Origin of the sequence: Nonomuraea sp. NPDC048881 (assembly GCF_040649795.1) — a bacterium.
GTDB lineage: Bacteria > Actinomycetota > Actinomycetes > Streptosporangiales > Streptosporangiaceae > Nonomuraea.
On the sequence record NZ_JBEZGC010000019.1, the window covers coordinates 111008 to 167435 of the forward strand.

Below are 56428 nucleotides of genomic sequence, written 5' to 3' on the forward strand. Positions count from 1 at the left end.
CCGGCTGGCTCTCCGGCGAGCGCAGGTCGGGCTCCAGGCCCCAGCCGTAGCCGCCGTCGGGGTTGCGGTAGGCGTCGAGGGCGCCGAGCACGGAGGCCGGACCGGTCTCCTCCATGAGCAAGTGGAAGCGGCGCCGGTCCAGGACCCGCGCGTGCGTGGCCAGGAACCCGGCGACCGCCGAGAGATTGACGTTCATACGGCCATCGTGCCCGCCGCGCGAGCTCGGGTCTTGTCCGAACCGGACATGTCAGCCGGTGTCGTCCACCGGCCGTTTCAGCAGCCACGACGCGGCCCGCTGGAGCAGGGTCCGGTGGATCTCGTTGTCGTAGGACCTGGTGTCGTGCCCCAGCGCGTCGTAGACCACCCGGCCGCGGCGCACCGGACGCGCCCACACCAGCGGCTGGCCGTGCGCGGAGGCCAGGGGGCGCACGTCCGGCAGCACGTCGAGGTCGCTGTAGACCTCGTCCACCAGGTCGAAGTCGCGCAGGCCCGCCACGATGGGGTGGGCCTCGCCGTGCACCCGCACGCCGGTCCAGCCCAGGGGCGGGTGGTGGGACTTGGGCCAGTTCCAGCTGCCGCCGAGCACCCGCGGCCAGCCCTGCCAGTCGTCGAAGCAGACCGCGGCCGTGTGCATGCACAGCAGGCCGCCGCCCCGGTCGAGGTGGTCGAGGAGCGTGGTGCGGGCCTGGGCGGGCAGCGCGAAGCGCCATTCGCCGCGCAGGTCGGCGAAGCGGTCCTGGCCCATCTGCCAGCGCAGCGCGTTGACCGTGATGAGCTGCACCTCCGGCGGCTCGCTCAGCGCGCCCGCGATGTCCTCGGTGATCTCGGACTCGACGCCCACCTCGCCCAGCACGTCGGCGAGCGCGGCCGACGTGGCGGCGAAGTCGTGGAAGAGCCCTCCTGACAGGATCAGATTTCTCGCCACGCCCCCAGCCCATCACGCCCGGCCCGCCTTGGCCACCCACAGAGCCGCCCCACCGAGCCCCCACCGAACCCCCACCGAGCCCCCACCGAGTCGCCCGGCCGGGCGACAGGGCATGATGCCGGACGTGGACTTCGAGGAATACCGCCCGATGTTGCTCGGCCTCGCCTACCGCCTGCTCGGCAGCATGTGGGACGCCGAGGACGTCGTGCAGGAGGCCTGGCTGCGGTGGGAGGGCACCGACCGGAGCCAGATCAGGGAGCCCCGCGCGTTCCTGCTGACCGTGGTCTCGCGGCTGGCCCTCGACCAGCTGCGCTCGGCCCGGGTGCGGCGGGAGGCGTACACCGGGCCGTGGCTGCCCGAGCCGGTCGCGACGGGCGAGGCCGGGCCGCTGGACACGGCCGAGCTGCGCGACACCGTCTCCTTCGCGACCCTGCACCTGATGGAGAAGCTGTCACCGCCGGAGCGGGCGGTGTTCGTGCTGCGGGAGGCGTTCGAGCTGCCCTACGACGAGATCGCCGAGATCGTCGGCTCGTCGGTGGCCAACGCCCGGCAGATGCACCACCGCGCCTCGGTCCGGGTGTCGCAGGGCCGCGACCGGTTCACGCCGACGAACGAGGACCACGCCAGGCTGCTGACGAAGTTCATGGAGGCGGCCGGCGGCGGCGACCTCGACGCGCTGACCGAGCTGCTGCACGAGGACGTCGTCATGTGGAACGACGGCGGCGGCAAGGTCCGGGCCGCCCTGCGCCCGATCCTGGGCCGGCGCAAGGTCAGCGGCTTCATCGGCGGCCTGCTGGCCCGCTACGACTTCAGCCGGGCGCGCCTCGTCGAGGCCAACGGCCGCCCCGCCCTGTGGACGCACGTGGCCGGAAGCGACCAGCTCATCGCCCTCGACGTGCGCGACGGCCGTATCCAGGGGCTCTACGGCGTGCTCAACCCGGACAAGCTGACCCGGGTGCGGCCGGACTGATCGGCCCGTCACTATAGTCGGCTTATGGATCTCGGCATCTCGGGCAAGGTCGCCCTGGTCACCGGCGGCAGCGCGGGCATCGGCCTGGCCGCCGCCAAGAGCCTCGCGCGCGAGGGCTGCGACGTGTGCGTCAGCTCGCGCAACCCGGAACGGCTCGCGGACGCGGTGGTGGAGCTCCAGCAGTTCGGCCACGTGGTGCACGCCGTGCTGGCCGACGTGGAGGACCCGGCGGCGGCTCAGCGGGTGGCCGACGAGACGCGCGACGTGCTCGGCCCGGTCGACATCCTGGTGGCCAACGCGGGCGGCCCGCCCACCGGCCGCTCCGACGAGGTCGGCCTCAAGGACTGGGACGTCGCGGTGCAGCGCAACCTGCTCGGCACCGTCCGGCTGATCCAGGCGGTGCTGCCGGAGATGCGGTCGCGGGGGTGGGGCCGGATCGTCACCGTCACCAGCTCGTCCGTCCGCGAGGCGATCGACGGGCTGGCGCTGTCCAACGCCATGCGGCCGGCCGTCGCCGGGCTCGTGCGCACGCTGGCCCGCGAGGTGGGCGGCGACGGCGTGCTGGTCAACAACGTGCTGCCGGGGGCGATCGACACCGAACGGCTGCGCGGCATGTCGGGCGGCGACGACGTGATCGAGGAGCGCGGCCGGGCCGTGCCGGTCGGGCGGGTCGGTCAGGCCGACGAGGTGGGGGACGTGATCGCGTTCCTGGCCAGCGAGCGGGCCTCGTACGTCAACGGCGTCTCGATGCTGGTCGACGGCGGCGCCAGCCGGGTCATCGCCTGAGCAACGCGGCGACGACGCCGGCCGCCCACTCCTCGTCCTTGTCGGCCGGGTCGACGAAGTAGGACAGGTTGGCCCGGTGGAAGCAGGCGCCCATCAGCAGGGCGGCCGCCGCGCCGGGGTCGAGGCCGGGGTCGGCGCGGCCCGCGGCCCGCTCGGCGTCGAGGATCTCGGCCAGCGCCCTGATCGGCAGGTGGGGACCGGTATGGGTGGTGGCCAGCATGTGCTTGAACCGGGCCAGCAGCGAGGGGTCGGCCAGCATGCCGGAGGCGATGGTGGCGGCCTCGGTGTAGAACTCCAGCGCCGCCAGGGTGAAGCGGGTGAGGTTGTCGGCCAGGTCGCCCTCGCCCGTGCTCATCCGCAGCCGGGCCAGCGCGGGGGCGAGCGCGGGCAGCCGTTCGAGCAGGACCGCGAGGAAGATCTGCTCCTTGCCGGCGAAGTGCTTGTAGAGCAGCGCCTCGGAGCAGCCGGCCGCCTGGGCGATGCGCCGCGTGGTCGCGCCCGAGATGCCGAACTCCCGAATGGCCTGCTCGGCGGCGTCGAGGATGCGCTCACGGGTGCTCATCCGCCCATGATATGAGCGAGTGCTCACCAACCCACGCGTGCATGACATCCTTCCCTTAGGGACCATTGGGGAGAAGGTAGGGGAATGGACAAGCCGGTCATCGTGACGGTCGACGACGACCCGGGGGTGTCGCGGGCGGTGGCTCGTGACCTCAGGCGCCGGTACGGCCATGAGTACAGGATTGTCCGCGCCGAGGCGGCCCACGACGGCATCGAGGCGGTCAAGGAGATGCGGCTGCGCGGCGACGAGGTGGCGGCGATCCTGGCCGACTACCGGATGCCGCAGATGAACGGCGTGCAGTTCCTGGAAGCCGCCATGGACATGTACCCGTACGCGCGCCGGGTGTTGTTGACCGCCTATGCCGACACCGACGCCGCGATCCAGGCGATCAACGTGGTCGACCTCGACCATTACCTGCTCAAGCCGTGGGACCCACCGGAGGAGAAGTTCTACCCGGTGATCGACGGCCAGCTCGACGCCTGGATGCGGACCGACCGGACGGCGCGTCCCGAGCTGCGCGTGGTGGGCGACCGCTGGTCGGCGCGCTCGTACCAGGTGCGGGACTTCCTGGCCCGCAACCACGTGCCCTACCAGTGGATGCTGGCCGAGGACCCCGAGGGCGCGCAGCTCGTCAAGGCGGCGGGCGAGGGTTGTCACCTGCCGCTGGTGGTCACCGAGGACGGCACCACGCTGGAGTCCCCCGACCAGGCCACGCTGGCCACCGCGGTCGGGCTGTCCACCACGCCGGCCACCGACTTCTACGACCTGATCGTGGTCGGCGGCGGGCCCGCGGGCCTCGGCGCGGCGGTCTACGGCGCGTCGGAGGGCCTGAACACGGTGCTGGTCGAGGCGCACGCCTCGGGCGGCCAGGCGGGCCAGAGCTCCAGGATCGAGAACTACCTGGGCTTCCCCGACGGCGTGTCCGGGCAGCAGCTCGCCGACCGGGCGCGCCGCCAGGCGCTGAAGTTCGGGGCCGAGCTGCTGAGCGCGCGCAAGGTCACCCATCTGGAGCCGCGCGGGCAGGCCCGGGTGATCGGCTTCAAGGACGGCGGGGAGATCGCCGCCCACGCGGTCATCCTGGCCACCGGCGTCACCTACCGGCGGCTGGAGGCGCCCGGCCTGGACGAGTTCGTCGGCCGGGGCGTCTTCTACGGCGCCGCGCTGACCGAGGCGCCGGCGTGCAAGGACAACGAGGTCTACATCGTCGGCGCGGCCAACTCGGCCGGGCAGGCGGCCGTCTACCTGGCGGGATTCGCGCGCAAGGTCCATTTGTTGGTGAGGAGTGATGGTTTGGAGAAGTCCATGTCCCACTACCTCATCGAGCAGATCAACGCGATCGACAACATCGAGGTCAGCCTCCTGACCGAGGTCGTCGCCGGCGCCGGTGACGACCACCTCGAACGGCTCACGCTGTCGACCAAGGGCGAGGAGCGCACGGTCGACGCCCAGTACCTGTTCGTGTTCATCGGGGCCGAGCCTTACACGTCGTGGCTGGGCGAGACGATCGAGCGGGACGCCAAGGGGTTTGTGCTGACCGGGCCCGACCTGGTGCAGGGCGGCAGGCGGCCGCGCAACTGGGCGCTGCGCCGCGAGCCCTACTACCTGGAGACCAACGTGCCAGGCGTGTTCGCCGCGGGGGACGTGCGGGCCGAGTCGATCAAGAGGGTGGCCTCCGCCGTCGGTGAGGGCGCGATGGCCGTCGCGCTGGTGCATCGTTATCTGGAGAAGCAATGACCGACACCGTCGACATCGACGAACTGCGCAAGCTCTTCCTGTTCGAGCGGCTGACCGACGAGCAGCTCGGCAAGCTGGCCGCCAGCGGCCGGGTGCGCTCGTACGCCCAGGACGAGGACGTCGTCCGGCAGGGCGAGCCGGCCGAGTGCTTCGCCGTGCTGCTGGAGGGCGAGGTGCAGATGATCAACGAGACGGTCAGCGCCGGCACCGTCGCCATGCCGCGCGCCTCCCAGCCCGGCGTGTACGGCGGCGCGACCTCGGCGTACCTGGGCGACCGGGCGCCGGAGACCTACCAGCACACGCTGCGCGCGACCGCGCCCTCGCGGATCTTCCTGCTGCCCGCCAAGAAGTTCGCCTACATCGTGGCCGAGTGGTTCCCGATGGCGATGCACCTGCTCGACGGCATGCTGTCGGGCGGCCGCATGCAGCGGGAGATCATCGACCGGCGGCAGCGGCTGACCGCGCTCGGCACGATCACGGCCGGGCTCACGCACGAGCTGAACAACCCGGCGGCGGCGGCCGTACGCGCGGTGAGCGAGCTGCGTTCGCTGATCAAGGCGTCCCGCATCCAGCTCGCCCAGCTCGCCGAGGCCGGCATCCCGCCGGAGAAGCTGCGCACGCTGATCGAGGCCCAGGAGGCGTGCACGAGCAACCTGGGCAACCAGCCGCAACGCTCCCCGCTGGAGATCTCCGACGCCGAGGACGAGCTCGGCGAGGCGCTGGAGGACGTCGGCGTCGAGGACGCGTGGGAGCTGGCTCCCGCGCTGGTCAACGCCGGTTTCACCGCCGAGTACCTGCAGAAGATCCGCGGCAAGGTGGGCGAGGAGCACACCCCGGCCGCCCTCCACTGGCTGGCCGAGGCCGTCGAGATCTCCCAGATGCTGAACGAGGTCACCGAGGCCACCGAGCGCATCACCTCGCTGATCCGCTCGGCCAAGCAGTACTCGCAGATGGACCGGGCGCCGTTCCAGATGATCGACGTGCACGACCTGCTCGACAGCACGATCGCCATCTTCCGCGGCAAGACCCCGCCGGGCGTCAGCGTGGTCACCGACTACGACCGCACGTTGCCGCTCATCCCCTGCTACGCGGGCGAGCTCAACCAGGTGTGGACGAACCTGATCCACAACGCGCTCGACGCCATGGGCGAGGAGGGCACGCTGACCGTCCGCACGGCCCACGACGAGGACGAGGCGATCGTCGAGATCGGCGACACCGGCCCCGGCGTGCCCGAGGCGATCAAGGACCGGATCTTCGAGCCGTTCTTCACCACCAAGAGCGTGGGCGAGGGCACCGGGCTCGGCCTGGACATCTCCTACCGCATCGTGGCCGGGCGGCACGGCGGCGAGCTCAAGGTGCGCTCGGTGCCGGGCGAGACCTGGTTCGAGGTGCGCCTGCCGCTGCGCGAGCCCGCCGCCGTCCAGTGAGCCGGATCCGCTGAGCCGGACCTGCCGGCGCGGCGCGGGTCACCAGACGTTGTCCCGCGCCGTGTCGAGGGCCGTCAGCACGGCCCCCTCCAGCACCGCGTTGCCCCCGACCCGGGTGGCCCTGACCTCGGTGGGCGCGGGCGACAGCTCGCCCAGCCGGGCGGCGACCTGCCCGGCGAGCTCGTCGCCGCCCTCCTGGCCGGTGGCCCCGCCGAGCACCACGAGGCCGGGGTCGAGCAGGGTGACGAAGGCGAAGGCGCCCTTGGCCACCCGGCGCGCCAGCTCCTCCGGCCGGGCCGTGTTCTGGAGCAGGATGCACAACGGCGTGCCCTCCACGTCGAGGAAGCCGACCTCCCCCGCGCCCCCTGACGCGCCGCGCCGCACCCGCCCGCCGAGCACGACCGCGGCGCCGATGCCGTCGTCCAGCCAGAGCAGCACGAAGTCGTCGCTGCCCTGGGCGGCGCCGGTGCGCAGCTCGGCGACCGCGGCCAGGTTCACCTCGTTCTCCAGGACGACGGGCACGCCCAGCCGCTCGCGCACGGCGCCCACCAGGCCGGGCCGCCACCCGGGCACGTCGTTGGCCACCGCCAGCTCGCCGTCCATGGGTTTGACCAGGCCGGGGGCGCCGATGACCACGTTGTCGAGCGCGCGGCCCCCGGCGGCCTCGGCGACCGTGGCCGCGACGAGGGCGACCAGGTCGCCGGAGATCTCGCGGACGGCCGAGCCGACCACGTGGCCGGTGAGGTCGGCGACCGTGACCTTGATCGCCGTGCGGCGCAGGTCGACCCCGGCGACATGGGCCCGGCCGGCGACCAGCGCGTAGAGGCGGGCGTTGGGGCCGCGACGGTCCTCGCCGCGCTCGCCGGCCTCCTCGATGAGGCCGCCGCCCTTGAGCCGTTCGATCAGGTCGGAGACGGTGGGCCGGGACAGGCCGGTCAGCTCACGAAGCTGCGGAGCGGTCAGCGGACCGTGCTCCAGCAGCAGGTCGAGGGCGAGCCGGTCGTTGATCGCACGGGCCATGGACGGGGTCGCGGTCTTCACGCCGCCCATAATAGTCAGGAAGCCTCCCTGATAGCTCTTTTCATCAGGAAGGTTGCCTGATAGTTTCTGTGGCCATGAGCCCTCATCGCGCCATCGCGGCCGTCTTCGCCGCACACGGAGCCGTCGCAGGAAGTTTCGCCACCCGCATCCCGTGGCTCCAGGAGCACGTCCACCTGAGCGCGGCGATGCTCGGGTTCGCGCTGCTCTGTCCCTCGATCGGGGCCTTCGCGGCGATGCCGCTGGCCAGTCGCCTGGCCCACCGGTTCGGCAGCCGCGCCACCACGCGCGCGCTGCTCGCGCTGTGGTGCGGCGGCCTGGCCCTGCCCGCCTTCGCCCCCGCCCCCGTCTGGCTGTTCGTCATCTTCCTGCTGTACGGCGCGTCGGCGGGCATGTGCGACGTCGTCATGAACGCCCACGGGGTCACGCTCGAACGGCATCTGAAGAAGCCGGTCATCTCCGGCCTGCACGGCATGTGGGCCGTCGGCAGCCTGGCGGCGGGCGGCCTGGGCACCCTGGCCGCGCACGCCGGCGTCGACGCCCGCCTGCACCTGGGGGTCGTCGCCGCCGTCCTGGTGGTCGCGGGCGGGATCGCCGGGCGCGGGCTGCTGCCCGACGGGCCGCGGGCCGCCGCCGGGCCCGCGCCGCGCCGGTTCGCCCTGCCCTCGCGGGCCATCGCGGCCATCGGCGTGGTCGGCTTCTGCGGCACCTTCGCCGAGGGCGCCAGCTCCAACTGGGCCGCGGTCTACCTCACCAACGTCGCCGACGCCGGGCCCGGCGTGGCCGCCGCGGGTTACACGATCTTCATGCTCTGCATGGCCGGCGCCCGGCTGCTGGGCGACCGCGTGGTGCGCCTGACCGGCCCGGTGCGGGCGGTCCGGACGGGCGGGATCGTCGCGGTCGCAGGCGGCGTGCTGGTGGTCCTGGCCCGCACGCCCGCGCTGGGGATCGTCGGGTTCGCGCTGGTCGGGCTGGGGGTCGCGGTCATCGTGCCGCTGGTGTTCGCGGCGGCGGGGAACGCGGGGCCCACGCCGGGCGAAGGGGTCGCCGGGGTCGCGACGATCACGTACCTGTCGGGGCTGACCGCGCCGGCGGTGACGGGATGGGTGGCCGACGGCGTGTCGTACCCGGCGGCGTTCGCGCTGATCACGGGGATCCTGGTGGCGCTCACGCTGCTCGCGCCGGTGCTGCGGCCGCGCGAGGCGGCCCAGGAGGTGGCCCTGGAGCGGCAGCCGGCGTGATACGCTCCCAAGCGAGCGCTTGGTTTACATACGGAGAGGCCGCCGCATGAAGTTCTCGACCTTCCACCTCTTCCACCGCTTCGACGGCCAGAGCTTCAAGGACGTCTACGACTACCATCTGGAGCTCATCGAGCTGGCCGAGGAGCTGGGCTTCGACGGGGTGCGGCTGGCCGAGCACCACTTCCGCGACTACGGCGTGGCCCCCAACCTGTTCACCATGCTCGCCCACGCCGCCGCCCGCACCTCCCGGCTCCGGCTCGGCACCGGCATCGTGGTGCTGCCGCTGCACAACCCCGTCCACGTGGCCGAGGAGGCCGCGCAGGTGGACGTGCTCTCCGGCGGGCGGCTCGACCTGGGGATCGGGCGGGGGTACCAGAGCTTCGAGTTCGAGGGCTTCGGGATCGACCTGGCCGAGGCGCGCGACCGGTTCAACGAGGCGCTGGAGGTGATCCTCGGGCTGTGGACGCGGGAGTCGTACCGGCACGAGGGGAAGTTCTACCGGACCGGCGCCGAGGTCTCGCTCGTGCCGCGTCCGCTGCAGTCGCCGCACCCGCCGCTGCACGTGGCCGCGGTCTCCCCCGAGACCGTCACCATGTACGCCGAGCGCGGCCTGCCCGTCCTGGCCGACCCCGCGGCGACGTTCCGCAAGGTCGTCAAGGCAGCCGAGACCTGGCGGGAGACGGCCGCGCGGGCCGGCCACCCGGCGGGCGCCGACCTGGTGGTGGCCCGCAGCGTCTATGTCGCCCCCACGCTGGAGCGGGCCCGCGAGGACCAGGCCAGATTCGAGGCGTCCTTCGACCGCTCGCGCATCTTCAACGAGCGCAGCGCGCCCATCGACCCGAGGACCGGCAAGGCCGCCGAGGGCTTCGAGTACTACCAGGACCGCTACCTCAAGGGCGGCTCGGTCTCGCCGGACTTCCGCTGGGAGCAGCTTGAGGTCATCGGCGACCCCGCCCGGGTGATCGAGCAGATCTCGCTGCTCAGGGACGCCGGCTTCAGCAACCTCCTGTGCGACTTCGGCAGCACCAGGCCCATGCCGCTGGAGGACATGAAGCGGGTCATGCGCTTCTTCGCCGCCGAGGTCATGCCGGCCTTCGCCCCCGCAGGAGGATGACGATGATCCACAGCCTCACCCTGTCCGACGTCCTGGCCGACCACGCCCGCAGCCGCCCCCGGGTCACCGCCGTGGTGGACGGGGACGTGCGGCTCACCTACCCCGAGCTGGACGCCCGCGTGACGCGGCTGGCCGACGCCCTGGCCGGGCGCGGCGTGGCCGCCGGCGACCGGGTGATGTGGCTCGGCCAGAACGCGCACGCCGTGCTGGAGCTGCTGCTGGCCTGCTCCCGCCTGGGCGCGGTGCTCTGCCCGGCCAACTGGCGGCAGTCCGGGGACGAGCTGCGGTTCGTCCTGGCCGACCTGGCGCCGCGGGTCGTCGTCTGGGAGCACTCCGACGCCGCCGCCGAGCTGGCGGACGAGGCGACGTGGGTGCGCGCGGGCGAGGCGTACGAGGAGCTGGTCGCCGGAGGCTCGCCGCGCGAGTTCCCGCAGGTGGACGACGCCGAGCCGGTGCTCGCCCTGTACACCGCCGCCTTCGGGGGGCGGCCGGCCGCCGCCCTGCTCAGCAGCGCCGCCCTGGTGGCCCACAGCGCCACGCTGCTCGTCGTACGGCAGATGGAGCCGGGGTTCACCTTCCTCAACGACGGGCCGCTCTTCCACGTCGGGACGATGATGTTCTGCCTGGCCACCCTCCAGATCGGCGGCACGAACGTGTTCACGCCCGCCTTCGACGCCGAGGAGGTCTGCCGGCTGGTCGACGCCGAGCGGGTGACGCAGGCGTTCCTGTTCGGCCCGATGATCGACGCGGTCGCGGCGGCGAACGCGGGCGGCAAGTACGACCTGTCCTCGCTGCGCTTCGTCGCCCACTCCGCCGAGTGGGACGACATGATCACCGTGGACGACTCACCCTGGTGCCGCTCGAAGATGGGCGGGTACGGGCAGACGGAGGTGGGCGGCATGCTCACCTTCCTCGGGCTGGCCGAGGGCGGCGCGGGGTTCGCGGGACGGCCGTCGCCGCTGGTCCAGGTGCGCATCCTGGATCCGGAGGGCGTGGAGGTGCCGGCGGGCGAGGTGGGCGAGATCTGCGCGAGGGGCAAGACCCTCTTTTCCGGATATTTCGCCCGGCCCGACTTAAATGCGGAGAAGTCGCGGTACGGCTGGCATCACACCGGCGATCTCGGCCGCCGCGAACCCGACGGCACCATCACCTTCATCGGCCCCCGGCTCCGCATGATCAAGTCGGGCACCGAGAACATCTACCCGGCCGAGGTCGAGCGCGCGCTCAGGACCCACCCGGCCGTCGCCGACGCCGCGGTGATCGGCGTGCCCGACCCGCGCTGGCACCAGGCCGTCAAGGCGGTGGTCGTGCTGAAGCCGGACGCCGCCGCCGCGCAGGAGGACCTGGTCGCGCACGTCAGGGGTGAGCTGGCGGCGTACAAGAGGCCGCGGGAGGTGGTGTTCGCCGACGCCATCCCCAAGCAGGGTTTCACCCCCGACTACGACGCCCTCGACGCCGCGTACGGCGGCGGCAACTACCCGGGCGCCTGACCCCCGAGCCGGCCGCCCGGCGCATGCCGGGCCGCACCGGCGTGCCGCCGGCTCCTCCCGCGGCGTCCGCGGCACGCCGGTGACGTTCTGCAGGCCGGCCGCCCACAGCTCGGAGGCGGTGAGCCTCTGGGCCGGTGTCCCGCGCGTCCACTCGTCCGGAGACTGATCGATTTTGCTATGAAACTCGCAATTGAGAGTCTACTCTCACAATTATGCGCCTTCCCATCGAACGTCCTGCGGAATTCCCCTTCGATCCCCCGGCCGGGCTGGCGGGCCTTCCGGCGATGACCCGTCTGGAGTTCGCCGACGGCCATCTCGGCTGGCTGGCCACCACCGCCGAGGCCGCCCGCGCAGTGCTGGGCGATCCCCGGTTCAGCGCCCGGCAGGAGCTCAAGCACCGAACCGCGGATCGAGCGCATCGCCGCCGACCACCTCGACGCCATGGCCGCCGCCGGGCCGCCGGCCGACCTCGTGACGGCGTACGCACTGCCGATCCCGTCGCTGGTCATCTGCGAGCTGCTCGGCGTCCCGTACGCCGATCACGACTGGTTCCAGGAGCTCAGCGCCCGGCTCGTCACCTTCGGCGCGGACGGCGCGGGGGCGCTCGCCGACCTGACCGGCTACCTGCGCGACCTGGCCCGCCGCAGGCGCGTGGAGCCGGACGACGGCCTGATCAGCGACCTGACCGGCGAGCTCGACGACGACGAGCTCGCCGGACTCGCGGTGATCCTGCTGGTGGCGGGCCACGAGACCACGGCGAACATGCTGGCGCTGGGCGTGTTCGCGCTGCTGGAGCACGGGCGCCCGGACGAGGACGGCGCGGTCGAGGAGCTGCTGCGCTGGTTGTCGATCCTGCATCTCGGCGCGCCGTCCAGGGCCGCGCTGGAGGACGTGGAGGTGGCCGGCGTGACGGTCAGGGCGGGTGAGACCGTGGCCCTGTCCCTGCCCGTGATCAACCGCGACCCCGCCGTGTACGCCGACCCCGACCGGCTGCTTCCGGACCGCCCGGAGGCGCGCCGCCACCTGGCCTTCGGGCACGGCGTGCACCAGTGTCTCGGCCGGCAGCTCGCCAGGATCGAGCTGCGGATCGGCTACCGGGCGCTGTTCGAGCGCTTCCCGGGCCTGCGGCTGGCCGTGCCGGCGGCCGAGGTGCCGGTCAAGCACGACGCCTCGGTGTACGGCGTCCGGAGCCTGCCCGTCACCTGGTGACCCGGCGCGCTCACAGGACGGCGAGCGGGGTGATCGGGCTGCCGGTGCCTCCCTCGATGCGCAGCGGCGCGGCCACGAAGACGAACTCCGTCCGCCCGGCCGCGCCCAGCTCCTCCAGCCACAACATCTCGACCAGGTGCACGCCGTGCCGGTGGAGCAGGATGAGGTGCAGGTCGTCGGCGGCGCACTCGTCGGCGAGCTGGTGTTCGTTCAGGCCGCCCACGGCGGCGTTGTCGCAGGCCACCGCCGACACGTCGTGGGCGGCCAGCCAGGCGCCGGCCTCCGCCGACAGCCCCGGCTGCCCCGCCCAGTACTCCTCGCGCGACCGCTGCCACACCAGCGGCCATCCCGTACGGACCACCGCGACGTCGCCGGGGCGCGGCGTGGCGATCTCCTGGAGCAGCCCGGCCGGGATCCGGAAGTCCGCCGGCAGGTGGTCCAGCCCGAGCCGCCGGGGCACGTCGAACAGCACGCCCCTGGCCACCACGCCGCCAACGTGCTCGATCCCGCACCTGGTGGCGCCGTAGGAGCGGACGCGGGCGGCCGGGTGGCCGTTGTAGAGCCGATCGCCGGTCCACATGTGGCACAGCGCGTCCATGTGGGTGGTGGTGCCGTGGTGGCTGACCAGCAGGGCGTCGTCGGCCACCCGCAGGCCGTCGCCCACCGGGCGGGCGCCCGCGGCGTAGTCGCCGCCGTCCACGGACATGAAGTGCTGCGGCAGCGGGCGGCCCCGCAGGTGGGGGACGGTCGTGGGGGCCGCCGAGGAGGTGGCTCCCCTGATCGGCATGGCCAGGCTCAGCACCTCGCCCGTGACGGCGCTGCGCAGGGCCTCCAGGACGACGGCGGGGGTCAGCAGGTTGAGGGTGCCCCGCTGATCGTCTGGGCCGAATCGTCCCCAGTTGTTAGGCTCGTGCACCAAGTAAGCGCTTCCTTTCCTGCGGAGGTCTGATGTACTGCGATCCCCGGTTCTCCCGCGTGCGCGAGGCGTTCGAGCGGAACTTCGCCGAGGGCGAGGAGCTGGGCGCGGCGGTGGCCGTCCACCTCGACGGCGAGCTGGTCGTGGACCTGTGGGACGGCGTCGCCGACCGGCACACGGGACGCGCCTGGGAGGCGGACACCCCGGCCTTCGCGTACTCGTGCACGAAGGCGGTGGCGGCCACCGTGCTGCTCCGGCTCGCCGAGCGGGGGCTGGTGGACGTGCGGGCGCCGGTCGCCGACGTGTGGCCGGAGTTCGCCGCCGGGGGCAAGGAGGCGGTCACGGTCGAGCACGTGCTGACGCACTCCTGCGGGCTGCCGGTGATCGAGACGCCGGTGCCGGTGGCGGAGTTCGAGGACCTGCCGGCCATCGCGGCCCGGCTCGCCGGTCAGACGCCCCTGTGGGAGCCGGGGACGGCGCACGGGTACCACGCGCTGACGTACGGCTTCCTGGTCGGGGAGGTGGTGCGGCGGGTCACCGGGAAGTCGGTGGGCGAGCTGGTGGCGGCGGAGATCGCCGGGCCGCTGGGGCTGGACCTGTGGGTCGGCGCGCCCGACGACGTGATCCCCCGCGCCGCCCGCCTCAAGGCCCCCACCCGCCCCCGCCCCGCCCCCGAGAACGCCGCCCCCGCCCCCGCCCCGGAGACCTCCGCTCCTGCCGGCGGAGGGACCGGGCCGGGCGCCGGCAGGCGGCGGGATCTGCTGGGTGAGATGGGCCGGGCGGTGGTCGATCCGGGCAGCCTGATGAACCGGGCGCTCGGCAACCCGGCCATCCGCCTGCTCGAAGGCGGCGCGAACAACCCGGTGATCCTGCGCGCCGGATGGCCCGCCGCCGGGGTCGTCACCACCGCCAAGGGCCTGGCCGGGTTCTACCGCGCGCTGGTCGGCGGCGACCTGCTGAGCTCCGCGACCCTCCAGGACGCCCTGCGCCCCCGCGTCAGCGGCCCCGACCGCGTGCTGTTCATGGACACCGCGTTCGGACTCGGCTACATGCGCCCGTCGTTCACGTTCCCGATGCCGTCGGCGACCGCGTTCGGCCACTCGGGGATGGGCGGCTCGCTCGGCATGGGCGACCCCGACCGCAGGCTCGCCTTCGGGTACGTGATGAACCGGATGGCCGACAGCCTCACCGGCAACCTGCGCGGCCTGCGCCTGATCGAAGCCGTCTACCGCTCCCTGTGACCCCACGGCGCGCGTCACTGCATGGTCACGCCGCCGCTCACCGACAGCGTCTGGCCGGTGATGTAGGCGGCGCGGTCGGTGCACAGGTAGGCGATCAGCCCCGCGACGTCGGCGGGCGTGCCCAGCCGGCGCAGCGGGATCCCTTTGGCGATCTTGTCCACGAGCCCCGGCTCGGCCTCGGAGATCCGCCGGAGCATCGGGGTGTCGGTCGGCCCGGGGCAGACGACGTTCGAGGTCACCCCGCCCCTCGCGGCCTCCCGGGCGAGCGTCTTGGCCAGGCCGAACAGGCCCGCCTTGGTGGCCGCGTACGCGCCCTCGCCGCCCGACCCGGCCCTGGCGCCGTCGGAGGAGACGAACACCAGCCGTCCCCAGCCCCTGGCCGTCATGCCGGGCAGGAGCAGCTTGGTCATGAGCATCGGGCCGCGCAGGTTGACCTGCCACATGAGGTCCCAGTCCGCCGGGTCGCTCGCCGTGAACGGCTGCACGACCGACACCCCGGCGTTGTGCACGAGCACGTCCACGGGCCCGGCCTCGGCGCAGAACGCCTCGACGGAGGCGGGCGAGGCCAGGTCCACGGCCAGCGCCCGCGCCGCGGGCAGCGCCGCGGCCGTCCGGCGGGCGCCCGGCAGGTCCACGTCGGCGACCGTGACGCGGGCGCCGAGCGCGGCGAGGTCGGTCGCGACGGCCGTGCCGATCGCGCCCGCTCCCCCGGTGACGACGGCGACGCGGCCGTCGAGGCGCAGGCCGTCCATCACGTCCACGCCCGGACGAGGTCGGCCGCGGCGACGCGGGTGGCCAGCAGGCCGATCGTGTTGCGCAGGACGGCCTTCGCGTAGTCCTCGGGGATCCCGGCCACCGCGTCCCGCACCACCGTCACCCGGTAGCCGAGGTTGACCGCCTCCAGCGCCAGCCCCGGGATGCCCAGGTTGAGCGAGACCCCCATCGCGACCACGGACGAGACGCCGAGGGAGCGCAGCGTCATGTCCAGCGAGGTGCCGGTGAACGGCGAGAACCCGTGGTGCCGCCGGCTCTCCAGGTCGCCGTCCTCGCGCAGCTCGGGCAGCACCTCCACGGCGGGCGTGCCCTCCAGCATGTGCGCGGGGTCCTTGAGCAGGGAGACGATGAAGGGGCAGTTGCCGGTATGCGAGCCCGCCCGGTCCGGCCGGAAGGCGGCCGTGCAGTGGATCACCGGGAGCCCGGCCGCTCGGGCCGTGCGCAGGACGCGGGCGGCGTTGGGGACGACGTCGTGACGGGCGCAGGCCGCCACCAAATCCGGAAATTTCGTGAGGTCGCCGACGACTCCCCGCTGCATCTCCATCACCAGCACGGCCAACCGCTCCACCCGCACCCTCCGTCATTTAGCCGAGCGCTTGCTTGGGTCCGCCACAGCATAACACCGCCTCCACGGCCTCACCGGACGTCACCTTTCATCACAAAGGGCGAAATTTCTCCAGACGTGACAACCCACACCCCGGGTGAGACCGTCGAATGCACGACGGCATGGCTGATGGGGGTTGGACTTGGTCCCTGGTTACCGTGAAGTTCGTCAGCTCGGCGCGGGCCGCACCGGCCGCGTGTTCCTCGCCACCTACCAGTCCACCGGCGCCTACGTCGCGATCAAGTACCTGAACGCCACCCTGCGCAGGGACCCCGAGTTCATGGACCGCTTCAGGGCCGACACCCATCAGCTCGTCGAGCTCGACGACCCCAACGTGGTCCGCCTCTACGAGTACGTCGAGACCCCGGACCGGGCCGCCGTCGTCATGGAGCTCGTGGACGGCGTCTCGCTGCGCACACTGCTGGCCGAGCACGGCCGGACGGCCCCGGAGGCGGCCCTGGTGCTGCTCAAGGGCATCCTCGCCGCCCTGGCCGCCGCGCACGAGAAGGGCGTGCCGCACCGGGACGTCAAGCCGGAGAACGTCCTGGTCCAGGCGGACGGCACGAGCAAGCTGGCCGACTTCGGGGTGGTCGTGCACGCCGAGGAGCCGGGGGTGCCGGCGGGGAGCCCGGCGTACATGTCGCCGGAGCTGTGGACGCAGGGACGGGCCGGGCCGCCGGCCGACCTGTACGCGGCGGCCTGCGTGCTGTTCGAGGCGGTCAGGGGGCGGCCGCCCTACCGCGCGTACAAGGAGGGCGGGGACGGCGGGGACGGCGAGCTGGACGTCGCGGCCCTGCGGGAGCTGCACCTGGCTGCGCCGGTGCCGCTGGAGGTGGTCCCGGACGCCCTGCGCGACCTGCTCAGGCGCGGGCTGGCTAAGGACCCGGCGGCCCGGTACGCCTCGGCCCGGCAGTTCGCGGCCGAGCTGGAGGAGGACGCCGTCGCAGGATACGGGCCCGACTGGGAGCAGCGCGGCCGCCGCCGGCTCGCCGAGCTGGCCACGCTGCTGGCCCTGCGCTTCCCGCTGGCGGCCAGGGCCGATCAGGACGCCCGCGCCCCGGGCCGGCCGCGCGCCGGGATCCGCGGGCGGGCGGTCCGGCTGCCCGCGCTGCCGCCGCACCTGTGGGTGGCGGGCGCGACGGTGGTCGCCGTGGCGATCGCCCTCGTGATCTCCGGCGGACGGCTGTCGCCGGGCGCGGGCACGATCCTGATGCCGCAGCCGAAGCCGCCGGGCGAGCTGAACCCGGCGCCGGTCGACGCCCACACGCCGACGCCCCGCAGGAGCACGCCCGCCACGGTCCGCGGCAGCGCGTCCCCGCCCGCCGCCACCGGCGGGCCGCACGTCTCGACCGGCCCGCCCATGCCCACGAGTGCCGCACCGCCGACAGCGCCCCCGACAGCGCCCCCGACAGCGCCTCCGACAGGGCCTCCGACAGGGCCTCCGACAGGGCCTCCGACAGGGCCGACGCGGGCGCAGAGCGGGACCGCCCTGCCGCCGCCCGCCGTACAGGAGGCGAGCATCGCGCGGTGGAGCGGTTCGGCGGGCGCGATCAGGGTGTCCGCGGACGGCACGGGGCCGGTGCGGCTGCGGATCACGTACACGCGGCGGCTCGGCGACGGGCCGGTCACCACCGTGCGGCGGGAGACCCTCACGTTGCGCGGCAGCACCGCCTACACCAGCGGGGTCCGGCACGATCCCGGGAGCGTGGACTGCGGGGTGCGGGCCTACCTCGGGATCGTCGTCATGACCGAGCCGGCGGCGGTCAACGGGCCGCAGGTGAGCGAGGTCGCGGTGGACGGCCCCGCCTGCACCGCCCCACCGCCGACCCACTCCGGCCCGGCCACCCCGACCGGCACCGCGTCCCCGACCGGCGGGCAGCCCGTGGCGCATCCCACGGAGGCCGCCTCCCCGGCGCCCTCCCCCACGGGGGAGGGCGGGCTGGTGCCCGGCGGTCAGGAGCAGGAAGGCCGCTAGAAGCAGGGCCGCAAGGAGGGCGCAGCGCGGGCGGCCGGGCCGCGGGGTCGGGGGGCCGGTTTCGTGAAGCAGGGGCTCTTGTTCGGCAACCAAGCGTGCGCTAGCTTGGCAGCGATGAGCGGTGACACCTCCCCCACCGGCGCCGCAGGGGCGCGCGGCGAGCTGGTGATCCGGCGCTGCGTGTCCTGCGGCCGCCGCGGCTGCCTGCCCAAGCCGTCGTGCCCGTCGTGCGGCGGCGCCGAGCTGGCCGCCGAGCCCGCCAGGGGCACGGGGACGGTCCACACGTTCACCGTCGTGCACCGGTCGTTCGCGCCCGGCTACCGGGGGCGGGAGCCGTACGTGCCGGCGTGGGTGGACCTGGACGAGGGCGTGCGCGCGTTCGGGCACGTCGTGGGGTGCGCGCCGGAGGAGGTCCGCGTCGGGATGCCGGTGCGGGTGACGTTCGTGGACGATCTGCCGCATTGGAGGCCCGTGTGAAACTCGGCAACGTGCTCATCCCCGTAGCCGACCTGGACGAGGCGATCGCCTTCTACGGCCTGCCGGTGAAGTTCAGGGACGGCGACCGGTTCGCCGCGCTGGACGGCGGGGGCGTCACCGTGGCGCTGGCCGGTCCGGCCGAGCACGTCACCGCGTCGGCGGCGCCGTCGTACAAGGTGGACGACGTGGCGGTCACGGTGCGCGAGATGGCGGCGCGCGGGGCCGAGGTGGTGCGCGCGCCCGAGGACGGGCCGCACGAGAGGCGGGCCGTGCTGCGCGACCCCTCAGGAAACACGTTCGTGCTCTACTCGCCCCTCTGACCTGGAGGCACCCCCCATGGCGCGATCACCCTACGGCAACTACGGCCACGCGATCCTGACCGCGGGAGCGCTGCGCACGCCCGACCGGGTGGCGCTGACGTACTGCGGCGAGCGCAGCTTCACCTACGACGAGCTGAACCGGGCCGTCAACCGCCGGGCGAACGCGCTGCTGGCGGCCGGGATCACCGCCGGGCAGCGGGTGGCGGCGCTGCTCAACGAGACGCTGCTGGTCGCCGAGGTCTACCTGGCCCAGGCCAAGATCGGCGCGGTGACGGCGGCGCTCAACCCGTACTGGCCGGCCGAGACGCTGCGGGCCGTGGTGGCCGCCTCCGGCTGCACGGCCTTCGTGTACGACTCCACGGTCGCCGACCTGGTCGGCGGCATCAGGGACGCCCTCCCGCAGGTCACCACCTGGATCGACGCCGGTGAGCTGACCGGCGGCCTGGAGGAGGAACCGCCGCTGGGCGGCTTCCACGACGACCCGCTGGCCCTCTACTACACCTCCGGTACGACCGGCCTGCCGAAGGCCGTCGTGCACACCCACGCCTCCTCCCTGGCGACCGCCCAGATCTGGCTGGACGTGCCGCGCGGCCCCGACTCGGTGTTCGGCACCGGCGCGATCATCTGGGGCATCGGCTTCCCCGCCATCGTCGGCCCCGCCCTGTACGCGGGCATGCGCCTGGTTCTGGAGCAGGACTGGGGGCCGGCGAACTTCCTGCGCGTGGTGCCGCGCGAACGGGTCACCCACGTGTCGCAGATCCCGTCGTTCTACGCGGCGCTGCTGGGGACGTCCGAGCACGAGGGGGTGGACCTGTCGTCGATCCAGGTGATCATGCTGGGCGGCGAGCCGCTGACCGCGACCATGCTCGACCGGATCAAGGCCAGGCTGCCCGGGGCCGGGGTCTACTCCTACTACGGGCAGACCGAGGCGCCGTACACGTGCATGGGCCGCGTGGACGACGGCTCGACGCCGCTGGGGTCGTCCGGGCGGGCGCGCACGGGCAACGCCGTACGGATCACCGGCCCGTCCGGCGCCGCGGTGACCGGCGAGGTCGGCGAGATCAACCTGGCCGGGCCGCACCGCATGGCGGGCTACGACGGCACGGACGACCACGGCGTCCTGCGCGGCGAGTGGTACGTGGGCGGCGACCTCGGGACGTTGTCGGCCGACGGCGTGCTGCGCGTCCTCGGCCGCCGCGAGGACTCCATACTCAAGCACGGCCAGTGGACGCAGCCCGCCACGATCGAGGAGGCCGTCTCGGCGCTGGACGGCGTGGCGGAGGCCGGCGCGGTGGGCGTCCCCGAGGGGGCGGACGAGCAGCGGGTGCTGCTGGCGGTCGTGCCGCGCGCCGGGCAGTCGCTGGACGCCGCCAAGCTGTCGCTCGCCCTGGCCGACACGCTGCCCCCGCACCAGCGGCCCGACCACATCGTGGTGACCGGCGAGCTGCCGCACTCGCAGGACGCCTCCGGCGGCCCCGGCAAGCTGCTGCGCCGCCGGATCCGCGAGCAGCACGGGCACCTGCTCGGGTGAGCGCCCAGAACCACGGGAACCGGGACCTCCCCCGCGCCCCTCACGACCGCGAAACCCGGGACCCTCACGACCGCGAAACCCGGGACCCTCACGAGCACGACACCCGGGACACCCCCCGCATCCCCCGCGAGCATGAGGTCAAGGAGCTGGTCGCGGCGGCCGGGGTGCCGGTGCCGCGTGGGGTGGTGGTGCGCGACCTGGACTTCGCGGCGGCCGGGGAGCTGGCCGAGCCGCTGGTGCTGAAGGCGTTCGGCCCGGGGCTGGTGCACAAGTCGGAGGCGGGGGCCGTACGGCTCGGCCTGCGGGCGGACGGCCTCGCCGCGGCGGCCGCGGAGATGCGCTCCCGGCTCGACGTGGAGGGGTTCCTGGTCGAGGAGCAGGCGCCCGCCGGGGTGGAGCTGATCGTCGGGCTGGTCGGCGACCCGGGGTTCGGCCCGGTGCTGCTGACCGGGCTGGGCGGCGTCTGGACGGAGGCGATGCGCGACACGGCGCTGCGCCTCTGCCCGATCTCCGAGCCGGACGCGCGCCTCATGCTGGACGAACTGCGCGGCGCGGCCCTCCTGCGCGGCCACCGCGGCCACCCGCCCGTGGACGTGGACGCCGTCGTCAAGCTGCTCATGACGGTCGGCGGCCCCGGCGGCCTGTGGGAACGGCTGGAACTAGGCGAGTTCGAGCTGAACCCGGTCATCGCCACCCCTACCGGCGTGACCGCGGTGGACGCGCGCCACCTGCCCGGCCGGCCGCGCCCGCCCGCCGCCCGCGAGCCGGCCGACTTCCTGCCGCTCTTCGAGCCCCGCGCGGTGGCCGTCGTCGGCGCCTCGGCGAGCAGGCCGAACTTCGGGAACATGTTCCTCGACTTCTACCGGGCGGCCGGGGTGCCGCTGGTGGCCGTGCACCCGTCGGCCGCCGAGGTGGCGGGGGTGCCCGCGGTGCCGTCGCTGGCCGCCGCCGACGTGGACTACGCGCTGGTGGCGGTGCCCGCCGAGCGGTGCGCCGAGGTCGTGCGGCAGGCGTCGGGCATCCCGTACGTGCAGGTGATGAGCGGCGGGTTCGGCGAGGCCGGACGCGCGGACCTGGAACGCGACCTGGCCGGGGCCGCCCGCGCGGCGGGCACCCGGCTGCTCGGCCCCAACTGCATGGGCGTGTACTGCCCGCGCGGCCGGCAGACGTTCGTCGGCGGCGGCGTCGGACCGGCGGGGACGGTCGCGCTGATCTCGCAGAGCGGCGGCCTCGCGGGCGAGGTGATCAAGGTCGGGGAGCGGCGCGGGCTGGCCTTCAGCCGGGTGGTCACCGTGGGGAACGCGGCCGACGTGACCCCCGCCGAGCTGCTGTCCTGGCTGGCCCGCGACCCCGAGACGCGAGCCGTCGGGCTCTACCTGGAGGACCCGCGCGGCGGCCGGGAGCTGCACGAGGCGCTACGCGCGGCAAGGCTGCCGGTGGCGCTGCTGGTCGGCGGGCGCAGCTCGCAGGGACAGCGGGCGGCGCTCTCGCACACCGGCGGCATGGTGAGCGACCTGCGGGTGTGGGCGGCGGTCGCGGCCCAGACCGGCACGGCGCTGGTCTCCTCCCAGGACGACCTGATCGGCGTGCTGGCCTTCTTCCAGGCGCACGGCTCCCGCGTGACGGACGGCGACCGGGTGCTGGTGATCGGGCCGAGCGGCGGCGCGGGCGTGCTGGCGGCCGACGCGTTCGACCGGGCCGGCGTGCGGCTCGCCCCGCTGCCGGACGGCGTGCTCGACGGGCTCGGCCTGGCCGCCGCGGGCAACCCGCTGGAGGTGCCGGTGGGGCCGCGCGGGCGTCCCGGGCTGGTGCCGGAGGTGATCGGGGCGATCGTCCGGCGGGAGCCGTACGCGGACGTGGTCGCCCACGTGAACGTGCAGAGCTTCTTCACCTACGGCGACGCGGCCGAGCCCCTGTACGCCTACGCGCGGGCGCTGGCCGGCGCGCAGGAGGCGCTGCCGCGGGTCAGGATCACACTCGTCACCAGGAACGGCGAGTGCGCGCCCGCGGGCGTGGAGGACGAGGTACGGCGGATCGCGGCGGCGGCGGGCGTCCCCGTCTACCGCTCCATGGAGGCGGCCGCGGCGGCCGTCGCGGCAGGAGGTAGTCGTGGGACTGCTTGACGGCAAGGTCGCGCTGATCACGGGCGGGGCCAGGGGCATGGGCGAGTCGCACGTGCGCCTGTTCCTCGAAGAGGGCGCGCGGGTGGTCTTCGGCGACGTGCTGGAGGAGGAGGGCAAGGCGCTGGCCGCCGAGACCGGGGCCGCGTACGTGCGGCACGACGTGCGCAGCCCGGACGAATGGCGGCGGGCCGTCGGCACGGCCACGGAGCTGCACGGCCGGCTCGACGTCCTGGTGAACAACGCCGGCATCCTCACCTACGGCCGCATCCAGGACATGGCGCCCGAGGACTTCGACCGGGTGATCGACGTGAACCTCAAGGGCACCTGGCTGGGGGTCAAGTCGGTGATCGAGCCCATGAAGGCGGCCGGGCGCGGCGCCGTCGTGAACATCTCCTCGATCGAGGGGTTCGTCGGGGCGGAGGGGTTGTCGGCGTACGCGGCCTCGAAGTTCGCGGTGCGCGGGCTGACCAAGTCGGCCGCGCGGGAGCTGGCCCGGTTCAGGATCCGGGTGAACTCGGTGCATCCGGGGGCGATCAACACGGCTATGGCGGTGAACCCGGACCTGATGGCCGAGGTGGACGCGGAGGCGTTCGTGAAGTCCATGGTCATCAAGCGGTTCGCGAAGCCGGTGGAGGTCTCGCACGTGGTCGCGTTCCTGGCCTCGGACCGGGCCAGCTACTGCACGGGGAGCGAGTTCACGGTGGACGGAGGGTTGCTCACCGGAGCCGGTTACTAGGCCCGCTGGGCGCGACACGCGAGCCTTTTCCTGTTAAATCACCCACCCTGGACGTGTCCGAGAGCTTGTTTGAGCTGCGGTTATGCGCCCGGTGATGTCTTTACCCTCTCTTGGGGCGTGCTTGACCTTGGTCACGAAGCGGTAACCTCGCACCGCACGGAAGACTACAGGTTTCCGGTTTTGCCACACATGTCCCGGGTTACCCCCGTGTACCCGAGTATGTGTGGATAAATCCGGATCTTGACCGGAAGGTTCCCCCATACTTCCATGACGCCCGAGATGCAGAAGTACATCGACCTGCTGGAGAGCCAGCTCGGCTACGCCGAGAAGGCCGGTGCGTACACCAAGTTCGGCGACTGGTACGGCAAGACCGTCGAGTTCGACGCCGACTACTCCGCCGCACCCTGGTGTGACATGTACCTCTCCTGGGCCGCGCACAAGCTCGGCTACCAGGAGTGGATCGGGCAGTTCGCCTGGACCGTACGGCACGCCGAATGGTTCAAGGCGCAGGGCGCCTGGGGGAAGACGCCCAAGCCCGGCGCGCTCGTCTTCTACGACTGGAGCGGCACCGGCAAGATCGACAACATCGACCACGTCGGCATCGTCACGCGGGTCGAGGGCGACACGATCTTCACCATCGAGGGCAACATCGACGGCGGCGTCGCCAAGCGCAAGGAGCGCGACACCAGCAAGGTCGTCGGCTACGGCTACCCCGAGCGCGTCAAGGCCCGTCTCGACGAGGAGGCGGCCCAGAAGCGGGCCGACGAGCAGGCGGCGACGCCCGCCAGGCCCGGCACCGACGTGGGAACGCTCCAGCTCCCCGCCGACTCGCTCAGCTCCCTGATCCCGCACGTCGAGCAGGAGCGCGCCGCCGAGGCTCCGCTCGCCGCGCGCCCGAAGGCCAAGTCCGACAAGCCCGCCAGGACCACGGCGTCCTCGCCTTCGGCGTCCCCCGCCGCGCCGTCCGCGTCCGCCTCGCCGGCGACGGGGGCGGCTCCCGTGCCGACGGCGGCGGCCGGGAAGTCGGGACAGAAGTCCAAGCACGCCAAGGCGACGACCGCCGACACCACGTCCGCCACCGCCGAGCCCCTTCCCGCGCTCGTGGACGCCTCCTCGACCGGCTCGATGCCGGCGATCGGCTCACCGTCGCTGGTCGGGTCCGCGCTGATCGCCGCGCTGGCGCTCGTCGCCCTGGCGAAGACCCGCCAGAGCCGCCTCCGCCCGGCGACCGCCTCGGCGAAGGCCGCCCGCGTACGCGCCGCCGCGCCCCTCTCCGCGAGGGAAGGCGTCACGACGGGCGTCACCACGGGCGTCACTGCCGGTATCGCCGTGCCCGTCGCTCTGCCTGTTCCCGTGCCCGTCGCCGTGCCCCTTCCCGGGGCGCCTTCCAGGCGCGGCACCCACGCCGCCCCCTCCCGCCACCGGCGTCGCCGCCGTCCCGCGGAGACGCGCCACGAGCACACCCGCCCCTCCTCGCTGCGGACCACCGCCGAGCCCGCCGACCCCTTCGAACTCACCACTGCCCCTTCCGGCACGGGCTTCGAACGCGCGGCCGCCTCACCCGAGACCGGTCGGGAAGGCGGCTTCGAGTTGGCGGCCGTCTCTCCCGAGATCGGTCAGGGGGGCCGCTCCGGGCTTGGCGCGGGCTCTTTCGAGGCCGGTCGGAACCGTACTTTCGAGTTCGCCGCCCCCGTCCCCGACTTCGGCCCCGCGGGCGGCGCCGAGGTCGCGGCCGGTGTGGACGCGTTCGAGCCGTTCACCGACCGCATGGCCCCGCCGCGGCGGCTGGACAGCGCCTCGTTCCGGCCCGCCCCCGACACGGCGCCCTTCGAGCCCATGTTCGACACCGGCCCGATGGTGCCGATCTCGCTGCCCCCGGCGACGAGCACGTTCAGCGCCTTCTCCCCCGGCCCCCGACCGGGCGCCGAGGTGGCCGCCCGGACGAGGACGACGCCGCGGGCCGCCCAGGCGTCCGGGATCGGCGCGACGTACCAGGGCCGTCGCCGCCGCAGCGAGCCGCTCCTGGACGCGTACGCCGCCGAGCACCCGTTCTTCATGGACGAGTTCACCGCCGATTCCGTCCCGCGCGGCCGCCGCCACCGTCGCGCCGCGACCGCCGGAACCGCCGCGACCGCCGGAACCGCCGGGACCGCGGTCTCGCAGCACCCGCGAGGCCCGCGCCAGCAGTCCGGCGGCACGAGCACCGTCGACGCCTTCGTCCAGGACGCCCCTCTGCGCGGCCGCCGTCACCGCACCCCCACCCGCGAGATCGTCAGCACCCCCGACTGGGGACGTCAGCCCGCCTGAGGACGCCCCGCCGGTGACCGAGCGACCGAGCGGCGGGGAGGGCCGGGTGAGCGGCGGCCCGGCGGGGTCAGGTCACGTCGTAATCGGCGGCGAAGGCGGCCAGACGGGTGACCGCGTCCCGGCTGCGCGTCCATGGCCGGACGATCAGCCGTTCCACCCCCAGCTCCGCCCAGGCGGCCACCTCCCCGGGAGAGCCCAGCGCGTACGCGTGCGCCGTGACCGGCACCCCCGCCCCCAGCCGCGCCAGCTGCGGCCTGATGGACTCGATCGTGTGCGGCATGCTGATCCACCCGTCACACAGCCGGGACGCCCGGCGCAGCGCCGCCGCCGACTCCCCGCCGGCCAGCACCGGCAGCCGCCCCTGCACGGGCTTGGGCTCGAAGGCGACCTCCGGGAACCGATAGAACCGTCCGGAATGGGCGACCACGGGTTCGGTCCAGAGCCGCCGGACGATCTCGATGACCTCGTCCAGCCGGGCGCCGCGGGTCTCGAAGGGCAGCCCGGCCGCCGCCCACTCCCCGCGGTACCAGCCCGCGCCCACGCCGCAGATCGCCCGTCCGTCCGACACCACGTCCAGGGTGGCGAAGGCGCGGGCCGAGACGAACGGGTGGCGCAGCGCCAGCAGGTGCACGGCGGTGCCGAGCCGGACGCGGGTGGTGAGCCCGGCCAGCCAGCACAGGTAGGCCGGGGCGTCGAACAGCGGGGTCGTCGGCTTGATGCCGGGGTCCTCGGCGCCCGGGTAGACGGCGAGCGACAGGTCGGTGGCGAACACCAGGTGCTCGGGCAGCCACACCGACTCGAACCCCAGCTCGTCGGCGGCCACGGCCACGTCCTTCCAGGCGTCCGGGTGCAGCAGGCCCAGCGGCACGCCGTACTTCACGGGTACCTCCGCAGGTCGCGGGTGCCCAGGCAGGCGCGGACGTGTTCGCGGTGGGCGGCGGCGGTGCCGTGCGCGGCCGACAGGGACCAGGCCCGCGCGAGCCAGAACCGCAGGTCCAGCTCCTCGGTGTAGCCGATCGCGCCGTGGGTCTGCAGGGCGACGCGGGCGGCCAGCGTCGCCGCCTCGCCCGCCGCGGCCTTGGCGGCGCCGGCGTCCCGTCCGGCCGTGGGCGCGTCCCGGTCGACGGACAGCGCCGCGCGGTGCACCAGCGGCGCGGCGAACTCGACGGCGACCGCCACGTCGGCGAGCCGGTGCCGGACGGCCTGGAAGGACCCGATCGCCGCGCCGAACTGCCTCCTGACCGCCGCGTACGACACCGAGACCGCGAGCAGCTCCCGCGCGACCCCGATCAGCTGGGCGGCGGTCGCCACCGCGACGGCCCGCGCCGCGAGCGCCACCCGGTCCGCGCCGGGATCAGCACGTCCGGACGCTTCGAAGGCGACATCGAACAACGGCCGGCACGGATCCACCCCCGGCACGGCGGTGAGCCGCGCCTCGTGCCGCGCCAGCACCCGCACCCCCTCCCCCGTACGCGCCACGACCAGCACGTCGGCGAGATCGGCGTCGGCCATGTACGCCTCCCCCGGCAGCAGCACCCCCACGCACACCCCGCCCGAGGCCAGCCTGGCCGCCTCGGGCGCCAGGAAGGGCGTCAGGAACGCCGCCGCCACCGCCGTCTCGACCACCGGCCCCGGCAGGCAGGCCCGCCCGGTCTCCTCGACCGCGGGCAGCACGTCGGTCAGCCCGAGCCCGAGCCCGTCGAGCTCCGGCGGCAGCAGCAGCCCGAAGAACCCCAGCTCGGCCAGCCGGTCCCAGGCGGGACGGCGTTCGGTCCGCAGCGCGCCGGGTGGGCAGTGCGCCCGCAGCACGTCGCGGACGGTCGCCCCCAGGGCGAGTTGCTCGTCGGTGAAGGCGAAGTGCATGAGGGCGACTCCAGAGGGGTCATCGGGGCAGGCCCAGGACACGCTCGGCGATGATGTTGCGCTGGATCTCGTTGGTGCCCGCGTAGATGGGCCCGGCCAGCGAGAACAGGAAGCCGTCCAGCCAGGCCGTCCCGCCGGCGCGGTCGCCGAGCAGGTCCATGGCCAGCTCGTGCATGCGCAGGTCCAGCTCCGACCAGAAGACCTTGCCCATGCTGGCCGCCGCCCCGATCTCGGCCCCGGCCATGATCCGGCGGGCGGTGGCGAAGGTGTGCAGCCGGTACGCCTCGGCCGCCGTCCAGCAGCGCGCGGCCCGGTCTGCGAGGGCGGGGTCGGCGTCCAGGGCCAGGTCGAGGAGGCGGTCGGCGGTGGCGAGGAAGCGGCCGGGGCTGCGCAGGGTCAGGCCGCGTTCGGAGGAGGTGGTGGACATCGCGATCCGCCAGCCGTCGCCGGGCTCGCCGAGCACCATGGAGTCGGGCGCGAAGACCCCGTCGAAGTGCAGCTCGGCGAACCCGGGCAGGCCGTCGAGCTGCGCGATCGGCCGGACGGCGACGTCGTCCAGGGGGAACAGGAAGTACGTCAGGCCCTTGTGCCGCGCGCCGGAGGTGCGGAAGAGGCCGAAGCCGTGGGAGGCGTGGGCGGCCCGGGAGCTCCAGGTCTTGTGCCCGTACAGGAGCCAGCCGCCGTCGGCGCGTTCGGCGCGGGCGGTGAGCGCGGCGAGGTCGCTGCCGGCCTCGGGCTCGGACCAGGCCTGCGCCCACACGTCCTCGGCCGTCGCCATCCGGGGCAGCCAGCGTCGCCGCTGCTCGGGGGTGCCGAAGCGCATGAGGCTGGGGGCCAGGAGGAAGATGCCGTTCTGGCTGACCCGGGCGGGGGCGCCGGCGGCCCAGTACTCCTCCTCGAAGATCAGCCACTCGATCAGGGACGCGGCGCGGCCGCCGTACTCGCGCGGCCAGGAGACGACCGACAGCCGCTCGCCGGCCAGCAGCGCCTCCCAGGCACGGTGGGCCAGGAAGCCTTCGCCGGTGTCCATCGGCGGGAGCCGTTCGGGCACGTGGGCGGCCAGCCAGTCGCGAACCTCGGCGCGGAAGTCCAGCTCGGCCGGGGAGAAGTCGAGATCCACGAAACCAAACTAGCGCACGCTTGGTCTACTGGCCAGGCCGCCGTCCGTCGGCCTAGTCTGGACGTCGTGCAGGGTCTTCTGCTCCGGCTTTCCACGCTCGACACCGACGCCGAGAGCGCGGTGCGGGTCATCGCCTACTTCGACTCGCTGGTGCGCGACCACGTCACCGTGCCGGTGCTGCTCGCGGCGACCGCGCGGCTGGCGCGATGTCCGGTCGGCCTGCACGACGCCACCGCCGGCCGGCGCCTCCGGACGGACCCGGACGGCCGGGCCGCCGACGCGCGGACGCCAGGCGCGGGGAAGCGGGCCGGGGAAGGGCCCCAGGAGGGGGCGCGGGCGAGGGAGCTGAGCGGCGGCCTGGGCAGCGTGTGGATGGAACGCGAGGGCGCCCCGCACGGCCTCGACGACATCGTGCTCGAACGGTTCGCCGCCGCCGCCGAGCTGACCCTGGAACGCGCCGCCGCGCAGGCCCGCGAGGGCCGCGACCCGGCGCTGGTCGAGCTGGTGCTGTCGGCCGAGACCGGCGAGGCGGAACGCGCACGGGCGCTGCGCCTGCTCGGCTTCGCGCCATCCACCCCGCTCCAGGCCCTGGCCTTCGCCCTCCCCGGCGACCCGCTTGCGGCCGGGTTGCGGGCGATGGGGCACCGCGTGCGTACGGCCAGGATCGGCGACACCCAGGCCGCGCTGGTGGCCACCACCGTCGAGGGCGGGCTGCCCGAGGGCGCCCGCGTGGGCATCGGCCCCGAGCTGCCCGGGGCGCACGCGGCCGAGTCGTGGGCCAAGGCCCGTACGGCGCTGCGCTTCACCGGCCCGCACGACCGGGTGGTGCGCTGGACCGATCTCGGCGCGCTCGCGCTGTTCGCCGACCTGCCCCGCCCGGCCGTCGCGGAGCTGGCCGACGTGCGGGCGATGGCGCGGCTGAGCGAGGACCACCTGCTCGCGGTGCGCGCGCTGTGCTCGGCCGGATCGGTCCGCGCCGCCGCCACCGGGGTGCACCTGCACCACAGCTCGATGGCGGCCCGCATCGCCCGGGCGGAGTCGGCGCTGGGCTTCTCCCTCGCCGACCCGGCCGGACGCCTGCGCGCCCACCTCGCCCTGGCCCTGCTGCGCCTCCTCGCGAACGCCACCACCGCGAACGCCACCACGGCCGACGCCACCACCGCGAACGCCACCACGGCCGACGCCACCACCGCGAACGCCGCCACCGACGACGACGCCACCACCGCTACAGGCGGTACGCCCGCCTGAGCGCGGCCAGCCGGGTCTCCCGCGCCCGCCTGCTCAGCGGGGTGTCGGGCACCATGACGTCGAACCCGTGGAACGCCCCCGGGTAGAGGTGGAACTCGGTGGACACCCCGGCCCGCGCGAGCCGCTGGGCGTAGTCGATGTCCTCGTCCCTGAACACCTCCAGCTCGCCCACGTCGACGAACGCGGGCGGCAGCCCCGACAGGTCCTCGGCCCGCGCCGGCGCCGCGTACGGCGGGACGTCCGGGCCGCCCGCCCGGTCGCCGAGCAGGGCGGACCAGCCGTAGAGGTTCGCGGCCCGGTCCCAGACCACGGCCTCGGTGAACTCCAGGCTCGACGGGGTGGTGTTGCGGTCGTCGAGCATCGGGCAGATCAGCAGCTGGAGGACCACCTCGGGCCCGCCCCGGTCGCGGGCGAGCAGCACGGTCCCGGCGGCCAGCCCCCCACCCGCGCTGGCCCCGCCGACGGCCAGCCGGGCGGGGTCGATGCCCAGCTCCTCGGCGTTCTTGGCGGTCCACACCAGCCCCGCGTAGCAGTCCTCGACCGGCGCGGGGTGCGGGTGCTCGGGCGCGAGACGGTAGTCCACGGAGACCACGACGACGCCGAGCCGCTCGACGTACTCGATCATCGAGGCCTCGTCCACCTCGGGCATGCCGACGATCATGCCGCCGCCGTGGATCCAGTAGAGGCCGGGCCGGCCGGCGCCGTCCTGCGCGGGGCGGTAGACGCGGACCCGGATGTCCGGTTCGCCGTCGGGGCCGGGGACGCGGCGGTCCTCGATCCGCACCTCGGTCTCGGCGGGCGGCATCGCGGCCAGCATCGCGTGGATCTGGGCCCGGTGCCCGGCCAGCTCCTCCGCGTCGAGCGCCGTCACGTCGAACGCCGGGAAGGGCGCGTTCTCCAGGGCGGCACGCAGGTCGGGATCGAGGTTGGGGTGGAACGCCATGAGGACTTCCTTCCACGGAGGGGGCTTGCCGTACCCCTCGATGGTCGGATTTCGCGCGACGGCGCGGCAACCGCCATCCGGCTGCCGTTGCGCGCGCCCCGCCCGCCGTCCGGCGACCTCGGCCGGGGTCGGCCGGGGTCAGCGGGGGTCAGCCGGAGTCAGCGGGGGTCGGCCGGGGTCAGCTCAGCAGGGTGACGACCTGTTCGGCCAGGGGCGCGGCGCTGGCCGGGTTCTGGCCGGTGACCAGCCGGCCGTCCACGACGACCTGCGGCTGCCAGTCGGGGGCGGGCTCGTGCCGGGCGCCGTGCTCGGTCAGCGCGTCGGCCAGCAGGAACGGCACCACCCCCGCCACGCCCCGCGCGGTCTCCTCGCTGTTGGTGAAGGCGGCCACCCGCCGGCCGTCCACCAGGTGGGAGCCGTCGGACAGGGTCAGGCCGACCAGCGCGGCCGGGCCGTGGCAGACCGCCGCGACCACGCCGCCGCGCTCGTAGACCTCGCGGCCGACGCGGGCCACGTCGGGGTCGGCGGGGAAGTCCCACATGGTGCCGTGGCCGCCGGCGTACAGGACGGCGTCGTAGGCCGAGGCGTCCACGCCGGAGAGGGGGGCGGTGTCCTCGTCCAGGCCGGTGGCGAGGAAGGCGGCCTGCGCCGGGTCGTCCGGGTCGTGGCCGTCGCGCGGCGGGCGGCCGCCGGCGATGCTGGCGACGTCCACCTCGAAGCCGGCCTTGGTGAAGATCTGCCAGGGATGGGCCGCCTCGGGGACGTAGTATCCGGTACGCTCCACGCCGCCGAGGTCGTCGTGGCTGGTCAACACGATCAGGATGCGCTTGCTCATGCCTTCGAGCATGGCCGGGAAAGTCCATCAGCTACAAATAGCGAAATATCAGTCCTGGCATCAGAATAGTGATGTGTCGTCTCTCTCGCTGGACCTGCTGCGGACCTTCCTCGCCGTCCACAGGACCGGCTCCATCACCGCTGCCGCGCAGACGCTCGGCCTCTCGCAACCCGCGGTGACCGCCCAGGTCAAGACGCTGGAGGCGACGCTCGACCGGCCGCTGTTCGACCGGCTGCCGCGCGGCGTCGCGCCCACCCCCGCCGCCGACGAGCTGGCCCGCAGGGTGGCCCCCGCCCTCGACGCGCTGGAGGAGGTGGCCGGCTCGGAGCTGCCCTCGGACGAGGCCGTGCACCTGGGCGGCCCGGCCGAGTTCCTGTGCGAGGAGGTCATGCCGATGCTCGCCCCGCTCGTCCGCGACGGGCTGCGCCTGCGCACCACCCTCGGCCTGGCCGACGACCTGCTGGCCGACCTCGCGGCCGGACGGCTCGACCTGGTGCTGTCCACGATCCGGCCCCGGGTGCGCGGCATCCAGGCCGACCCCGTCTACGACGAGGAGTTCGTCCTGGTGGCGGCGCCGTCCGTGGCCCGCGCGCTGCCGCCCGGCCGGGTCGGGCCCAAGGAGCTGGCCGCGGTGCCCGTGGTGGCCTACGCCGAGGAGCTGCCCATCGTGCGCCGCTACTGGCGGGCCGTCTTCGGGCGGCGGCCGTCGATGGCCGCGCAGGTCGTCATCCCGGACCTGCGCGGCGTGCTGAGCGCGGTGCGGGCGGGCATGGGCGTCTCCGTCCTGCCCGCGTACCTGTGCCGGCGCGACCTGGCCGAGGGCACGCTGGTCGTGCTGGCCGAGCCGGCGGAACCGCCGATCAACACCGGCTACCTGGCCGTACGGTCGGGGGCGCCGGCCAGGCCGGCCGTGGGGCGGGTGCGGGCCCACCTGCTGGCGGCGTTCCGGGCGGCGCCGCCGTACTGAGGACGAAGGGGGATGACGGGCGATCACCTTGGGCATGCTGGGCACATGTGTCATTCCACCGACAGCCGGCCGCCCGCCCCGCCGATCCGGGGCGAGGTGGCGGCGCACGAGCAGATCACCCTGACCTCAGCCGACGGCACCCGCTTCATGGCCTACCGGGCCGACCCGGCCGAGCCGAACGGCCGCGGCGTGGTGATCATGCCGGACGTGCGCGGCCTGCACCCGTTCTACCGCGACCTCGCGGTGCGCTTCGCCGAGGCCGGGTTCCGCACGATCGCGATCGACTACTTCGGCCGCACCGCCGGGACCGACGACCGGGGCGACGACTTCGACTACATGCCGCACGTCGACCAGCTCAAGCTCGACCAGGTGCAGGCCGACGCGGCGGCCGCGACCGCCGAGCTGGCCGCCGGCGGCCCGGTGTTCACGGTCGGCTTCTGCATGGGCGGCGCCCTGTCGTGGCGTCAGGGCGCGGAGGGCAACGGCCTGGCCGGGAGCATCGGCTTCTACGGCGCGCTGCGCTTCATCGACGAGCCGACGACCGGCCCCGGCGCGCCGCTGCTGCTGCTCAGGGGCGGCGCCGACAAGGTGTCGAGCCCGGAAGAGTTCGACGCCTACACCGCGGCGCTGGACCGGGTGGGCACCGAGCACGAGACCCACGTCTACGAGGGCGCGCCCCACTCCTTCTTCGACCGCTCGTTCAAGGAGTGGGAGGACATCTGCCAGGACGCCTGGCGCCGCATCCTGTCCTTCACCGAACGGCACTCAGCCTAGGTACGCGGCCCGCACCACCGGATCGTCCCTGACCCGCGCCGGCGTCCCGGACGCGATGACCCTGCCCAGGTCCAGGACGACGATCCGGTCGCAGATCTCCATGACGAAGCCCATGTCGTGCTCGACCAGCAGCACGGTGGTGTCCAGAGACCTGACGACCTCGCCGAGCCGAGCGGTCTGGGCGGCGTCCAGGCCGGAGGTGGGCTCGTCCAGCAGCAGGAGCCGCGGACGGTCCGCGAGGGCGCGGGCCAGCTCGACCATCCGGCGCTGCCCGACCGGCAGCGCGGCGGCGTACGCGTCGCGCAGCGGGGTTAGCCCGCACAGGTCGAGCACCTCGGCCACGCGCGCGCCGCGCTCGCGCTCGATCCGCCGCCGGCCCGGCCACCCGGCCAGGTCGGCGGCCAGTCCGCCGCCACCGCCGTGCCAGTCGAGCGCGGCCAGCACGTTCTGGGCCACGGTGAGCCGGCCGAACACCTGCGTGCGCTGGAACGTCCTGCGCACGCCGGCCCTGGCCCGCCGGAGCGCGGACACGCCGGTCAGGTCGCGCCCGTCCAGCGTGACCCGGCCCGCGACCGGCCTGCGCAGCCCGGACACCACGTCGAACAGCGTGGTCTTGCCCGCGCCGTTCGGCCCGATGACCCCGCAGACCTGGCCGGGCCCGGTCTCGAACGAGACGCCGTCCAGCGCCCTGACGCCGCCGAAGGCCACGGACACGCCCTGCACCGCCAGCATTCACCTCACCCCCAGGTAGGCGGCGGTCAGCCGGTCGCCTTCCACCTCCGAGCGGGGGCCCGTCCAGGTGACGGCGCCCAGCCGCATGAACGCGACCCGGTCGGCGACGGCCAGCGCCTCGGTCGCCTTCTCCTCGACCAGCAGCAGCGCCACGCCCCGGTCGCGCAACTCGGCGAAGACGTCGAACACCTGCCGCACCACGAGGGGGGCCAGGCCGAGCAAGGGCTCGTCGGCGATCAGCACCCGCGGCGGGCGCACCAGGGCCGGGGCCAGCGTGAGGAGCTGCTGCTCGCCGCCCGACAGCGCGCCCGCGGCCACCGTACGGCGGGCCGCGAGCTGCGGCAGGCGCCGGTAGACCGGCTCCGGATCGTCCAGCCAGGTGCGCAGGTTCTCCTCCACGGTGAGCCCGGGGAAGACGCCCCGCCCTTCGGGGGCCAGCAGGACGCCGGCGCGCGCCCGCCGGTGCGCCGGCCAGGCGGTGACGTCCACGCCGTCGAGCAGGATCCGGCCGCCGGTCACCGGCAGGTCCCCGGCGGCGACGGCGCACGCGGTGGACTTGCCCGCGCCGTTCGCGCCGAGCAGCGCCACCACCTCGCCGGGCCGCACCTCCAGCCGCACCCCGTGCAGCACGGTGCAGTCGGCGTAGCCCGCCACGACGTCCTCCAGCACGAACAGCGGCCCGCCGGACCCGCCGCCCCCGGCCGCGGCCCGCCGGGCCACGACCCCGGCGACCACCTCGGCCGGAGGCGCGGAAGGCGTGCCGGAAGAAGCGGCGGAAGAAGCGGCGGAAGAAGCGGTGGGAAAAGCGCCGGAAGGAGCGGCGGGAAGGCGACGGGCGCGGCGGCGATGGCGGGCCTCGGCGAGCTGGGTGAGCACGCCGTCCGGATGCCGGGCCAGGACCATGCCGCCCGCGCCGAACAGGATCGACCCGACGTGCGCGGACACGTCCCAGGTCGCCAGCAGTTCGGGCACGGCCACCGCGACCAGCCCCCCGAGCACCGCCCCGCCGATCCTGCGCACGCCCTGCAGCACCACCACCGCCAGCCAGACGAACCCGGCGAACGCCGGCAGGTCGGTGGCCGTGACCGACCCCTTGGAGATCGCGAACAGCACCCCGCCGAGCCCGGCGATCGCCGACGCCAGCACGAACAGCACGATCTTGGCCCGCGGCGCGGACAGCCCGGAGGTGACGGCCGCCGCGGGCGCCGACCGCACGGCGAGGACGGCCCGCCCCGACGCCGACCGCTCCAGGTTGCGCACCAGCAGCGCCACCAGCCCGATCAGCGCCAGCAGCACGGCCACCCGTACCCGCGGGTCGGACGTGTCGGCGAAGCCGAGCCCGAGCGCCGGCAGCGCCCATCCGATGGTCCCGTTGCTGAAGGCGTCCACCTGGAACAGCACCTGGTCGGCCAGCAGCGCCAGGGCCAGCGTGGCCAGCGTCAGCACCCGTCCGCCCAGCCGCAGCGCGGGCAGCGCCACGACCAGCCCGACGGCCCCCGCGGCGGCCACCCCGAGCAGGATCGCCACGACGAACGGCAGCCCGGAGGCGAACGCCCACCCGCAGGTCAGCGCCGCCATGGCGGCGAAGGCGGCCTGCGCCAGGTTCACCATGCCGCCGATCCCGGTCACCACCACAGACGAGCAGAAGATCAGCGCCAGCACCAGCCCCTGGGCCGCGACGCCCACGTAGTACTCCGGCCCGAGCAGGGCGAAGACCGCCAGCGCGGCCAGGCCCGCCGCCCACGGCAGCCGCCTGCGCCAGGCCGGCACCCCGGCCAGGTGGTCGGGCGGCGGGACGTCCTCGGCGGCGCTGCCCGCCACCCGCTCCCGCGACCGGTTCAGCAGCAGCAGCCCGGCGAACAGCAGGATCACCGGCACGGCCGTGCGCAGCCCGGTGACCTCCTCCAGGAAGTCGGTGTACCCGGCGACCAGGTTCTGCACGACGCCGAGCGCGAGCCCGGCGGCGAACGTCCAGGGGATCGAGCGCAGCCGCCCGAACACCGCCGCCGTCGCCGAGGCGAACAGCAGCACCGTGTACGCCGTCGCGTCCAGCCCGAGCACCGGCGCCGCCAGCACCCCGGCCAGCCCGGCGAGCCCCGACCCGAGCATCCAGGCCAGCGCCGAGGTGGCGTCGGCGTCGATGCCCCGGAGCGTGGCCAGGCGGCGGCGGTCCACGGAGGCGCGCATGCGCAGCCCGTACGGCGTGTGCCGCAGGAACGCCCACAACCCCGCCGCCGCGACGGCCGAGAAGGCGAAGGTGAGGAACTGGTCGGTGTCCAGCCGCACGCCGAGCGGGTCGAACGACACAGCCGGATGGGGGCCGACGCCGCGCGGCAGCGAGGTGGCGTCCGTGGCGGGCAACCCGGCCAGCTCCACGGCCAGCAGGCCGAGCGCGGGCAGCGCGATCGTGAGCCCGATGGTGGCGACGATCTGCGCGGTCTCCCCCGCCTGGGCGAGCCCGCGGAACATGGCCCGGTGCAGCAGGTAGCCGAGCGCGGGCGCGAACAGCCCGGCCGCCACCACCGCCGACAGCCAGGCGGGCAGCCCGGCGGCGGCGGTGAGCTCGTAGAACACCAGGGCGGCCAGGAAGCCGACGGCGCCGTGGGCGAAGTTGAACACCCCGGTCGCCGCGTAGGACAGGGTCAGGCCGGAGCCCATGATCGCGAAGACGGCCCCGGTGACCAGGCCGCTGAGCACGTACTGGAGGATCATTTCAGCGGCACGTTGTCGAAGCAGGCCATCCTCCTGGCCACCTGGAAGGCCCCGCCCTCCAGTTTGACCAGGGCGCCGCAGCCGTTCGGCTCGCTGTGGTCGCGCGGGTAGCGGATGCGGCCGAACCCGGGGTTCTCGTAGACGTAGTCGCCGTTGGCGGTGGCCAGGAACTTCTCCCTGGTCAGGTCCTTGCCGGTGCGCTTGAGGACGTCGAGGAAGATGTCGGCGGCCCAGTAGCCGATCGCCAGGTGCTGGGTGAGCGCGGTGCCGGGGGCGACCTGCTCGACGTCCTTCTTGAGCTGGGCGATCTCGGGCGCCGGCGACTCGAACGGCTCGAACATGGGCGCGGCGATCACGCCGTCGAGCGCCTGCGCGCCGGCCGGGTCCTTGAGGATGGCCAGGTCGTAGCTGGTGGCGTCGGTGAGCACGCCCTTGTACCCGGCCCGTTTGAGCGCCGCGTAGAGCCCGACGTTGAACTTGGTGCCGGCGATCACCGAGACGACGACGTCGGGGGCCTTGCCGCCGTCCGAGGTCATGATCTTGTTGACGTACGGGAGCCAGTCGGGCGGCGGGGCGGCGGCCGGCAGGCCGGAGTTCACGCCGGCCAGCTCGAACCCGGCCGCGGTGAACGACTGGGAGATGGTCGTGCCGCCGTACTTGCTGCCGCTGGAGTCGCTGGTCTGCACGTAGACGCTCTTGCCGGCGGCGCCGCCGAGCAGGTCGGCCATCTGCCTGCCCCACCACGTCTGGGAGCCGGCGCCCTGTTTGGGGGCCAGACAGCCGTTGTAGCCGAACCCGGTCCTGGTGCCGCACCACTGCGGCCCGGTGGCCCAGCCGAACCAGGGGACGCCCTGCTGTTCGAGGAAGGCCGCGCCGCCGAAGTTCGGGGCGTGCACCGGGACCAGGGCGAACACCTGGTCCTTCTGGACGAGTTTCTTGGCCGCCGCGTCGCCCTTGGCCGCGTCCTGGGCGTCGTCCTCGGCGCCGATGAAGTCGATCTTCCGGCCGTGCACGCCGCCCTCGGCGTTGGCGCGGGCGAACCTGGCCTTCGCCCCGATCTCGGCGTCCCTGGTCGAGTAGCCGCTCGCGCTGGTCTTGGTCAGCACGCCGCCGATCTTGATCGTGGTGTCCGTCACTCCCGCGCCCGACTGGGCCGCGCCGGTCTGCTGAGCCGCGCAGCCGGCGACGAGCAGCGTCAGGGTGAGCGCCGCCGCGCCCCGCCGTACCATGTTGTTCTCCTCGCGACTCGGCCTAGCGCTCGCTTGGTTTCGCTGAGCGTAGATTTGCCGGAAGAGGGTGTCAACGGCATACCGAGCAACCGCTTGCTCGCAGACGGCGCACCGGGCTAGCGTGGGCCCATGCTGATGCGCGCGGCCGTGCTGACCGGGTTCCACGCCCCCATGGAGATCCGCGACGTCGAGATCGACGACCCCGGCCCCGGCGAGGTGCGCGTCCGGATCAGGGCCTCGGGCGTGTGCGGCTCCGACCTCAAGGCCATCGACGGCAAGAGCCCGGTGGTGGGCACGCCGCCGTTCATCCTGGGGCACGAGAGCGCGGGCGTGGTGGAGAGCGTCGGCGCGGGCGTCACCTCCGTCAGGCCGGACGACCACGTCATCATCGCCATGAGCGGCCCCTGCGGGCGCTGCCGCCACTGCGGCTCCGGCCGCTTCCACCTGTGCTCGGGCCCGCAGCGGCTGCCGACCATCATGGGCGGCCCGCCCAGGGTCACCCTCGACGGCCGGGAGACCCGCCGCTTCATCGGCATCGGCTCGTTCGCCGAGTACGCGGTGGTCGCCGAGGCCATGTGCGTCAAGATCGCCAAGGACGCGTCCTTCGCCGCCATGTGCCTGCTGGCCTGCGGCGTGGTCACCGGCGTGGGCGCCGTCCTGAACGTGGCCGAGGTGCCGCCGGGCGCCTCGGTCCTGGTGGTGGGCTGCGGCGGCGTGGGGCTCAACGTCATCCAGGGCGCGGTGCTCGCCGGCGCCACCACGATCATCGCCGCGGACGTGGCCGAGGGGAAGCTCAAGCTGGCCGAGCGCTTCGGGGCCACCCACCTGCTCACCGCCGGCGACCTGCCCCGCCAGGTGAGCGCGCTGGTCCGCGGGGGCGTCGACTACGCCTTCGACGCGACCGGCGTCCCCGGCGTGCTGGCGGACGCCTTCGCCGCCACCCAGCCGGGCGGGACCACGGTCATGGTCGGCAGCCCGCCCCAGGGCCACCCCATGGCGCTGGACACCGGCCTGCTGTTCTCCTCGCGCCGCCTCATGGGCACCCAGGGCGGCGACGCCGCGCCGCACCGCGACCTGCCCATGCTGGCCGCCCAGTACCTCCGCGGCCGCCTCGACCTCGACGGCCTGATCACCGAACGCCTCCCCCTCGACCAGATCAACGAGGCCGTCGCCCACGTCCGCCAGGGGACGGTCGCCCGCACGGTCATCACGTTCTGAGGCGCTATTCTCATTTTCTTTGGAATAGTGGAGGTTGCCCCATGTCGTACCCCCAGCAGCGCTACCTCGGCGAGACCGGCGAGATCAGCGCCACCCTGCGCCCGGCGGACAACGGCCCCGACCTGTCGATGGCGACCGGCACCCGCGTCCACTACCTGGGCACGGGCGGCTCGACGAACGGCGCCTACGGCCTTTACCGCTGGGAGATGGGCCCGCGTCCCGGCGGCGCGTCCCCGCACTTCCACCGCACCATCACCGAGTCGTTCTACGTGCTGACCGGAACCGTCCAGCTCTACGACGGCGACAAGTGGGCCGACGGCCGCCCCGGCGACTTCCTGCACGTGCCCGAGGGCGGCGTGCACGCCTTCCGCAACGCCTCCGGCGAGCCGGCCTCGATGCTGGTGCTCTTCACGCCGGGCGCGCCGCGCGAGGCGTACTTCGAGGAGCTGGCCGAGATCACCCACAGCGGCCGCGAGCTCACCCCCGAGGAGTGGACCGAACTCTGGCTGCGCCACGACCAGTACGCGGTCTGATGGCGGATTTCCCCGAAGAGCCCGTCTACCGGCACCTGGCCCGCGTCGGCAAGGCGCTGGCCAGCCCGGTGCGGCTGCGCCTGCTCGACGTGCTCGACCAGGGCGAGCGCACGGTCGAGGAGCTGGCGCGGGCGGCGGGCGTGCCGGTCAAGAACACCTCGGCCCAGCTCCAGCACCTGCACGCGGCCCACCTGGTGACCAGCCGTCGGGACGGCACGCGGATCCGCTACCGGCTGGCCGACGAGCAGGTCTCGCGCTTCCTGGGCGACCTCCAGCGTTTCGCCCACGACCGGCTGTCCGGCCTGCGCGAGGCGGTGCGGGAGCACCTGGGCGACCTGTCCGGCGTCACGGCCGACGAGCTGGCCGCCAGGCTGGCCGATCCCGACACGGTGGTCGTCGACGTCCGACCGGCCGCCGCCTACGCCAAGGGGCACGTGCCGGGCGCGATCTCGGTGCCCCTGGACGACCTGGCGGGCCACCTGGCGGAGCTGCCGGCGGACGCCCGGGTCGTGGCCTACTGCGGCGGGCCGTACTGCGTGCTCTCCCCGCAGGCCGCACGCCTGCTGCGCGAGCGCGGTCTCGACGCCCGCCCGCTGGACGGCGGCCTGATCGGCTGGCGGCGTGCCGGGCACGAGGTCGTGCGGGAGCGTACTGTGAGCGGGTAATCGCCCACAGTGAGGAGGTCCGCATGCTCGCCAGAGGAGCCGTCGCGGCCGGTCTGCTCGCGGTCGTGACCGTGGGCGGCGCCGGCCCCGCGCAGGCCCGCTACCGCTACGACTTCCGCAGCCGCGAGGTGGTCATCTGGAGCGAGCCGAAGGGCGGCGCGGCCCAGCTCGGCGTGGGCCGTCCCGGCGACGGCTTCGACTCCGACCGGTCGGAGGAGCACGAGCTGTTCCGCTGCGACGACGCCTTCGACAGCACCCTGTGGCACCACGGCACCGACGCGGCCACCGGCGTCGTCGGGTGGGTGCCGGCCTGCCACCTCGACGACCCCGACTGACCGGTCACCGGCGGGATCAGCGCCCGGCGCCCACCGGCTCCTGCGCGCGCTCGCGGCGCGGCTCCGGCTCGTCCTCCTCGTGGCCCTCGACCGACAGGTTCGGCAGCAGCCGGTCCAGCCAGCGCGGGCACCACCAGTTCGCCCGGCCGAGCAGCACCATCGTGGCCGGCACGAGGAAGCCGCGGATGACGGTCGCGTCCACCGCGATGGCCACGGCCAGCCCGACGCCGAACGTCTTGACCATCGCGTCCGGGTAGGCGATGAACGCCACGAACACCGCCACCATGATCAGGGCCGCCGAGGTGATGACCCGGCCGGTCGAGCCGAGGCCCTCGGCCACCGCCCGGCTGTTGTCGCCGTGCCGGGCGTGGGCCTGGCGCACCGCCGTCAGCAGGAACACCTCGTAGTCCATCGACAGGCCGAACAGCACCGCGAACAGCATCAGCGGCACGTAGCTCTCGATCGGCACGGAGAAGAACAGCGTCTGGAGGTAGGAGGAGTCCATCGGGGCGTCCATGCCGACCAGGCCGCTGCCGAGGCCGATCGAGAACACCAGCGCGAGCGCGCCGAACGCGGCGCCCAGCGACACCAGGTTCATCACGGCGGCCTTGACCGCGACGACGGGCGCGCGGAAGGCGAACAGCAGGAGCAGCGCGCTGAGCAGCACGACCACGCCGATGACCAGCGGGGTGCGCTCGTTCATGCGGTCCCCGGCGTCGGTCAGCCCGGCCACCTTGCCGCCGACGTGCACCTGGACGCCCGGGATCGAGATGGCCCTGACCTCCCTGACGACCTCGGCGGCCTTCGGGTCGCTCGGCGCGTAGTCGCTGATCGTCTGGAGCAGGGCCGAGCGGCCGGAGGCGTTGACCTTCGGGTCCGACACGTGGGCGACCCCGTCGACGCGGGCGACCTCGTCGGCGAGCCGCTTCACGGTGGCGTCCCCGGCGCCGGAGACCTTCTCCGGCAGCTCGGCGACCACGATCAGCGGGCCGTTGCTGCCGGGCCCGAAGGCCGTGGCCATCAGCTCGTACGCGCGCCGCCCGGCCGAGTCCTTGGCCGCGTACCCCTCGTCCAGGGGCCCCAGCTGCAGCGCGAGCGCGGGCGCGGCCAGCGCGCCGAGCACGAGGACGCTGCCGATCAGCACCCGCCACGGCCGGCGCGCCACCCACGCGCCGAGCCCGGCCCAGCCCGCGCCCCCGCCCCGGGTGGACGACCGCCCGCGCACCAGCGGCACCTTGAGCGCGTTGACGCGGTGGCCGAGCAGCCCGAGCAGGGCGGGCACGAGGGTGACCGAGGTCAGCACGGCGAAGACGACGGAGATGCCGGTCACCCAGCCGAGCGTGCTCAGCAGCGGGAACCCGGCCAGCATCAGCGCGCTCAACGCGATGATCACCGTGCCACCGGCGAACACGACGGCCCCGCCCGAGCTGGAAACCGTCCGGCGTACGGACTCCACGACCGGCACGCCGTCGGCCAGCAGCTTGCGGTGGCGCGACAGCAGGAACAGCGCGTAGTCGATGCCGACGCCGAGCCCGATCATCGTGGACATGATCCCGGCCTGCTTGGGCATGTCCACGACGTAGCCGAGCAGGCCGATCACACCGAGCCCGGTCGCGACGCTGACCAGCGCGGCGAAGATCGGCACCATCGCGGCGACCAGCGTCCCGAACGCGAAGACCAGCACGAGCAGCGCGCAGACCACGCCGATGATCTCGCTCGGCCCGGTCTTGATCTCCTTGCTCGCCGGGTTGGAGTCGGCGGCGGGCACCACTTCCAGCCCGGCGTCCCTGGCCGGGGCCGCGGCGTCGGACAGGGCCTGGGTGTCCTCGCCCACCTTGTCGGGGTCGTTGCCCTGCATCTTGACGGTGATCACGCCGATCTGCAGGTTCGAGGCGATGCCACCCATCCGGTAGGGCGTGTCCACCTGGACGACGTGCGGCATCGTGCGCATCGCGGCCACCGAGCGCTCGACGGCCTGCTTATGCGGTTCGTCGGTGAGCTTCCCGTCCGCGGAGTACAGGAGGAGTTGCACGGTTCCGCCGGCGGCGTAGCCGGGGCCGAAGCCCTCCTTCATCAGGTCGTGCGCGCGCTGCGCGTCGGTGCCCGGGATGGAGGCGTCGTTGCTGACCGGGCTGCCGAGCGCGAGGCTCGCCCCCATCAGGCCCGCGGCCAGGACCACCCATAAAGCCAGCACGATCCGCCCGTGCCGCGCGCACCAGCCACCCAGCCGACCAAGAAACCGCGTCATCGTCTCGCCCCTGCCCGACGGCCGTCCTGTACGGTCGTACAGGACTACGATAAAACGGAGGACATCGGAAATTCCGGATCCCGTGGGAAATGAGACGATGACCACACCCGACGACACCCGCTCCCGGATCCTGGCGGCCGCGCGCGAGCTGTTCGCCGAGCGCGGCTACGCGGGCACCTCGCTGGCCGACATCGCCGCCGCGGTCGGGCTGACCAAGACCGCCGTCGCCTACCACTTCCACCCCAAGGACCGGCTGGCCTCCGAACTGCTCTCCCCCGCCGCGGCCGAGATGATCACGCTGCTCGACACCGAGCACCCCGACCGCAAGGCGTTCGTCGAGGCCCTGGCCGTCTTCGCGGTGCGGCACCGCGCGGTGATCCGCCTGTTCATGGAGGACCTGGCGGCCGACGACAGCCAGCCGCCCGGCTCCGAGCGCGCGGTCGTCGGCACGTTCAGGGACGAGATCTTCGCCAAGCTCGCCGGCGAGAACCCGGGCCCTGAGGCCAGGGTCAGGTGCTGGGCGCTGCTCGGGGCGCTGCAGTGGGGCGTGGTCAAGACCATGGACCTGCCGGAGGACCAGGTCACGGCGGTCATGCTGGAGTCCGCGCTGGCCTTCTGACGGCTTCCCCGCCGCCTCCCCGCCCCCTCTCCACCACCTTCCCGCCGCTTCTCCACTACCTCCCCGCCGCCTCTCCGCCGCCTCCCCCCGCTTGTGGGCGCGCCGGCGGCGGCTACAGACCGGTCGAGGGGTCGGTGGCGGGGCCGGTCGGGGTCTGCGTGGGCTCCTCGGGGCCGGGGCCGGGGCCGCCGGACTGGCCGGCGACGCCGACCGTGATCACCACCACGTCGCCGGGCGCGGCGCAGCTGCCCGGGGTCAGGCTCTGGCTCAGGACGGTGTCCGCCTTGGCGTCGTCGTCCACGACCTGGGCGCGGGACCGTACCGTGAAGCCGGCCGCGACCAGGTCGGCCCGGCCGTCGGCGCGGGGGCGCCCCACCACCGACGGCACCTCCACACCCTGGCGGGCCACCGTGAGCGCCACCGTCGCGCCGCCCGGCAGGCGCGCGCCGGCCTCCGGCCGCGTCGCGAGGACCTGGCCGTCCGGCTGGTCGGAGCAGGCCCGGGTGACCGTTCCCGCCGCGAGCCCGGCGGCGGTGAGCGCCGCCTCGGCCGCCGTGCGCTGCCGCCCGATCACGGACGGCACCGGCACCCCCGCCGACACCTCCAGCGCGACCGCGCCGCCCCGGCCCACCACCGTGCCGGCCGCCGGACGGCTGCCCAGCACTCGGCCGATCTCCCGCGGCGAGTCGGTTCTGGTGACCGTGCCGACGGTCAGCCCGGCCTGCTTGAGCGCCTTGACCGCGTCGGCCCGGCCCAGGCCGGTCAGCGGCGGGACCACGACCGTCACCGGCCGCCCTGCTGTCGGCACACCGGTCGGTTCGCCCGTGGGCTCGACGGCGGGCGCGACGGTGGGCACACGCTGCCGCTCCGCCGGCTTCCCGCCCGGACGCGAGGAGGCGTGCGCCGAACGCGCCGGGCTCGGCGGGTTCGGCGGCAGCACGGACGCCTGGCCGGAGCGGTGGCCGTTGAGCGCGGGCACGATCACGGTGAGGACGACCGCGGTCACCAGCAGCGCCGCGCACACCGCCACGACCGCCTGCACCCACCCGGCCCCGCGTCCCCGGCCCTGCCGGTCCGGCGCGCCCCTCTCGGCTCGCGTCCGCAGGCCGTCCGGCGTCCTCGGGCCGTCCGGCGGGCCGGCCTCGTCCGGCGTCCTCTGGTCTCGCGGGGGCGCCTCGACCGGCGTCGTCGGGCCCGGCGGGGTCGTCGGGCCGGTGGACGTGGGAGGTTCCGGGCCGGCGCCCGTCCGCGAGCGCAGGTGGTAGGCGCCGGCCACGCCGGTGACCTCGGGCTCGGCCAGCGGCACGGGCGGACGTTGCCCGGGGACCAGCGGCACGTCGCCGTGCCCATGGTCCGGCGCGTCCGGCTCGCCGAGCAGCGCGAGCAGCAGTTCCCTGCTGGCGGGCCGGTTCCTGACGTCCTTGTCCAGGCAGGCGGCGACCAGTACCCGCAGCCGCCCGTCCAGCCGGCCCAGTTCGGGCGGGGCGGTCAGGATGCGGTGCAGCACCGGCGCCACCGAGTCCTGCCCGAACGGCGCGCTCGCGTTGGCCGCGAAGCACATCGTCGCGCCCCAGGAGAAGACGTCGGCCGCCCCGGTCACGGCCGAGGCGGTGATCTGCTCGGGAGCCATGTACGCCGGCGTGCCCACGCCCCTGTTCGTCACCGTGGCCGCCGCGTCCAGCGCCCTGGCCAGGCCGAAGTCGATCACCCGCGGCCCGTCGGGCCCGAGCAGCACGTTCTGCGGTTTGAAGTCCCGGTGCACGATGCCCGCCCGGTGGATCGCGGCCAGCGCGGTCGCGGTGCCGACCGCCAGCCGCTCCAGCGCGCCGCCGTGCCGCGGCCCGGTCAGCGAGACCTCCCGGTGCAGCGAGGGCCCGTCGACGTACTCGCTCACGATGTACGGCCGGCCCTCGTCGAACCCGGCGTCGATCACCTGGGCCGTGCAGAACCTCGCCACATGCTTGGCCAGCTCCACCTCCCGCAGGAACGCCCCTTGCTCGTCCCCCACGGGCCCGTGCAGCAGCTTGACCGCGTACCTCTCGCCGCTTCGCGAACCGAGGAACACCGCGCCCTGTCCGCCTTCACCCAGCCGCCCGGCGAGCTCGTACTCGCCGAGTCTGTGCGGGTCCCCCGTTCTCAGCGGCTGCGCCGTCGGCACGGGGCGCCTCCCCTCGCCGCCACCCCTTCTTGCTCTCCACTGAAGGCAACGGGCGGCGTTCAGTCAACAGTGTGCACGGCAATCGCCGCCTGACCGTGACACAGCCGGTCAGGAGGCGCGGGAGAGCCGGCCCGAGTACATGACGGCGCCGGTGTCGGACCGGGTCACCTTGACCTGGAACCGGTTGGAGTCGTCCGAGGGGACGATGCGGACCGTCCCGGCGTGGCACGCCTGGCCCTTGACCTGGCCGAGGGCGAACACGACGGCGCTCCTGGTGGGGGTGAGCCGGCCGGAACAGTGCAGGTCGGCGCCCCAGCGCATGGTGGATGCGCCGTCGGCGCGCAGGCGCAGCTCGACCGGGAAGACCCGGCCGGCCGTGGGGTGCTCGGCCGATCCCGTCCAGGTGCCGTCCAGGGGGGCGCGCGTCGCGTCCGGTTTCCCGGTGGTGGGGGTGGGGGTGTGCTGGGCCGTCCCCTTGGTGCCGTCCAGGCCGGGTCCTTGGGACGCGCGCAACCAGAACACGATACCGGCGACCCCCATCGCGACCCCGGCCACCGCCACGACCACCTGCCACCTCCGCCACGACCTCCGCCCCGCGCCGGCGGTCCCTACGGGAGGAGGGGAGGCCGCTCCCCTGGGCGTCCCTCCGGAGGAAGGGGAGGCCGCTCCCCCGGCCGCGACGGCGGGCGTCCCTTCGAGAGGTGCGGTGGGCGCTTCCCCGGGCGCGGGGGCGGAGGGCCTTTCGGCGGAGGGCCAGGGGACTGTGGCGGGCGCGTCTTCCGGAGAGGGGCGGGGCGCGGTGGTGGGGGGTCTGTCGAGGGTGGGGGTGGTGTGCGGGAAGGGGGGCGGCGGGGCCGGGGCGGCGGCTTGGGCGCCGGAGGGCAGGACGTCGCCCGTTCCGCCGTCCTGGCCGAGCAGCGCGCGCAACGTCTCCTCGGCGTCCGGACGGTCGCGCGGGTCGTGGGCCAGGCACGCCTCCACGATCTCCCGCAGCCGCCCCGACAACCCGCGCAGATCCGGCTTGCCGTACAGGATCCGGGCCAGGACCTCCTGGTAGGTGTCCGCCATGTACGCGTGCCGCCCCCCGGCCGTGTACGCCACGGTCAGCCCCCACGCCCACATGTCCGCGGGCGGCCCCGCGGCCTCCCCGCTGATGCGCTCGGGCGACAGGTAGGCCGGCGTGCCGATGGGCGACCTGGTCGTGGTGGCGGCGGCGTCCATCAGCCGGGACACCCCGAAGTCGATCACCCGCGGCCCGTCGAGGCTGAGCAGCACGTTGCCCGGCTTCAGGTCGCGGTGGACGACCCCCGCCCGGTGGATCGCCCCCAGGGCGGTGGCGGTGCCGATGGCCAGCCGGTCGAGCGAGCCGCCGCGCCGCGGCCCACCGGCCATCACGTGCTCGCCCAGCGAGGGCCCTTCGACGTACTCGCTGACCAGGTAGGGCCGGTCGCCGTCGAGGTCGGCGTCGAGGAGCTGGGCAGTGCAGAACGCCGCGACCCGGCGCACCGCCTCCACCTCGCCGAGGAACCTGCGCCGCACGTCGGCGTCCTTGGACACGCTCGCGTGCAGCAGCTTGATCGCGACCTGCCCTCCGGCCGCCGAGTGACCGAGGAAGACGACGCCCTGGCCGCCCTGCCCGAGCCTGCGCGAGAGCCGGTACTCCCCCAGCTGTCGGGGATCATCAGCATGGAGCTCGGACATAGGGCGTCATTATGACACCGCCTGCAGCAGCGCGGCGTAGCCGTCGAGGGCGCGCAGCACGACGTCCGCCGGGCCACTCGGCAGGGTGGCCACGGCCTCCTCGATGCCGAGCCCGGCGAAGTAGTCCAGCTTCTCCCTGGTGGGCAACGTCCCGAACGGGATCACCCTGGCCATCGGCCGCCCGGCCTTCTCGCACGCCTCGCGCAGCGCGGGCAGCGCGTCCTTGACGCCCTTGCCGCCGATGGGCATCCAGCCGTCGCCGTACTCGGCGATGTGCGCGAACAGCTTCGGCCCGGCGGCACCGCCGAGGTAGACGGGCAGGTCGTGCGCGGGCTTGGGCCACGACCAGGACGGTTCGAGCCCTTCGACGGCGGCCACCTCGTCCCGCCAGAAGGCCCGCATGGCCAGCACGTTGCGCCGGGCGACCTCGCGCCGCCGCCCGTACGGCACGCCGTGGTTCTCGATCTCCTCGACGTTCCAGCCGAACCCGACGCCGACCACCACGCGCCCGCCGGACAGGTGGTCGAGCGTGGCCAGGGCCTTGGCGGTCACGATCGGGTCGCGCTGGGCGGCGAGCAGGATGCCGGTGCCGACGCGCAGCCGCCGGGTCGCGGCGGCGGCGAAGGAGAGCGCGACCAGCGGGTCCAGGGTGCGCTTGTACTCCTCGGGCAGCTCGGCCTGGCCGCCGGCGGGCGGCGTGCGGCGGCTGACCGGGATGTGGGTGTGCTCGGGCAGGTAGAGCGAGTCGAACCCGCGCTCCTCGGCCGCGGCCGCGAGGTCCTGGACCGGCATGGCCAGATCCGTGGCGAACATCGTGACACCCAGCCTCATACGGCCTCCTCATGTCAACCAAGCGATTGCTCGGCTAAGATTTCCAGGGTAGCTTGCAAGGCGACGTCCGCGGAAAGAGGTTCCCGGTGAAGTTCTCTATCTTCCTGAATCCGCAGATTCCAGGCTCTGGATACGCGGCCGAGGAGAACGCCAAGGCACGGCGTCCCATCGGACGCGACACAGAGTCGTATCAGCGGCTGCTGCACGAGGTGCGGGAGATAGCCGTCCACGCCGACCAGATCGGGTTCGACGCGCTGATGATGACCGAGCACCACTTCCACTCCGAGGGGATGGAGTTCTCGGTCAATCCGCTGATGTTCCTCACCGACCTCGCCGCGCGGACCGAGCGCATTCTGCTCGCCCCGCTCGGCATGGTGCTGCCCGCCTGGGACCCGATCAGGGCCGCCGAGGACGTGGCGCTGCTCGACCAGTTCAGCAAGGGCCGGCTGCGGCTCGGCGTGGCCCGGGGTTACCAGAACCGCTGGATGAACGTCCTCGGCCAGCGCTGGCAGGCCGCCGCCGCCCGCTCCGACGGCTCGGCCTCGGACACGCGGAACTTCGACGTCTTCGGCGAGGTGCTGAAGATCATGAAGATGGCCTGGACGCAGGAGACCCTCCGCTACAAGTCCGACGTGCTGGACTACGAGGTGCCATACCCCTTCGACGGTATCGAGGGCTGGCCCGCGATGGAATGGACCAAGACCTTCGGGGCGCCCGGCGAGGTCTCCGACGACGGGAAGATCCAGGCCGTCTCGGTCTGCCCCCGGCCGTACCAGAACCCGCATCCGGAGTTGTGGCAGCCGTTCACGATCTCCGACCGGTCGGTGATCAGGGCCGCGCAGGAGGACATCCTGCCGTGGATGTTCACCCCCAACCCCGACGACCACGCCGCCAAGGCCAAGCTCTACCAGGAGGAGTCGGCCCGGCAGGGCCGCCACTACAAGCTGGGCGAGCACACCGGCATCCTGAAGATCGTCGGCATCGCGGACACCACCGAAGAGGCGATCAACACCTTCGGCCGCAGCATCCCCAAGGACTTCGCCGCCTTCTTCGGCCCCTTCGGCTACCTGGAGGTGCTGCGCAAGAAGGAGGACGAGAAGCACAAGCCGATCTCCCCCGAGAAGGGCGACGCCAAGCGCATGAACGACGTGGAGATGGCCCTGTTCGGCACGCCGGACGACGTCAAGCGCGGCATCCAGCGCATGCTCGACCGCATGCCGGACCTGGAGTGGTTCGGCCTGTACATGCAGGGGCAGCAGGGCGTGCTCCCGCTGGACACGGTCAAGCGGAACCTGGAGATGTTCGCCACCAAGGTCGCGCCGGAGTTCCGATGAAGATGTGGCTGGGGGCCTCGTTCGTCCCGACCGACCAGTTCGTGGAGCTGGCGCGGGCGGCCGAGCGCTGCGGCTTCGACACCTTCACGCTGTCGGACCACCTGTTCTACGCCGACTTCGCCTCGCGGTACCCGTACTCGCGGTCGGGCGCGCCCCGGTGGGACGCCGAGACGCACTGGCCCGACGTGTGGGTGACGATCGGCGCGATGGCCACGGCGACCACGACGCTGCGCTTCTCGCCGAACGTCTACATCGCCCCGGCCCGCGACCTGTTCACCGTGGCCAAGCTGGTCTCCACGGCGGCGGTGCTGTCGCGGGAACGGGTGACCTTCGGGGTCGGGGTGGGGTGGTGCGAGGAGGAGTTCGCCGGCACCGGCCAGGACTTCCACACCCGGGGCCGCCGCCTCGACCGGATGCTGCCCACGCTGCGCGCCCTGTGGTCCGGCGAGACCGTCGAGCTGGACGGCCTGCCACCGCTGTCGATCTCCCCCACGCCGGCCGGGCCCGTGCCCGTCTACGTGGGCGGCGACAGCGAGGCGGCGCTGCGCCGGGCCGCCCGCTTCGGCGACGGCTGGCTGGGCAACCGCATCTACACCGAGGAGCAGCTCGACCCGGTGCTCGACACCCTCCGCCGGCACCTCGACGAGAACGGCAGGACGGGCCCGTTCGACATCGTCGCCCCGCTGGCCGTGCTGCCGGACGCCGAGACCTACCGCCGCTTCGCCGCCAAGGGCGTGACCGCCACCATGGCCGCCCCCTGGTGGCTGGCCACCCCCGAGGAGAAGGCCCGGTACGGCGAGGACAGCCTCGAACTCAAGATCGCCACGATGGAGCGCTTCGCCGAGGAGGTCATCGCCAAACTCTGACCCCGAAGGCCCGGCCCCCAGAAACCAGAGCCCCGGAGCCTCAGAACCTCCGACGATCCTGGCCGGGAGCGCGGCACGCGCGCGCCCCGGTCACGATCCCCCTTCCGCCAGGTTGGCCATGATCCGCCGAAGCATGCCCGTGACCTGCTCGATCTCCTCCCCGGAGAAGCCCGAGAAGACCTGGCGGCTGACCCCGCCGAAGATCGGCGGCAGGCGCGGCACCAGCGCGTGCCCCTCGTCCGTCAGCTCGATGACGACCGAGCGCCGGTCCTCGGGCCGCCGGACCCGCCGCAGCAGCCCCTTGGCCTCCAGCCGGTCCAGCAGCCGGGTCATCCCGGCCGTGTCCGTGCCGAGCCGGCCCTTCAGCACGCCGGGCGTGCTGCGCCCGCCCGCCGCGTGCAGCAGCAGCGCCGCCTGCTGCGCCGTGAGCCCGAGCGGCGCCAGGCGGCGCTCGGTCTCGGTGTTGAGCTCCCGCCCCACCTGCACGAGCAGCGACCCGCCGCCCAGCACCAGTTCGAACGGCGGCGGCAAACGATCGTCGGTCACGCGACCAGAATAGCTGGCGCAAGCATTTACTGTCGCGACAGCTATCGTCTATCGTCGGATCCATGGACACTTCTGCCCACGTCATCGTCGCAGGAGGCGGCATCGGCGGCTTATCCCTGGCCCAGGGCCTGCGCAAGGCGGGTTTCCAGGCCACCGTCCTGGAGCGCGACCCCTCGGCCGGCCACCGCCCCCAGGGTTACCGCATCAGCCTCAAGGAGACCGGCGCCGCGGCGCTGCGCGCGTGCCTGCCCCCCGGCCTGTACGACCTGGCCGTGGCCACCTCCATCCGCCCGGCCACCCGCATGACGTTCATGGACACCCGGCTGGTCCCCAAGTTCTCCAAGGACGTCCCGCCCCAGCTCCCCGGCGTGGACGGCTTCGGCGTCAACCGGCTCACCCTGCGCGAGATCCTGCTGTCCGGCCTCGACGTGCGCTTCGGCACCGAGTTCACCCGGTACGAACCGCTGCCCGGCGACCGCGTCCGCGCCCACCTCGCCGACGGCTCCGCCCTGGACGGCGACCTGCTCGCCGGCGCGGACGGCGTCGGCTCCCGCGTCCGCGCCCAGCTCCTCCCCGACGCCGTCGTGGACCGGCTCGACTGGGCCCTGTACGGCAGGACCGTCCTGACCCCCGACCTGCTGGCCGCCACGCCTCCCGACCTGGTCGACACCTTCAACCGGGTCACCGCGCCCGACCACACCGCGATCTCGGTCGCCACCTGCCGCCCCTGCGCGCCGGTGGCCGAGGCCGCCGCCCGGCACGCCCCCGGCGTGGAGCTGACCGACGTCCCCGGCTACTTCTCCTGGACGCTGACCGCCCCCGGCCCCCGGCCGGACGACACCTCCCCCGCCGCCCTGCACCGGCTCGCGCTCGCCACGGTCGCCGGCTGGCACGAGGGCGTGCGCCGGATCGTCGAGCGGGCCGACCCCGAGGCGACGTTCCTGGTGCACACCCACTCGGCCCGGCGCGTACGCCCCTGGGACGAGCCCGCGGTGACCCTGCTCGGCGACGCCGTGCACAGCATGAGTCCTGGACGCGGCGAGGGCGCGAACGTCGCGCTGCGCGACGCCCACACCCTGAGCGCGGCTCTGGCCGCGGCCGCCGCCGCAGGCCGCCCGCTCGCCGAGGCGAAGACGGCCTATGAGCACGCCATGCTCGACTACGCGTTCACCGCCGTCGAGGCTTCGTTGCGGCAGCCGTTCGCCCCTTTCGCCCGACCTGTCCGGCCACCGGCGCGTTGAACCGGCCCGGAGTTACGGACGAAGGCCAGGGGGACGATAGCCTCGTCCCGTGCTGGAAAAGATCGCAGCCACCCGATATGTGACCCCGCTGCGGGAGGGCGGGTCGCTGCCGGGCGTCGTCGAGGCCGACGACCTCGGCACGTACGTGGTGAAGTTCCGCGAGGCGGGGCAGGGCCGGCGGGTGCTCGTCGCGGAGATCATCGCCGCCGAGCTGGGCCGCCGGCTGGGGCTGCGCACCCCCGAGCTCAAGCTCATCGACCTCGACCCGCAGCTCGGCGTCCGCGAACCCGACGAGGAGGTCCAGGACCTCCTCAAGGCCAGCACCGGCCTCAACCTGGCGGTCGACTTCCTGCCCGGCGCGCTCGGGTTCGACCCGCTGGGCTGGATCCCCGACCCGGTGTTCGCCTCCAGGGTCGTCTGGTTCGACGGGCTGATCCACAACATCGACCGGAGCTGGCGCAACCCCAACCTGCTGGTCTGGCACCGCGACACCTGGCTCATCGACCACGGCGCGGCGCTGTGGTTCCACCACAACTGGCGCACGGCCGACCCGCAGCGCCCCTTCGACACCGGCGACCACGTGCTCGCGCCGTTCGCGCCCGACGTGCTCGCCGCCGGCGACGACCTGGCCGGCCGGATCACCCGCGAGCTGCTCGGCGAGGTGACGGCCCTGGTGCCCGACGAATGGCTCGACGGCGAGCCGGGCTTCGACTCAGCCCAGGCCGTGCGGGAGGCCTACACCGAGCATCTGCTGAGCCGGGCGCACGGCCCGCGCGAATGGCTGCTGCGCGGCCCCGACAAGGAACGCAGGGCAGCGGGGCCCGGCTCGGTCGGCGAGTTCTGGCGGGGAGGCAGCCGGTGACCAGAGACGTCTACGAGTACGCGGTGATCCGCGTCATGCCCAAGATCGAGCGCGGTGAGCTGATCAACGCCGGCGTGCTGCTCTACTGCCAGCCGCGCGACTACCTGTGCGCGCGCGTGCACCTCGACCCGGCCCGCCTGCGCGCCCTCGACCCCGGCGCCGACCTCGACGGCGTGCGCCACGCGCTCAGCGCCTACGAGCGGGCCTGCGGCGACCGGCCGGGCCCCCTCGCGGGCGAGCCGCTGGGCGGCCGGTTCCGCTGGCTGACCGCGCCGCGCAGCACGATCGTCCAGACCGGCCCGGTGCACGCCGGCCTCACCGCCGACCCCGCCACCGAGCTGGCCCGCCTCTTCGACAAGCTGGTCAGCCTCTAGCCGCACACCCTCAGAACAGCACCGACATGAAGGTGTCCACCTCGCGGAACCCCACCTTGCGGTAGACGGCCCGCGCCGAGTGGTTGAAGTCGTTGACGTAGAGCGACACGACGGGGGCGAAGCAGCTCATCGCCGCCTCCACGACCGCCGCCATGCCCGCCACCGCGTGCCCCTTGCCGCGCTGGTCGGGGGCCACCCACACGCCCTGGATCTGGCAGGCGTGCGGCGTGACGGCGCCCACCTCGGCCTTGAACACCACCCGGCCGTCGTCGATGCGCGCGTAGGAGCGGCCGATGCGGATCAGCTCGGCGACCCGGGTGCGGTAGAGCGCGCCGCCGTCGCCGAGGTTGGGCGAGACGCCCACCTCCTCGGTGAACATCGCCACGCACGCCGGCAGCACGATGTCGAACTCCTCGGGCCGCACCCGGCGCACCAGCGGATCGGCGGGCACGGGAGCCTTGCTGGAGGTCGCCATCACCGGCTGCGCCCACCGGATGGCCCGCGCCCTGCCCCAGTGCGGCTCCAGCCGCTCCCACAGCAGGGACACCGCCTCGACGGGGCCCACGATGGACGAGCACCTGCGCCCCTGCTTGCGGGCACGGTCGGCGAACGCGTGCACGGCCTCGGGGCCGGCGTTGACCGGCACCATGTTCGCGCCGGCGTAACAGAGCGACACGAGCCCGCCGCGCGGCCCGAATCCCCACATCTGCCCCCCGAGGCGTGCCGGATTGAGTCCGACGGCCCGCACCCGGGAGGAGACGAAGACGTTGGCGACCGGATCGCAGTCAAGCAGGGCGAGAACCTCGTCCCGGTCGCTGTCGTCGAGCACGCGCGACGCCGATGTACGCAGCATCACATGGTCAGACTACGCGAACGTCCCCCGAATAGCTCACCGGGACAGCACGTCGGTGAGCCGATCGTGACCCTGCGCGCCGCGCGCGGCCATGTGGGCGGCCGGAGCCGGGTCCGGCAGGGCCGCGCAGGACACCGTCCGGGCCGGCAGCGTGCCGTCGGCCAGGTACGCCGCGAGGTGGCCGTCCACGCACCGGTTGCCGGCCAGCGACACGCCGTGGTTGCCGCCCTCGTCGATCACCATGCCGCTGCGCGGGAATCGCCGGTGCATGGCCAGCGCCCCCCGGTACGGCGTCGCGGCGTCGTCGCGCGACTGCAGGAACAACACCGGCGGCAGCTTCGGCGAGCCGTGCACCGCGACCGGCGTGCCGCCCTTGACCGGCCAGAACGCGCACGGCGCGTTGAACCAGGCGTTCGGCCAGGTCAGGAACGGCGCCCTGTGGTGCAGCCGGGTCATGTCGGTGCGCCACTTGGCCCAGTCGCGCGGCCACGCGGCGTCGCGGCACTGCACGCCGAGGTAGACGGCGTAGCCGTTCTCGTCGTCGGCGTCGTTCTTGCCGCGCCGGTTGTACGCCTCCACCAGCGGCTGCACGTCGCCCTTGCGCACGTAGGCGGACCAGGCGCGGGCGAACTCCGGCCACACCCGGTCGGTGTACCCGCCGAGGGTGAAGGTGTCGTCCAGCTCGCTCGGCCCGACCACGCCGCCGGCCGGGCGGGTGCGCAGCCGGTCGCGCATGGCGTAGTAGGCGAACGAGGTCTGCTTCAGCGTGCCGCCCAGCCGGTAGACGTCGTTGTGCCGGGCCGTCCAGGCCAGGAAGGCGCGGTGGCGGCGTTCGAAGGCGATGTCCTGGCCCAGGTTCGACCGGTACCAGACGCCCTCGGGGTTGACCGTGCTGTCCATGACCAGCCGCCTGACCCGCTGCGGGAACAGGGTGGCGTAGACGGCCCCGAGGTAGGTGCCGTACGAGTAGCCCAGGTAGCTGATCTTCTCCTCGCCCAGCGCCGCCCTGATCGTGTCCATGTCCCTGGCCGAGTTCTCGGTCGTCAGGTGCGGCAGCATCCAGGCCCAGAGGTCGCCGCAGCGGGTGGCGTACTCATCGGCCCTGGCCAGCAGCTTGCTCTCGTCGCCGGCCGTGTGCGGCACCGCGTCGGGCCGCGGCGCCCGGTAGTAGGTGTCGGGGTCCACGCAGTGGAGCGACGGCTCGCTGCCGCCGACCCCGCGCGGGTCGAACCCGACGACGTCGTAGCGCTCGCCCAGCCTGTTCGGCAGCCCGTTCGAGACGAACTCGGTCAGGTCACGGCCCGAGGCTCCCGGGCCGCCCGGGTTGATCAGCAGGGTGCCGAGATGGTTGCCGTCCCTGGACACCTTGGCCTTGATGCGGTTGATCGCCAGCTTGATCGACTGGCCCCAGGGGTCGCGGTAGTCGAGCGGCACGCGTACGGTGGCGCACTCCAGGTCGGCCCGGACCGTCTTGCCCTCCTTCGCCGGGCACGGCCCCCAGACCACCTGTTGCGCCCCCCAGGCCGCGCCCCTGCCGGCCGACGCCACACCGTCCGCGCTGACAACCCCGGCGACCAGCACCGCGATGCCGACGGCAACACTGAATACGCGCTTCACCCAGCCCCTCCCCCTCGTCATGGCCCTGTGATGCTCCCGCGGGCGAGCGGGTCATGACGCTGGGTATGGGGAAAGGCTTGCCAGATTGTAATGGGGCCATTGCACCGGGTAACCGGCCCCTCGGGGCGCTCAGCCCACGGTCACCTGGGGCCCGGAGACGTCGTCGTCGTCGAGGTCGACCTCGACGCCCATCTCCTCGGCCAGCCGCAGGGCCTCCTCGATCAAGGTCTCGACGATCTGCGACTCGGGCACGGTCTTGATGACCTCGCCCTTGACGAAGATCTGGCCCTTGCCGTTGCCGGAGGCGACGCCGAGGTCGGCCTCGCGCGCCTCGCCGGGGCCGTTGACGACGCAGCCCATGACGGCCACCCGCAGCGGGACCTTGAGCCCCTCCAGGCCCGCCTGGACCTGCTCGGCCAGCGTGTAGACGTCGACCTGGGCGCGGCCGCACGACGGGCAGGAGACGATCTCCAGCCCCCGCTCGCGCAGCCCCAGCGACTCCAG

Annotated in this window: 52 protein-coding genes (2 of these 52 cut by a window edge); 29 read left to right on the forward strand and 23 right to left on the reverse strand. The window is 73.9% G+C overall.

Annotated elements, in window-relative coordinates:
- Together AB0C33_RS41890 and AB0C33_RS41895 are read right to left on the reverse strand one after the other, a co-directional pair.
- Positions 1 to 196, reverse strand: the 5' portion of a protein-coding gene (locus AB0C33_RS41890; protein WP_358298535.1) for a hypothetical protein. The gene continues 692 nt to the left of window position 1, outside the view; 196 of the gene's 888 nt are visible here — the first part of the coding sequence; it begins with the start codon at positions 194 to 196; its stop codon lies off the left edge, out of view.
- A gap of 51 nt (positions 197 to 247) precedes the next feature.
- Positions 248 to 925 (reverse strand): ThuA domain-containing protein, encoded by a 678-nt coding sequence (locus AB0C33_RS41895; protein ID WP_358298536.1) that lies wholly within the window; start codon positions 923 to 925, stop codon positions 248 to 250.
- A 124-nt stretch (positions 926 to 1049) separates the two neighbouring features.
- On the opposite strand from AB0C33_RS41895, the gene AB0C33_RS41900 reads away from it, so the two are divergent.
- Positions 1050 to 1895, forward strand: coding sequence for an RNA polymerase sigma-70 factor (locus AB0C33_RS41900; RefSeq protein ID WP_358298537.1), 846 nt, complete (start codon positions 1050 to 1052; stop codon positions 1893 to 1895).
- A 24-nt stretch (positions 1896 to 1919) separates the two neighbouring features.
- Positions 1920 to 2681, forward strand: coding sequence for an SDR family oxidoreductase (locus tag AB0C33_RS41905; RefSeq protein ID WP_358298538.1), 762 nt, complete (start codon positions 1920 to 1922; stop codon positions 2679 to 2681).
- Here AB0C33_RS41905 and AB0C33_RS41910 read toward each other — a convergent pair.
- A complete protein-coding gene (locus AB0C33_RS41910) occupies positions 2671 to 3243 on the reverse strand; it encodes a helix-turn-helix domain-containing protein (RefSeq protein ID WP_358298539.1) in 573 nt (190 codons plus the stop codon). The genes AB0C33_RS41905 and AB0C33_RS41910 overlap by 11 nt on opposite strands.
- Positions 3244 to 3327: 84 nt before the next feature.
- On the opposite strand from AB0C33_RS41910, the gene AB0C33_RS41915 reads away from it, so the two are divergent.
- Together AB0C33_RS41915 and AB0C33_RS41920 are read left to right on the forward strand one after the other, a co-directional pair.
- The gene (locus AB0C33_RS41915) at positions 3328 to 4977 is read left to right on the forward strand and encodes an FAD-dependent oxidoreductase (RefSeq protein ID WP_352319969.1); all 1650 of its coding nucleotides are present in this window, start codon (positions 3328 to 3330) and stop codon (positions 4975 to 4977) included.
- A complete protein-coding gene (locus AB0C33_RS41920; protein WP_358298540.1) occupies positions 4974 to 6404 on the forward strand; it encodes an ATP-binding protein in 1431 nt (476 codons plus the stop codon). Before AB0C33_RS41915 ends, AB0C33_RS41920 begins: the two co-directional genes overlap by 4 nt.
- 39 nt (positions 6405 to 6443) lie before the next feature.
- Here the strand turns inward: AB0C33_RS41920 and AB0C33_RS41925 are convergent, their stop codons facing one another.
- Positions 6444 to 7445 (reverse strand): ROK family transcriptional regulator, encoded by a 1002-nt coding sequence (locus tag AB0C33_RS41925; protein WP_358298542.1) that lies wholly within the window; start codon positions 7443 to 7445, stop codon positions 6444 to 6446.
- A 74-nt stretch (positions 7446 to 7519) separates the two neighbouring features.
- Between AB0C33_RS41925 and AB0C33_RS41930 the strand changes: the two genes are divergently transcribed.
- The 4 genes from AB0C33_RS41930 (at position 7520) to AB0C33_RS41945 (ending at position 12496) form a co-directional block, all read left to right on the forward strand.
- Positions 7520 to 8683: an MFS transporter gene (locus AB0C33_RS41930; RefSeq protein WP_358298544.1), complete on the forward strand. Its 1164-nt coding sequence runs from the start codon at positions 7520 to 7522 to the stop codon at positions 8681 to 8683.
- Positions 8684 to 8729: 46 nt separating this feature from the next.
- Positions 8730 to 9797, forward strand: a complete 1068-nt coding sequence (locus AB0C33_RS41935; RefSeq protein WP_352319977.1) for an LLM class flavin-dependent oxidoreductase — start codon at positions 8730 to 8732, stop codon at positions 9795 to 9797.
- Positions 9798 to 9799: 2 nt separating this feature from the next.
- Positions 9800 to 11287 carry an AMP-binding protein gene (locus AB0C33_RS41940; RefSeq protein ID WP_358298547.1) on the forward strand — a complete coding sequence of 496 codons (1488 nt, stop codon included), beginning with the start codon at positions 9800 to 9802 and terminating at the stop codon, positions 11285 to 11287.
- Positions 11288 to 11728: 441 nt separating this feature from the next.
- Positions 11729 to 12496 carry a cytochrome P450 gene (locus AB0C33_RS41945; protein ID WP_358298549.1) on the forward strand — a complete coding sequence of 256 codons (768 nt, stop codon included), beginning with the start codon at positions 11729 to 11731 and terminating at the stop codon, positions 12494 to 12496.
- Positions 12497 to 12506: 10 nt separating this feature from the next.
- Here AB0C33_RS41945 and AB0C33_RS41950 read toward each other — a convergent pair whose 3' ends face one another.
- On the reverse strand, positions 12507 to 13415 hold the full coding sequence (locus AB0C33_RS41950) for a cyclase family protein (RefSeq protein WP_358298551.1): 909 nt from the start codon (positions 13413 to 13415) through the stop codon (positions 12507 to 12509).
- 29 nt (positions 13416 to 13444) lie between these two features.
- On the opposite strand from AB0C33_RS41950, the gene AB0C33_RS41955 reads away from it, so the two are divergent.
- Positions 13445 to 14653 (forward strand): serine hydrolase domain-containing protein, encoded by a 1209-nt coding sequence (locus AB0C33_RS41955; protein WP_358298552.1) that lies wholly within the window; start codon positions 13445 to 13447, stop codon positions 14651 to 14653.
- Positions 14654 to 14667: 14 nt separating this feature from the next.
- Here the strand turns inward: AB0C33_RS41955 and AB0C33_RS41960 are convergent, their stop codons facing one another.
- Both AB0C33_RS41960 and AB0C33_RS41965 read right to left on the reverse strand, forming a co-directional pair.
- Complete coding sequence (locus tag AB0C33_RS41960; protein ID WP_358298693.1) at positions 14668 to 15405, reverse strand: SDR family NAD(P)-dependent oxidoreductase; 738 nt, start codon at positions 15403 to 15405, stop codon at positions 14668 to 14670.
- Positions 15405 to 15995 carry an isochorismatase family cysteine hydrolase gene (locus AB0C33_RS41965; protein WP_358298554.1) on the reverse strand — a complete coding sequence of 197 codons (591 nt, stop codon included), beginning with the start codon at positions 15993 to 15995 and terminating at the stop codon, positions 15405 to 15407. Before AB0C33_RS41965 ends, AB0C33_RS41960 begins: the two co-directional genes overlap by 1 nt.
- A 178-nt stretch (positions 15996 to 16173) precedes the next feature.
- On the opposite strand from AB0C33_RS41965, the gene AB0C33_RS41970 reads away from it, so the two are divergent.
- The 7 genes from AB0C33_RS41970 (at position 16174) to AB0C33_RS42000 (ending at position 25500) form a co-directional block, all read left to right on the forward strand.
- Entirely contained in the window at positions 16174 to 18006 is a 1833-nt protein-coding gene (locus AB0C33_RS41970; protein ID WP_358298556.1) for a serine/threonine-protein kinase, read from the forward strand.
- A 114-nt stretch (positions 18007 to 18120) separates the two neighbouring features.
- Positions 18121 to 18483: an OB-fold domain-containing protein gene (locus AB0C33_RS41975; protein WP_358298558.1), complete on the forward strand. Its 363-nt coding sequence runs from the start codon at positions 18121 to 18123 to the stop codon at positions 18481 to 18483.
- A gap of 11 nt (positions 18484 to 18494) precedes the next feature.
- Positions 18495 to 18803, forward strand: a complete 309-nt coding sequence (locus AB0C33_RS41980) for a VOC family protein (protein WP_358298560.1) — start codon at positions 18495 to 18497, stop codon at positions 18801 to 18803.
- A 16-nt stretch (positions 18804 to 18819) separates the two neighbouring features.
- Positions 18820 to 20334, forward strand: coding sequence for a class I adenylate-forming enzyme family protein (locus tag AB0C33_RS41985; RefSeq protein ID WP_358298562.1), 1515 nt, complete (start codon positions 18820 to 18822; stop codon positions 20332 to 20334).
- Between the two features lie 119 nt (positions 20335 to 20453).
- On the forward strand, positions 20454 to 22457 hold the full coding sequence (locus tag AB0C33_RS41990; RefSeq protein ID WP_358298695.1) for an acetate--CoA ligase family protein: 2004 nt from the start codon (positions 20454 to 20456) through the stop codon (positions 22455 to 22457).
- Positions 22444 to 23193: a glucose 1-dehydrogenase gene (locus tag AB0C33_RS41995; RefSeq protein WP_358298564.1), complete on the forward strand. Its 750-nt coding sequence runs from the start codon at positions 22444 to 22446 to the stop codon at positions 23191 to 23193. The genes AB0C33_RS41990 and AB0C33_RS41995 overlap by 14 nt, the downstream gene beginning before the upstream one ends.
- Before the next feature lie 267 nt (positions 23194 to 23460).
- Positions 23461 to 25500 (forward strand): CHAP domain-containing protein, encoded by a 2040-nt coding sequence (locus tag AB0C33_RS42000; protein WP_358298566.1) that lies wholly within the window; start codon positions 23461 to 23463, stop codon positions 25498 to 25500.
- Between the two features lie 67 nt (positions 25501 to 25567).
- On the opposite strand, the gene AB0C33_RS42005 is transcribed toward AB0C33_RS42000, so the two are convergent.
- Genes AB0C33_RS42005 through AB0C33_RS42015 form a run of 3 tightly spaced genes read right to left on the reverse strand, consistent with a single transcriptional unit; the run spans position 25568 to position 28483 of the window.
- Entirely contained in the window at positions 25568 to 26380 is an 813-nt protein-coding gene (locus tag AB0C33_RS42005) for a TIGR03619 family F420-dependent LLM class oxidoreductase (RefSeq protein ID WP_358298568.1), read from the reverse strand.
- Positions 26377 to 27363 (reverse strand): acyl-CoA dehydrogenase family protein, encoded by a 987-nt coding sequence (locus tag AB0C33_RS42010; RefSeq protein ID WP_358298569.1) that lies wholly within the window; start codon positions 27361 to 27363, stop codon positions 26377 to 26379. The genes AB0C33_RS42005 and AB0C33_RS42010 overlap by 4 nt, the downstream gene beginning before the upstream one ends.
- 19 nt (positions 27364 to 27382) lie before the next feature.
- Positions 27383 to 28483 (reverse strand): acyl-CoA dehydrogenase family protein, encoded by a 1101-nt coding sequence (locus tag AB0C33_RS42015; protein WP_358298571.1) that lies wholly within the window; start codon positions 28481 to 28483, stop codon positions 27383 to 27385.
- Positions 28484 to 28549: 66 nt separating this feature from the next.
- On the opposite strand from AB0C33_RS42015, the gene AB0C33_RS42020 reads away from it, so the two are divergent.
- Positions 28550 to 29731, forward strand: a complete 1182-nt coding sequence (locus AB0C33_RS42020) for a helix-turn-helix domain-containing protein (RefSeq protein ID WP_358298573.1) — start codon at positions 28550 to 28552, stop codon at positions 29729 to 29731.
- Here AB0C33_RS42020 and AB0C33_RS42025 read toward each other — a convergent pair.
- Entirely contained in the window at positions 29709 to 30674 is a 966-nt protein-coding gene (locus AB0C33_RS42025) for an alpha/beta hydrolase (RefSeq protein ID WP_358298575.1), read from the reverse strand. The two genes, AB0C33_RS42020 and AB0C33_RS42025, sit on opposite strands and share 23 nt — an antisense overlap.
- A gap of 178 nt (positions 30675 to 30852) precedes the next feature.
- Positions 30853 to 31509, reverse strand: coding sequence for a type 1 glutamine amidotransferase domain-containing protein (locus tag AB0C33_RS42030; RefSeq protein ID WP_358298577.1), 657 nt, complete (start codon positions 31507 to 31509; stop codon positions 30853 to 30855).
- Positions 31510 to 31582: 73 nt separating this feature from the next.
- Between AB0C33_RS42030 and AB0C33_RS42035 the strand changes: the two genes are divergently transcribed.
- Positions 31583 to 32476 carry a LysR family transcriptional regulator gene (locus AB0C33_RS42035; RefSeq protein WP_358298579.1) on the forward strand — a complete coding sequence of 298 codons (894 nt, stop codon included), beginning with the start codon at positions 31583 to 31585 and terminating at the stop codon, positions 32474 to 32476.
- 45 nt (positions 32477 to 32521) lie between these two features.
- Complete coding sequence (locus AB0C33_RS42040) at positions 32522 to 33250, forward strand: dienelactone hydrolase family protein (protein ID WP_358298581.1); 729 nt, start codon at positions 32522 to 32524, stop codon at positions 33248 to 33250.
- Here AB0C33_RS42040 and AB0C33_RS42045 read toward each other — a convergent pair.
- From AB0C33_RS42045 to AB0C33_RS42055, 3 genes are read right to left on the reverse strand one after another with little or no spacing between them, the layout of a single operon-like run.
- Positions 33242 to 33982 (reverse strand): ABC transporter ATP-binding protein, encoded by a 741-nt coding sequence (locus AB0C33_RS42045; RefSeq protein WP_358298583.1) that lies wholly within the window; start codon positions 33980 to 33982, stop codon positions 33242 to 33244. The two genes, AB0C33_RS42040 and AB0C33_RS42045, sit on opposite strands and share 9 nt — an antisense overlap.
- The gene (locus AB0C33_RS42050) at positions 33983 to 36694 is read right to left on the reverse strand and encodes an ATP-binding cassette domain-containing protein (protein WP_358298585.1); all 2712 of its coding nucleotides are present in this window, start codon (positions 36692 to 36694) and stop codon (positions 33983 to 33985) included.
- On the reverse strand, positions 36691 to 37923 hold the full coding sequence (locus AB0C33_RS42055) for an ABC transporter substrate-binding protein (RefSeq protein ID WP_358298587.1): 1233 nt from the start codon (positions 37921 to 37923) through the stop codon (positions 36691 to 36693). The genes AB0C33_RS42050 and AB0C33_RS42055 overlap by 4 nt, the downstream gene beginning before the upstream one ends.
- 129 nt (positions 37924 to 38052) lie before the next feature.
- Here AB0C33_RS42055 and AB0C33_RS42060 point away from each other — a divergent pair, with 129 nt between their 5' ends.
- Genes AB0C33_RS42060 through AB0C33_RS42075 form a run of 4 tightly spaced genes read left to right on the forward strand, consistent with a single transcriptional unit; the run spans position 38053 to position 40674 of the window.
- Entirely contained in the window at positions 38053 to 39141 is a 1089-nt protein-coding gene (locus AB0C33_RS42060) for an alcohol dehydrogenase catalytic domain-containing protein (protein ID WP_358298589.1), read from the forward strand.
- A gap of 41 nt (positions 39142 to 39182) precedes the next feature.
- Positions 39183 to 39674, forward strand: coding sequence for a cupin domain-containing protein (locus AB0C33_RS42065; RefSeq protein WP_358298591.1), 492 nt, complete (start codon positions 39183 to 39185; stop codon positions 39672 to 39674).
- A complete protein-coding gene (locus AB0C33_RS42070) occupies positions 39674 to 40339 on the forward strand; it encodes a metalloregulator ArsR/SmtB family transcription factor (protein ID WP_358298593.1) in 666 nt (221 codons plus the stop codon). Before AB0C33_RS42065 ends, AB0C33_RS42070 begins: the two co-directional genes overlap by 1 nt.
- Positions 40340 to 40362: 23 nt before the next feature.
- Positions 40363 to 40674 carry a hypothetical protein gene (locus AB0C33_RS42075; RefSeq protein WP_352319407.1) on the forward strand — a complete coding sequence of 104 codons (312 nt, stop codon included), beginning with the start codon at positions 40363 to 40365 and terminating at the stop codon, positions 40672 to 40674.
- A gap of 16 nt (positions 40675 to 40690) precedes the next feature.
- Here AB0C33_RS42075 and AB0C33_RS42080 read toward each other — a convergent pair whose 3' ends face one another.
- Positions 40691 to 42868: an MMPL family transporter gene (locus AB0C33_RS42080; RefSeq protein WP_358298595.1), complete on the reverse strand. Its 2178-nt coding sequence runs from the start codon at positions 42866 to 42868 to the stop codon at positions 40691 to 40693.
- 151 nt (positions 42869 to 43019) lie between these two features.
- Here AB0C33_RS42080 and AB0C33_RS42085 point away from each other — a divergent pair, with 151 nt between their 5' ends.
- On the forward strand, positions 43020 to 43541 hold the full coding sequence (locus tag AB0C33_RS42085) for a TetR family transcriptional regulator (protein ID WP_352362996.1): 522 nt from the start codon (positions 43020 to 43022) through the stop codon (positions 43539 to 43541).
- A 112-nt stretch (positions 43542 to 43653) separates the two neighbouring features.
- Here the strand turns inward: AB0C33_RS42085 and AB0C33_RS42090 are convergent, their stop codons facing one another.
- The 3 genes from AB0C33_RS42090 to AB0C33_RS42100 all read right to left on the reverse strand — a co-directional run bounded on the left by AB0C33_RS42090 (position 43654) and on the right by AB0C33_RS42100 (position 48231).
- Positions 43654 to 45699, reverse strand: a complete 2046-nt coding sequence (locus tag AB0C33_RS42090; RefSeq protein ID WP_358298597.1) for a PASTA domain-containing protein — start codon at positions 45697 to 45699, stop codon at positions 43654 to 43656.
- 108 nt (positions 45700 to 45807) lie between these two features.
- Complete coding sequence (locus AB0C33_RS42095) at positions 45808 to 47400, reverse strand: protein kinase (protein WP_358298599.1); 1593 nt, start codon at positions 47398 to 47400, stop codon at positions 45808 to 45810.
- 9 nt (positions 47401 to 47409) lie between these two features.
- Positions 47410 to 48231, reverse strand: a complete 822-nt coding sequence (locus AB0C33_RS42100) for a TIGR03619 family F420-dependent LLM class oxidoreductase (RefSeq protein ID WP_358298605.1) — start codon at positions 48229 to 48231, stop codon at positions 47410 to 47412.
- An 86-nt stretch (positions 48232 to 48317) separates the two neighbouring features.
- On the opposite strand from AB0C33_RS42100, the gene AB0C33_RS42105 reads away from it, so the two are divergent.
- Complete coding sequence (locus AB0C33_RS42105) at positions 48318 to 49565, forward strand: LLM class flavin-dependent oxidoreductase (RefSeq protein ID WP_352319395.1); 1248 nt, start codon at positions 48318 to 48320, stop codon at positions 49563 to 49565.
- Positions 49562 to 50431, forward strand: coding sequence for a TIGR03619 family F420-dependent LLM class oxidoreductase (locus AB0C33_RS42110; protein ID WP_358298607.1), 870 nt, complete (start codon positions 49562 to 49564; stop codon positions 50429 to 50431). Before AB0C33_RS42105 ends, AB0C33_RS42110 begins: the two co-directional genes overlap by 4 nt.
- Positions 50432 to 50521: 90 nt before the next feature.
- On the opposite strand, the gene AB0C33_RS42115 is transcribed toward AB0C33_RS42110, so the two are convergent.
- Entirely contained in the window at positions 50522 to 50977 is a 456-nt protein-coding gene (locus AB0C33_RS42115; protein WP_358298608.1) for a MarR family winged helix-turn-helix transcriptional regulator, read from the reverse strand.
- A 62-nt stretch (positions 50978 to 51039) separates the two neighbouring features.
- Here AB0C33_RS42115 and AB0C33_RS42120 point away from each other — a divergent pair, with 62 nt between their 5' ends.
- The 3 genes from AB0C33_RS42120 to AB0C33_RS42130 are packed head-to-tail and all read left to right on the forward strand — an operon-like array spanning position 51040 to position 53454.
- Entirely contained in the window at positions 51040 to 52218 is a 1179-nt protein-coding gene (locus AB0C33_RS42120; protein ID WP_358298609.1) for an FAD-dependent monooxygenase, read from the forward strand.
- A 49-nt stretch (positions 52219 to 52267) separates the two neighbouring features.
- The gene (locus AB0C33_RS42125; RefSeq protein WP_358298611.1) at positions 52268 to 53080 is read left to right on the forward strand and encodes a HipA family kinase; all 813 of its coding nucleotides are present in this window, start codon (positions 52268 to 52270) and stop codon (positions 53078 to 53080) included.
- The gene (locus AB0C33_RS42130; RefSeq protein ID WP_358298613.1) at positions 53077 to 53454 is read left to right on the forward strand and encodes a DUF3037 domain-containing protein; all 378 of its coding nucleotides are present in this window, start codon (positions 53077 to 53079) and stop codon (positions 53452 to 53454) included. Before AB0C33_RS42125 ends, AB0C33_RS42130 begins: the two co-directional genes overlap by 4 nt.
- A gap of 10 nt (positions 53455 to 53464) precedes the next feature.
- On the opposite strand, the gene AB0C33_RS42135 is transcribed toward AB0C33_RS42130, so the two are convergent.
- From AB0C33_RS42135 to ispG, 3 genes are all read right to left on the reverse strand, one after another.
- On the reverse strand, positions 53465 to 54307 hold the full coding sequence (locus tag AB0C33_RS42135; protein WP_352319456.1) for a GNAT family N-acetyltransferase: 843 nt from the start codon (positions 54305 to 54307) through the stop codon (positions 53465 to 53467).
- Positions 54308 to 54343: 36 nt separating this feature from the next.
- Entirely contained in the window at positions 54344 to 55924 is a 1581-nt protein-coding gene (locus AB0C33_RS42140) for an alpha/beta hydrolase (protein ID WP_358298615.1), read from the reverse strand.
- Positions 55925 to 56053: 129 nt separating this feature from the next.
- Positions 56054 to 56428, reverse strand: the end of a protein-coding gene (ispG, locus tag AB0C33_RS42145) for a flavodoxin-dependent (E)-4-hydroxy-3-methylbut-2-enyl-diphosphate synthase (protein WP_358298617.1). It continues 795 nt past the right edge of the window; only the last 375 of its 1170 coding nucleotides appear in the window; its start codon lies off the right edge, out of view; the stop codon is at positions 56054 to 56056.

Coding starts and splice junctions, on each gene's coding strand:
- AB0C33_RS41945 (WP_358298549.1), top strand. CDS start 11,729: ATGGCCGCCGCCGGGCCGCCGGCCGACCTCGTGACGGCGTACGCACTG.
- AB0C33_RS42055 (WP_358298587.1), bottom strand. CDS start 37,923: ATGGTACGGCGGGGCGCGGCGGCGCTCACCCTGACGCTGCTCGTCGCC.
- AB0C33_RS42135 (WP_352319456.1), bottom strand. CDS start 54,307: ATGCTGCGTACATCGGCGTCGCGCGTGCTCGACGACAGCGACCGGGAC.
- AB0C33_RS42095 (WP_358298599.1), bottom strand. CDS start 47,400: ATGTCCGAGCTCCATGCTGATGATCCCCGACAGCTGGGGGAGTACCGG.
- AB0C33_RS42045 (WP_358298583.1), bottom strand. CDS start 33,982: ATGCTGGCGGTGCAGGGCGTGTCCGTGGCCTTCGGCGGCGTCAGGGCG.
- AB0C33_RS41955 (WP_358298552.1), top strand. CDS start 13,445: ATGTACTGCGATCCCCGGTTCTCCCGCGTGCGCGAGGCGTTCGAGCGG.
- AB0C33_RS42030 (WP_358298577.1), bottom strand. CDS start 31,509: ATGAGCAAGCGCATCCTGATCGTGTTGACCAGCCACGACGACCTCGGC.
- AB0C33_RS41975 (WP_358298558.1), top strand. CDS start 18,121: ATGAGCGGTGACACCTCCCCCACCGGCGCCGCAGGGGCGCGCGGCGAG.
- AB0C33_RS42110 (WP_358298607.1), top strand. CDS start 49,562: ATGAAGATGTGGCTGGGGGCCTCGTTCGTCCCGACCGACCAGTTCGTG.
- AB0C33_RS41935 (WP_352319977.1), top strand. CDS start 8,730: ATGAAGTTCTCGACCTTCCACCTCTTCCACCGCTTCGACGGCCAGAGC.
- AB0C33_RS42085 (WP_352362996.1), top strand. CDS start 43,020: ATGACCACACCCGACGACACCCGCTCCCGGATCCTGGCGGCCGCGCGC.
- AB0C33_RS41930 (WP_358298544.1), top strand. CDS start 7,520: ATGAGCCCTCATCGCGCCATCGCGGCCGTCTTCGCCGCACACGGAGCC.
- AB0C33_RS42075 (WP_352319407.1), top strand. CDS start 40,363: ATGCTCGCCAGAGGAGCCGTCGCGGCCGGTCTGCTCGCGGTCGTGACC.
- AB0C33_RS42050 (WP_358298585.1), bottom strand. CDS start 36,694: ATGATCCTCCAGTACGTGCTCAGCGGCCTGGTCACCGGGGCCGTCTTC.
- AB0C33_RS41910 (WP_358298539.1), bottom strand. CDS start 3,243: ATGAGCACCCGTGAGCGCATCCTCGACGCCGCCGAGCAGGCCATTCGG.
- AB0C33_RS42000 (WP_358298566.1), top strand. CDS start 23,461: ATGACGCCCGAGATGCAGAAGTACATCGACCTGCTGGAGAGCCAGCTC.
- AB0C33_RS41915 (WP_352319969.1), top strand. CDS start 3,328: ATGGACAAGCCGGTCATCGTGACGGTCGACGACGACCCGGGGGTGTCG.
- AB0C33_RS42040 (WP_358298581.1), top strand. CDS start 32,522: ATGTGTCATTCCACCGACAGCCGGCCGCCCGCCCCGCCGATCCGGGGC.
- AB0C33_RS41905 (WP_358298538.1), top strand. CDS start 1,920: ATGGATCTCGGCATCTCGGGCAAGGTCGCCCTGGTCACCGGCGGCAGC.
- AB0C33_RS41920 (WP_358298540.1), top strand. CDS start 4,974: ATGACCGACACCGTCGACATCGACGAACTGCGCAAGCTCTTCCTGTTC.
- AB0C33_RS42070 (WP_358298593.1), top strand. CDS start 39,674: ATGGCGGATTTCCCCGAAGAGCCCGTCTACCGGCACCTGGCCCGCGTC.
- AB0C33_RS41960 (WP_358298693.1), bottom strand. CDS start 15,405: ATGGACGGCCTGCGCCTCGACGGCCGCGTCGCCGTCGTCACCGGGGGA.
- AB0C33_RS42025 (WP_358298575.1), bottom strand. CDS start 30,674: ATGGCGTTCCACCCCAACCTCGATCCCGACCTGCGTGCCGCCCTGGAG.
- AB0C33_RS42065 (WP_358298591.1), top strand. CDS start 39,183: ATGTCGTACCCCCAGCAGCGCTACCTCGGCGAGACCGGCGAGATCAGC.
- AB0C33_RS42100 (WP_358298605.1), bottom strand. CDS start 48,231: ATGAGGCTGGGTGTCACGATGTTCGCCACGGATCTGGCCATGCCGGTC.
- AB0C33_RS42010 (WP_358298569.1), bottom strand. CDS start 27,363: ATGCACTTCGCCTTCACCGACGAGCAACTCGCCCTGGGGGCGACCGTC.
- AB0C33_RS41940 (WP_358298547.1), top strand. CDS start 9,800: ATGATCCACAGCCTCACCCTGTCCGACGTCCTGGCCGACCACGCCCGC.
- AB0C33_RS42120 (WP_358298609.1), top strand. CDS start 51,040: ATGGACACTTCTGCCCACGTCATCGTCGCAGGAGGCGGCATCGGCGGC.
- AB0C33_RS42060 (WP_358298589.1), top strand. CDS start 38,053: ATGCTGATGCGCGCGGCCGTGCTGACCGGGTTCCACGCCCCCATGGAG.
- AB0C33_RS41985 (WP_358298562.1), top strand. CDS start 18,820: ATGGCGCGATCACCCTACGGCAACTACGGCCACGCGATCCTGACCGCG.